Source organism: Citrobacter sp. 50677481, assembly GCF_001463265.1.
Classification (GTDB): Bacteria; Pseudomonadota; Gammaproteobacteria; order Enterobacterales; family Enterobacteriaceae; genus Citrobacter_A; species Citrobacter_A sedlakii.
Map to the genome: position 1 here is coordinate 229,695 of NZ_LNHZ01000075.1, position 57,671 is coordinate 287,365.

Below are 57,671 nucleotides of genomic sequence, written 5' to 3' on the forward strand. Positions count from 1 at the left end.
GGCCACGGCTGGGTATTCGTCTGCCCGGTCACCTTCCGGCCCTGCTGCTGGGCTGCGCGGTGATGGGGATAGTTAACCTGTTCGGCGGTCATGTCGCGACCATCGGTTCGCAGTTTCATTACATCCTCGCCGACGGTTCGCAGGGCAACGGGATCCCACAGTTGTTACCTCAACTGGTGCTGCCATGGAACCTGCCGGATTCCGATTTTACGTTAAGCTGGGACTCGCTGCGCGCCCTGCTGCCTGCAGCATTTTCAATGGCGATGCTCGGGGCTATCGAGTCGCTGCTGTGCGCCGTGGTGCTTGACGGAATGACCGGCACCAAGCACAAAGCCAATAGCGAACTGATAGGACAAGGGCTCGGCAACATTGTCGCGCCGTTCTTTGGCGGGATCACCGCCACCGCCGCGATTGCCCGTTCCGCCGCAAACGTACGCGCTGGCGCGACGTCGCCGATCTCCGCCGTCATTCACGCGATTCTGGTGATCCTCGCGCTGCTGGCGCTGGCGCCGCTGCTCTCCTGGTTGCCGCTGTCGGCGATGGCCGCGCTGCTACTGATGGTGGCGTGGAATATGAGCGAAGCGCATAAAGTGGTGGACCTGCTGCGCCACGCGCCGAAAGACGACATTATCGTGATGCTGATGTGTATGTCGCTGACGGTACTGTTTGATATGGTGATCGCCATCAGCGTGGGCATTGTGCTGGCATCCCTGCTGTTTATGCGGCGTATCGCGCGTATGACGCGCCTGGCGGCGGTTAACGTGGACGTGCCGGAGGATGTATTGGTGCTGCGCGTAATTGGCCCGCTGTTTTTTGCCGCCGCTGAAGGGCTGTTTACCGATCTGGAATCACGAATTGAAGGCAAGCGCGTTGTCGTACTGAAGTGGGATGCAGTGCCTGTGCTGGATGCGGGCGGACTGGATGCGTTCCAGCGCTTTGTCAAAAGGCTGCCGGAGGGATGCGAACTGCGGGTGAGCAATCTTGAATTTCAGCCGCTGCGCACCATGGCGCGCGCCGGCATCCAGCCGATTCCGGGACGCCTGGCGTTTTTCCCGAATCGCGACGCCGCCCTGGCGGATTTGACATAAATAAGCAAAAGCCCGGTGGCGTTCACGCTTACCGGGCCTCCCTTTCTTGCCAACTGTCAGACCGGAGACGACATTTGGTTCGCTATCCGGCAATCAGCGTTAACTATGACGGCGATTGTCGTTACGGCGGCAACGTTTATCGTAGTGGCGTACCCACCAGTAGCGGTCACAAACTTGTTCATGCCCGCCAACACGTGCCCCTGCAAGCCAGAGAATGGCGCCGACGAAAATACTCAGCACTGCACCATGTGCGAAAAATTGTGGCAGGTTAAATTGCGGCAGTTGGTTTAAAATTGAATAACCAACGCCAACAACCATCACCACTAACCCCAACCCCATTAGCACATTACCGAGTAACGAAGCGTTTTTGCGTTTCATATGTCACCTCCGGAACTTTTGGGTTGTTTCAGGGAATACCCCTAATCCTTATGTGTAAAGTATAGACAACACGTACCATTCTGAGTGCGGGTGCGATCACAAATACAACGTCGCATTCAACAAAACTTTACAAATAAGCCCCTGAAGCCCTTGACTTTCTAATAGTCGACAGCGGCAACTATTCATTTCCCTCTCCTCTGACGCTGTTTTTTGTCAAGCGGGGCTGCAGACAGTACACTACGCGCCAGTGATTGACCTATGCAGGATAGAAAACGTGACGATTAAACTGATTGTCGGCCTGGCAAACCCCGGCGCGGAGTATGCAGCAACACGACACAATGCGGGCGCATGGTACGTCGATTTACTGGCTGAGCGGCTGCGAGCGCCGTTACGCGAAGAGCCGAAGTTCTTTGGCTATACGTCCCGGGTGACCGTTGAGGGTGAAGATGTTCGCCTGCTGGTGCCTACCACGTTTATGAACCTGAGCGGGAAAGCGGTCAGCGCGATGGCCGGTTTCTATCGCATTAATCCTGATGAGATTTTAGTGGCGCATGATGAGTTGGATCTGCCGCCAGGGGTTGCCAAATTTAAGCTGGGCGGTGGGCATGGCGGTCATAACGGCCTGAAGGACATTATCAGCAAACTTGGCAATAACCCTAACTTTCATCGCTTACGCATCGGAATTGGCCATCCGGGCGATAAAAATAAAGTTGTAGGCTTTGTGTTAGGAAAGCCACCGGTCTCTGAACAGAAGCTGATTGACGACGCGATTGACGAAGCGGCTCGCTGTACGGAGATTTGGTTTAAAGACGGTCTGACCAAAGCGACAAGCCGCTTGCATACCTTTAAGGCACAATAAACCGGGATGTGCGGCATTTTTGCCGTACGCTGTGTATAATAGGCAAAGTTGTTTTCATTTCTACAATCTGTTTTCTGTAACAGGTTGATTATCAAGTTATTAAGGTGATTTAAATCATGGGATTCAAATGCGGTATCGTTGGTTTACCCAACGTCGGGAAATCCACCCTGTTCAACGCGCTGACCAAAGCCGGTATTGAAGCGGCCAACTTCCCGTTCTGTACGATCGAACCGAATACCGGCGTCGTACCGATGCCTGACCCGCGTCTGGATCAACTGGCTGAGATCGTTAAACCGCAACGTATTCTGCCGACGACCATGGAGTTCGTGGATATCGCGGGTCTGGTGAAAGGCGCGTCCAAAGGTGAAGGTCTGGGTAACCAGTTCCTGACCAACATTCGTGAGACCGAAGCGATCGGCCACGTCGTGCGCTGCTTCGAGAACGACAACATCATTCACGTTGCAGGCAAAGTTAACCCGGCGGAAGATATCGACGTTATCAATACCGAGCTGGCGCTGGCGGACCTCGATACCTGTGAACGTGCGATTCACCGTGTGCAGAAAAAAGCGAAAGGCGGTGATAAAGACGCTAAAGCCGAACTGGCGGCGCTGGAAAAATGTCTGCCGCACCTGGCCGAAGCGGGGATGCTGCGCTCTCTGGATCTGACCGACGAAGATAAAGCGGCAATCCGCTACCTGAGCTTCCTGACTCTGAAACCTACCATGTACATCGCCAACGTCAACGAGGACGGTTTCGAGAACAACCCATATCTGGATCAGGTTCGTGAAATCGCGGCGAAAGAAGGCTCCGTGGTTGTTCCAGTTTGTGCCGCTGTTGAAGCCGATATCGCTGAGCTGGACGATGAAGAACGCGACGAGTTCATGCAGGAACTGGGGCTGGAAGAACCGGGTCTGAACCGCGTGATTCGCGCGGGCTATCGCCTGCTTAACCTGCAGACCTATTTCACCGCTGGCGTGAAAGAAGTCCGTGCCTGGACTATCCCTGTCGGCGCAACGGCCCCGCAGGCGGCAGGAAAAATCCATACTGACTTCGAAAAAGGGTTTATTCGCGCGCAGACTATTGCGTTTGACGATTTCATTACCTATAAGGGCGAACAGGGCGCGAAAGAAGCCGGTAAGATGCGCGCCGAAGGTAAAGATTACATCGTTAAAGACGGTGATGTGATGAACTTCTTGTTTAACGTCTAAATCACTTCTGTTGTCTCATGAGGTTTCGCTGAATCTCATAGAAACGGTAAAACTCTATAAAATCCACGCGATTGCGTGGATTTTTCATTTCACAGAGTCTCAATTCATCTCGTAACAACGCTGTCAAAAATGAGTACATGGATGAGTACAACATTCTTCCATCTTCATTTTAAGTGAGTACAATAACGGTATAATAAATAAACAAGGCTCCGTTATGCTCACAGATACGCAATGCCGCACTGCCAAGCCGAAAGAAAAACTCTATCGACTCAATGATTTCAACGGTCTCTACCTCGAAGTGAAACCCAATGGCAAAAAGGCATGGCGCTATCGGTTTAAACTCAACGGTAAATCCAGCATGTTTGCGCTAGGTGAGTACCCCGCGGTCAAACTTGCCGAAGCTCGCGAAAAATGCGAGCAAGCGCGAAAGCAGGTCGCGGATGGAGTTAGCCCAACACAAGCTCGCCAGTTAGATAAGATTCGCAAGGTCAATGATGCCTCCAACACCTTTGAGCTAATCGCCAAAGAGTGGTTGCAGATGAAAGACTGGGCAGAAATCACCAAAACACGCCGCCTTGATATGCTTGAGCGTGTAGTTTTCCCCGCCATCGGTAAGCTCCCTGTCAGAGAGATCACTCCACACCATATCCTTAAAATTCTTCAGGAAACAGCCAAACGAGGAGCACCGACAGTTGCCGCTGAAGCACGTCGCACCGTTTCTTCAGTTTTTGAGTTGGCAGTTGCGACGCTTAGAGCTGATAGCGATCCTGTATGGACTGTGCGTAAGGCCCTCCCCGCCAATAAGACACAGCACAAACAGGCACTGAATCCCCAGCAAATCGGAAAGTTATTAATCTGTTTTGACAATAGTCGTGGCTCGTACCAGGTTAACTATTGCATGTGGCTTATGTGGTGGACATTGGCGCGTCCTGCAGAAGCCACCGAAGCAGAATGGACAGAATTCGATCTTGATAACGCCCTGTGGACCATTCCAGCTACGCGAATGAAAGCTCGAAGAGAACACGTTATTCCCCTACCCTTACAAGCTGTCAAAATGCTCAGAACACTACAGGGATTAACCGGGCATCGACAGCACCTTTTCCCGGGCAGGGATAATCCGAAAGGTCCAATGACATCGCACTCCCTGCGCCAGCTACTAAAAAGCCTCGGCTGGAGTGGCATTTATAGCCCCCATGCAACCAGAACTACAGGAAGTACGCGTTTAAACGAAATGGGCTATCGACCAGATGCTATCGAGGCTCAGCTTGCACACGCTGATACCAACAATGTTCGTCGCACATACAACCATGCGACCTATCTTGATGAGCGTAAAGTGATGATGCAGGAATGGGCTGATAAACTTGATGAATTAGTAAGCTGCACTGATAGAAGTATTGATATTTCGTGAATGAAGTTGCATTGTTACAATGCAGTAAATAAACTACTGTTGCGTGATAAAAATATAAATAATTAGGAGTCTAAATTGATACGTACTCTTTCTGTTGATGGAAAAAAATTAGAATTAAGAGATGAGCCTGATGATAACAGTAACATTTTTGACGTTGACTCAATCTCCCTGTTAATAGGCGAGAACGGAACAGGGAAGACATATTTTCTTAATCAAGTTATAAATGAATTTAAATCTTCCCATATAGGAGCATTTACTGGGGGGTGTGAAATTGATTTCTTCAACGTTCCGAGCTACGATGTTAAAAACGAAACTAGATATTGGGGGGTTGTTTATTTCTCCCCAATCCCTTTCAGGGAAAGATATGCATCGTCAAAACGTTTTATTGATGCGTCCCCCTACTATGGAAGAGGCATTAGAATAAATAATTTAAATGAATCAAGAGAAATTCTTGAATATTTTAAGATCAAACCAGTTTCTCAAATAGAATACAGAATCAATACAAAGACTATATTAAAATCAATTCTTGATGAAGTTTTAAAACTTAGTGAACGCCGTATTAAATATATACTAAAAGAATCATCAACCACGAATGAGATAATAAAAATAGACAAGCTCATTCGCGATAAAATTAACGAAAATGAAGAAATGGATGATATCATTAAAATAACAGCCAAAAGAAAGGAGCTTTTGGATATATTGGTTGATGAATTATATAATTATTTAAATTCTGATAGAGATGACATAAAAAAAATATCTACATTCATCACAATTAACGGACTTAAAAAAAGTAACAAAATAAGAAACTCGACGGCCATTAACATCCTCAATTTTCTACTTAATGGGCATGATTCCCTTAAGCGACATGAGATAAAATCACTCGAAACCTTCGAAATTGAGAGAGCAAAAGTTGAGTCATTCTTGAAATACATTAGTCAAGATTTCTCCTTCACTGAATATATGCAATTTCCCGTGGATGCTTATAAAGGGGAGATGTTATTGATTGATTTCGAAGTTGAAAATTACTTTGATTTCAAATTAGTAGAAATGAGTTCTGGCCAATTAGCTATAATACATCAAATGAGTTTGATTTCCAAAGCAATTAAACAATTGGCAGAGAAGGGGACAAAAAAAATATTGTTAATGATTGATGAGGGTGATGCTTACTTGCATTTGGAATGGCAAAGAAATTATATTTTTAAGATTAATGAATTTTTAAATAAAGTGAAGCACATTAATAACCTTTCATTTTTACAACTCATTTTGGCGACTCACTCCCCATTGTTAGCTACTGATATCCCTAAAAAATTCATCTGCCCTATGGATAAAGCAGACGCTACCTCAGGATTTGCCTCGCCAATTCATTTGTTACTCAATGAGTCTTTCGGAACGAAGACTATTGGTGAATTTGCGTCTCAACGAATAAATAAAACCGTAAAAAACATTAAGGAAAACAATATCTCAGAAAAAGATCTCTTAGTTATAAAATCAATAGACAATGATATTTTAGAGAGAGAGATCATGAAACTCATCCCTTCAAGTGGTGATATAAAATGATAATTTCCATTAAACAAAACTGGGCCTCAATAGAAGTAAAACATAATAATTTTGTTCTCAAAAAAATAGATGACTATTTGGCTAGAACGCAGCACCAAGGCCCCAAAAGCCTAACTGCACATTTCGTCGAAAAGACAAAAAATCTCATAATTTCAAATAATTTTAGGGATTTAGCTTTAGCCGCAAGATACTATGATTTCGTCATTAGAAAAAATAGTAATAACACAGATCTAATTAAAGTGTTTAAAAAAAATCTTATTGAAATATTCGATTATCATAATTTTACTACTAAAACGAAAGGATACGACGCCTATGATTTGTGTAATGCGTCAAAAGCAAGAAGCTGTCCTTATTGCAATCAATCATATGCATTCACCGTAAGGTCACAAAAAAGAGGATTCCGGCCAACGTTAGATCATTTTTTCCCTCAAGGGAGTTATCCTCACCTAGCATTAAGCTTATATAACCTCGTGCCAGCTTGCTCTATTTGCAACTCAAGCTTAAAGGGTCAGATTAATTTTTACAAGAAACCTCATCTTCATCCATTATTTGACGATGAAAGCATTGAGTTTTCGTTAGAAACTACTAAATCAAGAAATGAAATTGTCGCATTACTTGATGTTAACATTAAAGAGTTCAAGGTTAAGATAACTCATAAAAATGACATTAGAACCATCAACTCAATTAAAACCTTCATCATTGAAAAACGCTATGAAAGTTTTATTTTCGAAGCGGTCAATTTTGCTCGCTGCAAAATTTACTATGACGAATTAAAAAATAATAATCAAATTGATATTGTTCGTGATATTGATGAAAACGCAGCATTAATGTTTACTCATCACGCCTATCAAAACCAACTTCTTGGAAAACTTTTTAAAGGAATTTACCAGCAATACTCATCCCCCACGAAGCTTTAGATAAGAATATATAACATTAAAAGTCAGCCTCGACAAAAAACATATAGAGGCTGACTTAATAATTTATTCACACCCCTATTTTACTCCTATCAATAATAGTTCATACTATCCCATATTTAAATGTATTTTTAACTTAGATACTTTAAAATCAAGCGTTCAATAAGCACCTCAGCATAGCTATCAGTTCAAAAAAAATGACACTCTGGGTATTTCCTATACTATAATACGTATTTGGTTAGTCAAGTTGTAATAGAAAGCTTCGGATATTCCCGTTTCTCGACAGACATGCTGACGATACGTCCAGCTTCGACAGACTTCAGAACGGTAATGATCGATTGTCCGGTGAATCAGACTTTATGCATGGCGATCTCATCAGGGAACATAATCAGTCTCTAAAAGTGGATGGTTCCTTTTACAGCGATTCTTACAGCTCCGCTGAATGAATCGCCACGGATAACCTAGACACTTCTGAGTCGTTGATAATATAGGTTTTCATATTCAACTGGTGGCATCTGCTCGCTCGAACCATGCCGACGCTTACTGTTATAAAACATTTCGATGTAATCAAAAATATCGCTTCTGGCTTCGTCTCTAGTTCCGTAGATCTTTTTCTTAATCCGTTCGCGCTTCAGTAGCTGGAAAAAGCTTTCCGCAACCGCATTGTCGTGGCAGTTTCCGCGACGGCTCATGCTGCCTTCCAGACCGTGTGATTTCAGGAACGACTGCCACTCATGGCTCGTGTACTGACTGCCCTGATCAGAGTGAACCAGTACCTGCTTTTGAGGATTACGCCTCCACACCGCCATAAGTAATGCGTTCAGGACAATCTCTTTTGTCATTCGGGGTTGCATTGACCAGCCGATAACTTTTCGGGAGAACAGGTCAACCACCACGGCCAGATACAACCAGCCTTCGTGGGTTCGGATGTAGGTTATGTCCGTAACCCAACGTTCATCCGGTGCTTCCGGGTTGAACTGCCGCTGGAGCTTGTTGGGCGTCACAATACTGGCTTCACCTTTACGCGCCCGTGGACTTCGGTATCCGACCTGAGCCTTTATCCCCACACGTTGCATCAACCGCCAGACTTTGTTTACACCGCATTGTTGCCCGGAATCCCGCAGATCGAGATAGATCTTGCGATAGCCATAAACACAGCCCGACTCCAGCCAGAACTGCTTAATATGTCCCGTCAGCTTCAGGTCAGCATGATACCGTCGTGAATGTGGCTGCTTAAGCCAGGCGTAAAACCCACTCGGATGCACATCCAGCACCTGGCAGAGCAGGCGGACAGGCCAGCAACGATTGTTGCCACGGATAAAGGCGTACCTCAGTCGGACAGCTTTGCGAAGTACGCCGCGGCTTTTTTTAATATATCCCGTTCGTCAGTAACCCGCTTTAACTCCTTCTGGAGTCGGCGGATCTCGGCCTGAGCATCTGACTGTTCATTATTAGTGGAAGAATCCGGACCGTACTTCTTTATCCAGGCGTAAAGGCTGTGGGTGGTGATATCGAGACGAGTTGCAACGCTGGAAACAGAATGACCACGATCAACAACCTGTTTGACTGCTTCAATTTTAAACTCTTCAGGATAACGCTTACCGCTCATGGGCACCTCTCTTTAAGTCATCTTAAATGACTCTGGGGTGTCTGTTAAACCCGTGGCGATTCAATGCCCGTTTCTCCAGGGTACTCTGTTCTTTCAACTTCGTTCCAATTCGTTGTGCCAAAAGCAAACGCATCCATCTTCATTGTGTTGGTCCCCGTGGGAATACAAATTATCTGTCAACGGAATAAAGCGACATACACACATTACACGTCATGCTGACGCTTCGCTTCATTTTTCACATGTATGTCCATTTCGCTGGCCCCGTGTTCCATCCAGTCAACAACCTTGCCTCCCGCCCCGGCAATGGCGATATGCGACATGGCCATCTCAGGAGCAGCGCCATGCCAGTGTTTCACGCACCAGCCCCCACACCTGGCAGGCAGAATGTTATCGTTATGTATGCAAAGGCAAAGCAACTGAAACAATACCTACCTTAAATTGCAGGCCGCGCTTCGGTCTCGGGAAAGAGAATCAAACTGCGCACTGCCGTGTCATGATAAGGTGTGAGTTTTCCGGATATGCCGTGAGGTTGACGCTATGCAACAAATTGATTTCTACATGATAGATGCCTTTGCCAACACCACCTTTGGTGGTAATGCCGCGGCGGTCTGCCCGCTTACCGAATGGCTGCCCGATGAGACACTTTTAAAAATGGCGAAGCAGCATAATCAATCGGAAACCGCTTTCTTTGTGGTCAACGACAAGGGTTTTACGCTGCGCTGGTTTACCACTCAGGGGGAAATTAATCTGTGTGGACATGCCACCCTTGCGGCGGCGCACGTCATCTTCGAACATCTGAATTATCCTTATTCGACCATTCACTTCGATACCCGATTTGTCGGGCCGCTGACCGTCACCCGCAGCGGCGAGTGGTTGACGCTGGATTTTCCGGCCTGGCAGACGGACCCCGTCACGCCACCGCCTTTATTGCTCGAGGCATTAGGCATTACGCAGTACACAGAAGTGCGCGCCGCACGAGATTATCTGGTGGTCCTGGAACATCTACGCGAGGTGGAAGCGCTGTGCCCGGATATCAGCGCCATGCTGCCTCTTGAGAAAATGGTGTGCGTCACCGCGCCCGGTGCCGGGGAATACGACTTTGTGAGCCGTTTCTTCTGCCCCGGTGAAGCGGTTGCAGAAGATCCGGTCACCGATTCAGCGCACACCATGCTCATCCCTTACTGGGCTGAAAAATTGCATAAAACGCAGATGCTCGCGTATCAGGGGAGCGAACGCGGCGGCGAACTACGCTGCCAGCTAAAGGGGGATCGGGTTTACATCGGCGGGCAGGCAACAACCTATCTGACGGGCAAGGTGCTGTTGCGCTAAAACGGAGAAATGCTGCCCGGCATTCTTTCCGGGCAGTAACGCGTCACAGTCCTTTCAGTAACTTCTCGACGAACTCAGGCACCACCTGGCTTGCGGGGCCGTAATACTTCTCATCGAATTCGCTGCCGACCTGACTGGGCTCAAGGTTCAGCTCAACCGTGTGCGCGCCGTGCAGTTTCGCTTCGTGGACAAAACCGGCCGCCGGATAAACGTGCCCGGAAGTGCCAATGGCGATAAAGACATCCGCCATGGCCAGCGCCATATAGATCTCATCCATGCCAATCGGCATTTCACCAAACCAGACGACATGCGGGCGCAGCGGCGCCGGGAACTGGCAGCAATGGCATTTATCGTCCGGCGTAACGTCACCGGTCCACGCCAGAATCTGCCCGCTCTGCGAACAATGCACCTTCAACAGCTCGCCGTGCATATGAATAATATTATGATTACCCGCCCGTTCATGCAGGTTATCGATATTTTGCGTTACCAGCATAAAACGATCGCCCAGCGCCTCTTCCAGCTTCGCCAGTGCGAGATGCGCCGGATTCGGCTGAATTTCAGGCTGTTGCAGCTGTCGACGACGCGCATTATAGAATGACTGCACCAGCTCCGGGTTACGGGCGAAGCCTTCCGGCGTCGCTACGTCTTCGACGCGATGTTCTTCCCATAAACCGTCCGCCGCGCGGAAGGTGCGAATTCCGGACTCCGCAGAAATGCCAGCCCCTGTAAGCACTAATACTCTCGGTTTTTCCATCACTTCCGGCACCACTCTGTCTCTGAAAAAGATCCGCTGACGCAGACGTTCGCGTAGATGGCGTTTGTTTTTACGAAATCGACTTAACCGATGACCCCGACGCGACAGCATAGCAACCTCTATTGATTAATCGGTAAGATGTAAGAAGGCAGCACCGCGCATTCCGCCCGCGTCGCCGTGACGCGCACGTTCGATACGCGGTACGCGTGCGACAGGCAATAAGTGGCGCGGCAGTCTGTCTGCCAGCTGCGTGGTGACGGCGGTAAAATTCGACAGGCCGCCGCCAATAACCACCAGATCCGGATCGACAATCGTCAGGATATTTCCCAGACAAACGGCCAGTAAGTCCAGATAACGTTCAACATGCGTCCGCGCCTGTTCGTCGCCCTGCTCCCACAGCGCAATGATTTCAGGCGCCTCCAGCGGTTGATGATAATAATGCTGATACAGCCAGGCAAATCCCCGCCCGGAAAGATAATTTTCAATGCAGCCCAGTTGACCGCAGCCGCAGCGACGCAACGGAAAGTCGAACCCCATCAGCGTGAGGGCATCAACCGGCAGACGCATATGCCCAAATTCGCCGGTAATATAACTGCGGCCAGTGATCGGTTTTCCGTTAAGGATCAAACCACCGCCTACGCCGGTGCCGAGGATCAATCCCATCACCAACGGATATTGGGTGAATTCATCGTCCCAGGCTTCAGATAGCGCAAAGCAGTTCGCATCGTTATCGAGGCGAACATCACGGTCAAGACGCGCGCTAAGGTCGGCACGCAAGGGTTTGCCACTGGCGGCGGGAACGTTCGCGGCATACAGAGTGCCATCTTCAGTTTCCGGCATGCCCGGAATACCAATACCGACCGATCCTTTGACGCCAAAGCGCTGGTCAGCTTCCGCCACCAGCTGACATACGGCGTCTAAAAAGGCCGCGTAACCGTCGCGTGGCGTAGGTATACGTTTTTCCCACTGGAGTTTGCGCTGGTTGTCAAACACGCCTAACGCAATTTTTGTACCGCCAATATCAAACCCGTAATACATTGCCGCTCCTTGTCTTTTTTCTTTTGACGTTACTGGCCGCTGAGCACTCTTGCCGGGTCAATATTGCTGGCGCGTCGCGCCGGATACCAGCTTGCTAACAGGCTCAGCAACAATGCCGTGACCAGCACGTAAATCACATCCAGCCAGTGCAACTCCGATGGCAGGAAGTCAATAAAATAGATATCGCCGGAGAGGAACTGATGGCCGATCAGTTTCTCAATGCCGTTGATAATTGGGGTCAGCTGAAGCGAAACCACCACGCCAATCACCACGCCAATCAGGCTACCAAACAGTCCCGCCAGCAGGCCGTACCAGACAAAAATGGCGCGAATAAGGCCATCTTTCGCCCCCAGCGTTCTTAATACCGCAATATCGCCGCTCTTGTCTTTAACCGCCATCACTAATGTTGAAACAATGTTAAAACAAGCCACGCCGATCACCAGCACCATCGCCAGATACATAATCGCGCGGATCATCTGGATATCGCGGTACATATAGCCGTAAGTGCCAATCCAGCTCTTGATGTAAACGTAGCTGTTGGTGACTTCGCCCGCGGCGCGAACCAATTTGTTCGCGTTAAAGACGTCGTTAACTTTCAGCGCAATACCGGAAACCGTGTCAGGCATGTCGAGATACTGCTGGGCATCCGCCATCGGGATCATTGCAAAGCTGTGATCCAACTGACCGCTCAGTTGCAGGATGCCGGCAACATGCAGGCGGACGCGTTTTGGCTGCATCAGTTTATGATCGGCACTGGCGTTGGGGATCATGATCGACACCCAATCCCCCTGCTTCACTTTCAGCGCATCGGCGACGCCTTTGCCAATGATGATCTGTTGTTCTCCGGCCTTAAAGCCGGACCAGGCGTTATTCAGCACAAAGGACGGTAGCGCGCTCAGTCGCTGCTCCTGCTGCGGATCGACGCCTTTGACCTGGATGGCGCGCAGATTGGCTCCGCTTTCCACCAGACCGGTAAAGTTGATATAAGGGGCCGCCGCCGTGATGCCCGGCACCTTCTGAACTTTTTCCAGCGCGTCGCGCCAGTTGTTCCATGGCTGATTGACGGCCTCGATTTCACCGTGCGGCACCACCGCCAGAATGCGGTTATTCAGCTCACGCTCGAAGCCGTTCATCGCGCTTAAGCCAACGATAAGCACTGCCACGCCCAGCGCAATGCCGATGGTGGAGATCACCGAAATCAATGACACCATACCGCCACGCCGACGTCCCCGGCTAAAGCGCAAACCAATCAATAACGATAAAGGCGACGCCATTACTCCGCCCCCATCAGGCTCAGTTCCGCGGTCAGGCGTCCGTCACGCATTTCCAGCTGGCGACTCATGCGCTTTGCCAGGTGCAGATCGTGCGTCACCACCAGAAACGCGGTGCCCTGCGAACGATTCAGTTCCCCGAGCAACTGGAAAATGCTGTCCGCATTGCGCGCATCGAGGTTACCGGTCGGTTCATCCGCCAGCACCAGACGCGGGTTATTCACCAACGCGCGCGCGATAGCCACGCGCTGACGCTCACCGCCGGAAAGTTCAGACGGACGATGGTTCGCACGATGATCCAGCCCTACCGCTTTCAGCATCTCACGCGCCCGCTGGTCGATCTCCGACGGCTTTTTCTTGCCGATCAGCAGCGGCATCGCTACGTTTTCCAGCGCGGTGAAGTCCGGCAGCAGGTGGTGAAACTGATAAATGAAGCCAAGTTTTTGGTTTCGCAGTTCCGCTTTCGCCGCCGGGGAAAGTGTGCTCATCGGCTGACCGCTGAAAATCACATCGCCAGAGGTCGGCGTATCCAGTCCGCCCAGCAGATGCAGCAGCGTACTTTTGCCGGAGCCGGAGCTACCGACAATCGCCATCATCTCTCCTTCGCCCACGCTGAAGCTGACATCGTGCAGCACGTCGGTCTGCACGGCGCCTTCCTGATAGCGTTTGCACAATTTGTCGCATTGCAACAGGATCTTATTCATAACGTAAAGCCTCAGCGGGTTGAGTGGCGGCAGCGCGCCAGGAAGGATAAAGCGTAGAAAGCAGCGCGATGGCCATGGCCACCAGCGCAATCACAATCACCTGTAGCGGCTCGATCGCCACCGGCAGCGAAGCGCCATCCAGCAGCACACCGATAACCGGCATCAGGTTGTTTAACTGACTGGCAAGCAACGCGCCAAGCGCCGCCCCCAACACTGCGCCGATAATCCCGGCGCTGGCTCCCTGCACCATAAAGACCATCATGATCTGGCGCGGCGTCAGCCCTTGCGTTTGCAGAATCGCTACTTCGCCCTGCTTCTCCATCACCATCAAACCCAGCGAGGTAATAATATTGAACGCCGCCACCGCCACGATCAGGCTAAGCAGCAGTCCCATCATGTTCTTTTCCATCCTTACGGCCTGGAACAGTTCGCCCTTGCGCTCGCGCCAGTCCTGCCATTTCGTGCCTTCCGGCAGCGTCTGCTGACTGAGAGAGTCCACCTTCAGCGGCTCGTTAAGCCATAAACGCCAGCCGGTAATGTTTCCCGCCGGATAGCGCATCAGACGCGACGCATCCTGAATATTGGTCAGCATCTGATAGCCGTCGACTTCACTGTTCGCCGCAAACGTGCCAATGACGGTAAACAGACGCTGGCTCGGTAAACGCCCCATCGGCGTGAACTGGCTGGCTGAGGGCACCATCACGCGGATTTGGTCGCCGCGATTAACGCCAAGCTGCCCCGCAAGCTGTTCGCCGAGGATGACATTATACTTACCCGGCTGGAGATCGGTTTGTCTGACATTGACCAGATACGGCGTCAGCGGATCGTTTTGCGCCGGATCGATACCCAGCATTACGCCCACCGCCACGCTGCGCGCGCTTTGCAGAACCACATCGCCGGTGGTCAGCGGCGCGACACGGCTCACGCCGTTGAGCTTGACGGCGTTTTCCGGTAACTGGCCGGGATTCAGCGAGCCTTGCTCAGCGGAAAGAATGGCCTGCGGCATCAGGCCCAGAATGTTATTTTGCAGTTCACGTTCAAAGCCGTTCATCACTGACAAAACCGTGACCAACGCCATCACCCCAAGGGTAATGCCGATGGTGGAAAGCCAGGAGACGAAGCGACCGAAGCGGTCTGCTGCACGCCCACGCATGTAGCGCAGGCCGATGAATAGAGCGACAGGTTGGTACATGAAATCCGTCTGGTTGCGATTAGCAAAGTCACGAGTATATAAGCGAAAGCGGAATGGGTAAACGTCTGAACCGTAAGTGTTCGTCAGCGTACCCGCGAGAGGGGATGAGAAATCGATATGCTAAATATATTCTTTCCCCGGCGCGCTTACCGTTCTGATCTTTCTCCTGAATCATCCAAATGAAGAATATTACGCATGACGATACCGAGGGCGATTCAATTTGCTAAAGAGAAACGATCGCGGATAATAAAGAGCATTGCTTATCAGACGTATACCTAAAAGAGATTCTGACAACCGAATGCCTGAACAACAACGTTACACGCTGCCCGTCAAAGCGGGCGATCAGCGCCTGCTGGGCGAACTGACCGGGGCTGCCTGCGCCACGCTGGTGGCAGACATTGCTGAACGCCATCCCGGCCCCGTCGTACTCATCGCCCCGGATATGCAAAACGCCCTGCGCCTGCATGATGAAATCCGCCAGTTTACCGACCAGATGGTGATGAACCTCGCGGACTGGGAAACGCTTCCTTACGACAGCTTCTCGCCGCATCAGGAAATCATCTCATCACGCCTTTCCACCCTGTATCAGTTGCCTTCTATGCAACGCGGCGTGTTGATTGTACCGGTGAATACGCTGATGCAGCGCGTCTGCCCGCACAGTTATTTGCACGGCCATGCGCTGGTAATGAAAAAAGGTCAGCGATTATCGCGCGACGCCCTGCGCGCGCAGCTCGACAGCGCAGGCTATCGGCACGTTGATCAGGTCATGGAACACGGCGAATACGCGACGCGCGGCGCGCTGCTGGATCTCTTCCCGATGGGTAGCGATCAACCCTACCGTCTGGATTTCTTTGACGACGAAATTGACAGCCTTCGCCTGTTTGATGCGGATACCCAGCGCACGCTGGAAGAAGTGGATGCCATCAACCTGCTGCCAGCGCATGAGTTTCCGACTGATAAAACCGCCATCGAGCTGTTCCGCAGCCAGTGGCGCGATACATTTGAAGTGAAACGCGACGCTGAACATATTTATCAGCAGGTCAGTAAAGGCACGCTGCCTGCGGGGATTGAATACTGGCAACCGCTGTTTTTCAGCGAACCGCTGCCCCCACTGTTCAGTTACTTCCCGGCCAACACCTTACTTGTCAATACCGGCGATCTGGAAGCCAGCGCCGAACGCTTCCAGGCCGACACGCTGGCGCGTTTCGAGAACCGGGGCGTTGACCCGATGCGCCCGCTCCTGCCGCCAGAATCACTCTGGCTGCGCGTTGACGCGCTGTTCTCGGAACTGAAGCGCTGGCCGCGCATTCAGCTCAAAACGGAGCACCTGCCGGACAAAGCGGCCAATACCAATCTGGGCTTCCAGCAATTGCCCGATCTGGCGGTACAGGCGCAGCAAAAAGCGCCGCTTGACGCTTTGCGCAAATTCCTCGAGTCGTTCACGGGTCCGGTTGTCTTTTCCGTGGAGAGCGAAGGCCGCCGCGAGGCGCTCGGCGAACTGCTCGCGCGAATTAAGCTCGCGCCGAAGCGCATTCTGCGTCTTGATGAAGCAAGTGGTAACGGGCGCTATCTGATGATCGGCGCCGCGGAACGCGGGTTTGTCGATACCCAGCGCAACCTGGCGCTGATTTGCGAAAGCGACCTGCTCGGCGAGCGCGTGGCGCGTCGCCGCCAGGATTCACGCCGCACCATTAATCCGGACACGTTGATCCGTAACCTGGCCGAACTGCATCCGGGTCAGCCGGTGGTTCATCTGGAACACGGCGTTGGTCGTTATGCCGGAATGACGACCCTGGAAGCGGGCGGCATCAAGGGTGAATATCTGATGCTCACCTACGCCAACGACGCCAAACTGTATGTGCCGGTCTCCTCGTTGCATCTCATCAGCCGCTATGCAGGCGGAGCCGAGGAAAACGCGCCGCTGCATAAGCTTGGCGGCGACGCCTGGTCCCGCGCGCGGCAAAAAGCAGCGGAAAAAGTCCGCGACGTGGCGGCGGAACTGTTGGATATTTATGCCCAACGTGCGGCGAAAGAAGGCTTTGCCTTTAAGCACGACCGCGAGCAGTACCAGCTATTTTGCGACAGCTTCCCGTTCGAGACCACGCCCGACCAGGCCCAGGCCATTAACGCTGTACTCAGCGACATGTGTCAGCCGCTGGCGATGGACCGTCTGGTCTGCGGCGACGTGGGCTTCGGCAAAACCGAAGTGGCAATGCGCGCGGCGTTTCTCGCCGTTGAAAACCATAAGCAGGTGGCCGTTCTGGTGCCGACCACCCTGCTCGCCCAGCAGCACTTCGACAACTTCCGCGACCGCTTTGCCAACTGGCCGGTGCGTATCGAAATGCTGTCCCGCTTCCGTAGCGCCAAAGAACAGGCGCAGATCCTCGAACAGGCGGCTGAAGGGAAAATCGATATCCTGATCGGCACGCACAAGCTGTTACAAAGCGATGTCAGACTGAAAGATCTGGGCTTATTGATTGTCGACGAAGAGCACCGTTTCGGCGTGCGTCATAAAGAGCGTATCAAAGCGATGCGCGCCGACGTCGATATTCTGACCCTGACCGCCACGCCCATCCCGCGCACGCTCAATATGGCGATGAGCGGGATGCGCGATCTGTCGATCATTGCCACCCCACCGGCGCGACGACTGGCGGTGAAAACCTTCGTCCGTGAATACGATAACCTGGTCGTGCGCGAGGCGATCCTGCGTGAAATCCTGCGCGGCGGCCAGGTCTATTACCTGTATAACGACGTCGAAAACATCCAGAAAGCCGCCGACCGTCTGGCGGAACTGGTGCCGGAAGCGCGCATCGCGATTGGTCATGGGCAGATGCGCGAGCGCGAACTGGAACGGGTAATGAACGACTTCCACCATCAGCGCTTTAACGTGCTGGTGTGTACCACGATTATCGAGACCGGGATCGACATCCCGACCGCCAACACCATTATCATCGAACGCGCGGATCACTTTGGACTGGCGCAGTTGCATCAGTTGCGCGGACGCGTGGGCCGATCGCATCATCAGGCGTACGCCTGGCTGTTGACGCCGCATCCGAAAGCGATGACCACCGACGCGCAAAAGCGTCTGGAGGCGATTGCGTCACTGGAAGATTTGGGCGCGGGCTTTGCGCTGGCGACACACGATCTGGAAATTCGCGGCGCGGGCGAACTGCTTGGCGAAGACCAGAGCGGGCAGATGGAAACCATTGGCTTCTCGCTGTATATGGAACTGCTGGAAAACGCCGTCGATGCGCTAAAAGCCGGACGGGAACCGTCGCTGGAAGATCTCACCAGCCAGCAGACAGAAGTCGAACTGCGAATGCCGTCGCTGCTACCGGATGATTATATCCCCGACGTCAATACGCGCCTGTCGTTCTACAAGCGAATCGCCAGCGCCAAAAGCGAAAACGAGCTGGAAGAGATCAAAGTGGAGCTTATCGATCGCTTTGGTCTTCTGCCGGATCCCGCGCGTAATCTGCTGGATATCGCCCGTTTGCGTCAGCAGGCGCAAAAGCTGGGGATCCGCAAACTCGAAGGTAACGAGAAAGGCGGCACCATTGAATTCGCCGAGAAAAATCACGTGAACCCGGGCTGGCTTATCGGTCTGCTGCAAAAGCAGCCTCAGCACTTCCGCCTCGACGGTCCGACCCGCCTGAAGTTTATGCAGGATCTGACGGAGCGGAAAACGCGTATGGACTGGGTGCGTCAGTTTATGGCGCAACTGGAAGAAAACGCGGTCGCGTAATAACCCGATGCCGGATAAGGCGAAACCGCCGTCCGGCATGCTCTCCCCCGCCTCGCAGATCTTTACAACTCTTTGCACTTCCCTTGCATTTCAGGACATGCCAACCCGCCATAATGATCGTTGGCGTCTTTTATTCCAATAACCCTTTGATTTATGATGATAATGAAAACTCTGCGACTTTCCCGCTGGCTGGCGTTTGTCACCTTTGCCGCCGGCATGGCGCTTGCGCTACCTGCGCAGGCGAATACCTGGCCACTTCCGCCGCCCGGCAGCAAACTGGTGGGCGAAAATAAATATCACGTTGTCGAAAACAACGGCGGTTCCCTGGAGGCCATTGCGAAGAAATACAACGTTGGATTCCTGGCGCTGTTACAGGCAAATCCCGGCGTTGATCCCTACGTGCCGCGCGCTGGCAGCGTGTTGACCATTCCGCTGCAAACCCTCCTGCCGGATGCGCCGCGCGAAGGTATCGTCATTAACCTTGCTGAACTGCGCCTTTATTATTATCCACCGGGTAAAAACGTGGTCACGGTTTACCCTATCGGCATTGGTCAACTGGGGGGCGATACGCTTACACCCACCATGGTAACCACCGTTTCCGACAAGCGTGCGAATCCGACCTGGACGCCGACGGCCAATATTCGCGCCCGCTATAAAGCACAGGGGATCGATTTGCCTGCGGTTGTCCCTGCCGGGCCGGATAACCCGATGGGTCACCACGCGATTCGTTTAGCCGCCTACGGCGGCGTGTATCTGCTGCACGGCACCAACGCCGATTTCGGCATCGGAATGCGGGTCAGTTCCGGCTGCATTCGCCTGCGTGATGGCGATATTGAAACGCTGTTTAAGCAGGTTACCCCGGGAACCAAAGTCAACATTATTAATACGCCGATCAAAGCCTCAGTCGAGCCAGGCGGCGTACGTCTGGTTGAGGTACATCAGCCGCTGTCAAAAAATATTGATGATGACCCGCAGGTTTTGCCTATCGTCCTGAACAGCACATTGCAGGCATTTAAAGATGCCGCGCAAACCGATGCGCCACTGATGCAGCACGTAATGGACGTCCGCTCCGGCATGCCGGTCGACGTCACTCGACATCACGACGTTAAACAGCAATCCCTGTAAGCCTGAACGAAAAAGCCCCGCTGAACCGTGGTTCAGCGGGGCTTTTTTGTGCAGTGGAAAATCTTAATCAGGCATTAATGAGGGGTTAATGCTTATTTATAAATTACCGCGGTACCGTGCAGCGTGTTCGGGCCAGTAACCGAGGTAATGCGGAAAGATTTCGCCCCCATTTCATCTGCTTTTTGCGCCAGTTGTTCTTCCAGAGAACCCAGGTTAGTACCTGCGCTGGCAGAGATGGTCCCAACTTTTTGCTGGCCGTCAGGCGTAGATTGCACTTCAACGGCAGCGAAGCTGGCGAATGAAAGAGAGCTGAGTACAGCAGCAGCGATGAGGGCTTTGACGTTTTTCATAATAGTAACCTTTTGCAGATGAACGGGGTCGTAAGTATTTACTTAACGATCGATAGGTAAATGATAGATGTGATCCAGGTCACACGTCAACTCTTTTTTATAACGGTCGTTATATAAATTAAAAAGCACTTATCTTTCATGACAATGCAACGTAATTATTTTTCACAGGAATGCGCTGGAGACTGGACGGTTTTATTTTTATAATGGTTATTCATTAAACCCAGACAGGTACACCGGCATCATGACAACTGACTCGACAGGTTGTGTAAAAAAAAGCCGTGGCCGACCAAAAGTGTTCGACAGGGAAGCCGCGCTTGATAAGGCCATGACACTCTTCTGGCAGCACGGTTATGAGGCGACGTCGCTCTCTGATCTTGTTGAAGCGACAGGGGCGAAAGCCCCCACGCTTTACGCAGAATTCACCAATAAAGAAGGTCTATTTCGCGCGGTGCTCGACAGGTACATCGCCCGTTTCGCCGCAAAGCATGAAGCGCAGCTATTTTGCGAAGAAAAAAGCGTGGAGGCCGCGCTGGAAGATTACTTCACCGCCGTGGCGACCTGTTTTACCAGTAAAGACACCCCGGCGGGTTGTTTTATGATCAACACTTCCGCGACGCTCGCTGCCGCGTCACGGGATATTGCGCATACGGTGAAATCACGCCACGCCATGCAGGAGCAAACGTTGACCCGTTTCCTGCAACAGCGCCAGATGCGCGCAGAGATCCCGGCGCAGTGCAACGTACAGCACCTTGCCGAATACCTGAACTGCATCTTACAGGGGATGTCGATCAGCGCCCGCGAAGGCGCGTCGTTTGACACACTGATGCAGATCACCCGTACCACTCTTCGCCTGTGGCCCGAGCTGTTAAAAGCCTGATTGATCCTGCTGACCGGGGAATCCGTTTCCCGGTCCTTCTCTCACCTTTCCCCTACAAACAGTAATGTTTTCACCGGGTTAGACTCAAATTTCTTAAAATATTATTTGATAATAGAAACCATTATCAGCAATATTCGCATTTGATTTTCTATCTGTTTCACAATGTAACAGCCGGAGCCTGCCCGGCAAGAAGAACACCACTTTTACAGATATTTTCAGAAGGGAATGCGAATGAATAAGCGTCTTTGGGTGCTCAACCCAGTCCTGCTTGCGTTAACCCTGCCTGCAACGGCAGCGACGCAAACAGAAGAAGAAAACCTCATCGTCAGCGCTAACCGGAGTCAAAAAACGGTGGCGGAAATGGCGCAGACCACCTGGGTGATCGAGGGTCAGGAAATTGAACAACAGGTTCAGGGCGGCAAAGAGTTTAAAGATGTGCTGGCGCAGTTGATCCCCGGTATTGATGTCAGCAGCCAGGGACGAACCAACTATGGTATGAATATGCGCGGGCGCGCGCTGGTCGTGCTGATTGATGGCGTACGCCTTAACTCTTCGCGTACCGACAGCCGACAGCTGGACGCCATCGATCCGTTCAACATTGCCCACATTGAAGTGATTTCCGGCGCGACGTCGCTCTATGGCGGCGGCAGTACTGGCGGCCTGATCAACATCGTGACCAAAAAAGGCCAGCCGGAACGCGAAGTGGAACTAGAACTGGGTGCTAAATCGGGCTTCAATAACAGTAACGATCGTGACGAGCGCGTTGCCGCCGCGGTCAGCGGGGGGACGGATCGCGCCTCCGGCCGTCTCTCTGTCGCCTGGCAGCGCTTCGGCGGCTGGTACGATGGCAACGGCGATGCGCTAATGCTCGACAATACGCAAACCGGCTTGCAGCACTCCGATCGTCTGGATGTGATGGGTACGGGCACTATTGAGATTGACGACAACCGTCAGCTACAGCTGGTGACCCAATATTATAAAAGCCAGGGCGATGACGACTACGGCCTGTATCTGGGCGAAAATATGTCTGCCGTCACTGGTGACGGTAAAGCCAGCACCCGTAGCGGACTCAGCGCCGATCGCATCCCCGGAACAGAGCGTCATCTGATTAGCCTGCAATATTCAGACGCCGACTTCTTCGGTCAAAATCTGGTCAGCCAAATTTATTACCGTGATGAATCGCTGAAATTTTATCCCTTCCCGTCGCTGACCAGGGGCCAGGTCACCAGCTTTTCTGCCTCGCAGCAGGACACCGATCAGTACGGCGCCAAAATTACCCTCAACAGTCAGTTGATGGATAACTGGGAACTGACCTGGGGTATCGATGCGGATCACGAGACCTTCGACGCTAATCAGAAATTTTTCGACCTCGCATGGTCGCTTCCCTCCGGCGGCATGGACAACCGTACGGCCTATACCACCGGACGTTACCCCGGCTACAGCATCACTAATTTCGCGCCGTTCCTGCAAAGCAGTTATGACATCAACGATATTTTCACCCTGAGCGGCGGCATCCGCTATCAATGGACTGAAAACCGGGTTGATGATTTCATCGGCTACGCGCAGCAGCAGGGGATCGCCAATGGGCTGGCGAGTTCTGCCGATGCGATACCGGGCGGCAAAACCGATTACGATAACGTCCTGTTCAATGCCGGGCTGCTTGCGCATCTGACCGAACGTCAGCAGGCGTGGTTCAACTTTTCCCAGGGCGTCGAATTGCCGGATCCGGGGAAATACTACGGTAACGGCACCTATCAGTTGGTAGGCGATCATTACCAGCTTCAGCGCAGCGTAAACGTCGCTGACTCGCGTCTGGAAGGGATCAAAGTCAACTCCTATGAACTGGGATGGCGCTATACCGGCGACAGTCTGCGCACGCAACTGGCGGCCTATTACTCTACCTCCGACAAATCCATTGTGATTAACCGCAGCGATATGACCATTCGCGTAGAACCTGACGACCGCCGGATTTACGGCGTGGAAGGCGCTGTGGACTATTTCATTCCTGACAGCGACTGGAGCCTCGGCGCAAACTTCAACGTACTGAAGTCTGAAGTGAAGCAAAACGGGAAATGGGAAAAATGGGATGTGACGCTGGCCTCGCCGTCAAAAGCCACCGCCTGGGTGGGTTGGGCGCCAGAGCCGTGGTCATTGCGGGTGCAAACCCAACAGTCTTTCGATCTGACGGATGCCAGCGGTAATAAGCTGGATGGATACAATACCGTTGACGTTATCAGCAGTTATCAGCTCCCGCTGGGTAAACTGACCTTCAGCATCGAAAACCTGCTGGACGAAGACTACACCACCCTCTGGGGACAGCGCGCGCCGCTGCTGTACAGCCCAACCTACGGCAGCCCATCGCAGTATGAATACAAGGGCCGCGGGCGGACCTTTGGCCTGAACTACGCGTTAACTTTCTGATAAAAAAAGCCCCTCAGCCTGAGCGAATGAGGGGCTAATAAGCAGAGTACAGCTTTTTTATGCTTTGTTATTCAGAATCAACTGGCCGTTGTTATCCAGCGGAATTTGTGTACCCGGATCTTTATCCATCCGGATTTTGCCCTGCTGATCGCCGATCTTGTAGGTCACGTCGTAGCCGAGCATTTTTTCCGATTTGTCATAGACGGTTTTGCAACGCTGCTGCGTAGAGGTGTAGGTGTCGTTTTCCTGCATTGATCCCTGGATCTGGTTACCCGCGTAACCACCGCCCAGCGCCCCGACAACAGTGGCGACATCCTTGCCACGGCCCCCGCCAAACTGATGACCAATCACTCCGCCAGCCACTGCGCCAAGAACAGAACCGGCGATGCGGTTTTCATCCTGGACAGGTCTGCGGTGGGTCACCGTGACGTTACGGCACTCCTGACGTGGGGTCTTAATGGTTTCTTTGATAGGTGTTGCAGAAACCACTTGCGCATACTGCGGGCCGCGATCAAAGACGTTCAGACTGGCCACCGCCGCCACGCCCAGCGCAGCAGCTACGCCAATCCCTATACCCGCCAACATTGATTTATTCACGGGAAATCCTCCTTCTTTGCTATTGGTAACAATATTGCAACTAAAGCAAGCAGAAGCCCATCAGATTGCGGATGAAAATATCGTGGGTTGACCTTAAAACAGCATGATTCAGAGAACTCTGAGGAGAGCGACAGGATTATTCAGTGTGCAGAACGGCGCAGACGCTCAGCGCCGCCATTGGCGACGCTGGGCGGAAGGTAATTAATGCAGCTTCAGACGCGGACGGATAACGCGGTTAATACTGCCCACCAGCATCATCAACCCGGTTTTGAAGTAACCGTGCAGTGCAATCTGGTGCATCCGGTACAAAGAGATGTACACGAAGCGGGCAATGCGCCCCTCGATCATCATCGAACCTTTGGTCAGGTTCCCCATCAAACTGCCAACGGTAGAAAAGTTAGACAACGAAACCAGCGAGCCATGGTCTTTATACTGGTATGCCTTCAGCGGTTTACCGTTCATCTGCGCCAGAATGTTATTCATCGCGCAGGTCGCCATCTGATGCGCAGCCTGGGCGCGCGGTGGAACAAATCCGCCTTCCGGACGCGCGCAGGAAGCACAGTCGCCAATCGCATACACGTCAGGATCGCGGGTGGTTTGCAGCGTGGGCTCCACCACCAGTTGATTAATACGGTTGGTTTCGAGACCGCCGATCTCCTTCATAAAGTCCGGCGCTTTAATCCCTGCCGCCCAGACCATCAGGTCGGCTTCAATGTATTCGCCGTCTTTCGTGTGTAAACCGCCCGCGTCGGCGCTGGTCACCATTGTCTGGGTCAGTACGCGGACGCCCAGTTTGCTCAGTTCATTATGCGCCGCGCCAGAAATGCGTGGCGGCAGCGCAGGCAGGATGCGCTCGCCCGCTTCCACCAGCGTGACGTTCAGCGCTTCGTTGGTCAGCCCTTTGTAGCCATAGCTGTGCAATTGTTTCACTGCGTTATGCAGTTCAGCCGAAAGCTCAACGCCGGTTGCCCCACCGCCGACAATGGCGATATTCACCTTGCCGTTCGCGCCCAGGTTCGCGGAGTATTTCAGGAACAGGTTGAGCATTTCCTGATGGAAACGGCGCGCCTGATGCGGGTTATCGAGGAAGATGCAGTGCTCTTTCACGCCCGGCGTGTTGAAATCGTTAGAAGTACTACCCAGCGCCATCACCAGCGTGTCGTAAGCGATTTTGCGCTCCGGCACCAACAGCTCGCCTTTCTCGTCGCGCAGTTCAGCAATAGTAATTGTTTTGGCCTCGCGATCGATATCCATTACCGACCCCAACTGGAACTGGAAGCCGTGATTCCGCGCGTGCGCCAGGTAGCTCAGCGCATCCACGCCTTCATCAAGAGACCCCGTCGCCACTTCGTGCAGCAGGGGTTTCCACAGATGGCTATGGTTTCTGTCAACCAGCGTAATCTTCGCTTTTTTCTTGCGGCCCAGTTTGTGCCCCAGTTGCGTAGCCATTTCCAGCCCGCCAGCACCCCCACCGACAATCACGATCTTTTTCAATGGTGTAGTCAACGCGACCCCCTTAAATGATTAACCAATTGTTAATTAAAAGTTATTAACATAGCCTTTAATTAACAACAGGTTACGACAATGAAAATGTTCTTCGAGAGTGAGAATAACACATGCGGTGCATTGGTCATACCAAAATTGATGTGCATCAAGTTTTGATGCTGAAAAGATAGACACCTTCTGCCATTTCGCCAAAAAAAAACCAGCCCGAAGGCTGGCGGTCAGGACGCGCATACGCAGTGGTTGACGGTCAACCCAGCGTTTTGAACGCTTTGATTCGCTGCAGATGGGGTGAAATATTCTTGAACTTATGCGTCTGTTCTTCATCCCATACAATTTCGTAAAAATGGTGCAGTTCTTCAGAAGAGCGCTGACTGTCAAGCGCTTCGTCATGACGGGAAAGAATCACCAGGCAGCGGTCGCGGTTCTTTTCACGGAAGTTCGTCACGCATTTGGTGGCGATATCGGCGTATTCTTCCGGGCGGTCGATTTTGCCTTCCATGTTCTCATACGGGAACAGGTTCGGATTAAACACCACCTGGCGGATGTCGCACAGAAAGCCGATGCGCTCGGCCCAGTAGCCTCCCAGACCCACACCGCAAATCAGCGGACGATCGTCAACGTTAAGCTGCAACATTTTGTCCACTTCCTTCAGCAGATGTTGCATGTCATGTTTCGGATGCCGCGTGCTGTAGCTGATCAGCCTGACGTCCGGGTCGATAAACTGCAACTGCAACACTTTTTCGTGGTTACCCGGGCTGTTAGAGTCAAAACCGTGTAAATAGATAATCATCGCACCCTCACCAAACTTGCGTTAATGACCTGCTTTTTCTTCCTGCCAGCGTTCGTGTAACTGGTTGAGCTGCGCGCTGACCTGTTTCCAGCGTGCCGAGTCCATCAGTTCCTGACGAGAAAATGAACCTTTATGATACAAACGTGTAACACGTTCTGCTTTGATCGGCGACAGATTATCCAGCACGCTGACCGCACCTTTACGATTATTGCAGACCAGGATCATATCGCAACCTGCATCCAGCGACGCCTGGCCGCGCTCGGCATAGCTGCCCATGATCGCCGCCCCTTCCATCGAGAGATCGTCGGAGAAAATCACCCCGTCAAAACCCAGCTCCTGACGCAGGACCGTTTTCAGCCAGTGCGACGAGCCGCTTGCCGGACGCGGATCAACCTCGCTGTAAATCACATGCGCAGGCATAATCGCATCAAGTTTGTTGTCGGTAATCAGCGAACGGAACACGGACATATCTTTAGCGCGAATTTCCGCTTCCGGGCGCGGATCGGTCGGCGTCTCTTTATGCGAATCGGCGGTCACCGCGCCGTGACCCGGAAAATGTTTACCGGTGGTTTTCATGCCCGCGGCATGCATCCCGTCGATAAAGCGCGTCGCCATCGCCAGCGCTTTTGCCGGATCGGCATGATAGGATCGCTCGCCAATCGCGGCGCTGATATGCCCGACATCAAGTACCGGCGCAAAACTGATGTCGATATCCATTGCTATCATTTCGCTGGCCATCAGCCAGCCTGCCTCTTCCGCCAGTTTGCCGCCCTCTTCCATCCCGTGTAGCGCGGCAAAAGACTGAGCGGCAGGCAGTCGGGTAAAGCCTTCGCGAAAGCGCTGTACGCGGCCGCCTTCCTGATCCACCGCCACCACCAGATGATTGCGCGACGCCGCGCGGATCTGGCGCACCAGTTCGCGCAGCTGCGCCGGATCGTGATAATTACGCGTGAAGAGGATCAAACCACCGACCAGCGGATGGGCCAAAATTTCCCGTTCTTCCGCATCCAGTTCAAACCCTTCGACATCCAACATAACTGGACCCACACTGCTCTCCTTAATCCTTCGTTAAAAGCTGCCGCCAGGTTGCGTCGGCCAGCCCGATAAAGTGTTGTTCGCCGGTCTGTCGCCAGCGGTATTCATACCATCCTGCCTTCAGCATCTGTACCCACGGATCCCAGCGTCGGACCTGCTGCCACAGGCTTTCCGGCGACATCTTGCCGCGCACCGCATAGTCGTTCACCAGTTGCCGGCGCCGGGCCACATCGTCCACCCACACCGCCGCCAGCTCAAGCGCGATATCGCCGTCCCCGGCGTACTCCCAGTCGATTAACTTTAGCCCCGACTCAGTGTGTACGATGTTCCCGGCGTGGACATCCATGTGCAGTGGCGCCAGACGCAGCGGTTGTGGCTCCCCTTGCTGACGCAAACGTTTTAACCGCCTCAGCCAGCGCGGCGTTCTGCGTGACGGATCGCTACCTCGCCAGTACTGTTCAAGCAGCGGCAGAAGGTGAATACGCCAACCGAAGCGTGGCTGCTGATGCAGATGATACAGCAAGCCCGCGAGTTCGTCGGTATCCGGCAATTGCGATCTTACCTCGCCGCGCAGATAGTCCACCGCCATCCAGCCGGGAATATACAGACGCGGCTTCGGCGCAAGACGTTCAGGTAGGCGATTAAGCGCACGGTACTGGCGCAAAAATGGGTATCCGCGCGCATCGGGATCGTGATGGCGGCGAAGCACCAGACGCGTTTCGGCGCGGGCCAGGATAACGCTCCCGCCGCTGAGACCGGTCTGACCGTCAGCAACGGGGCGGTAATGCGGAAAGAAGCGCGACAAGACCTCGTCGCGCGACAGCGCGTTATTGTTGCTGAACGGCACCTTTACCTGACCAGATTATCTCGCCAGTTTGTACCAGCATTAATTGCATTTGCAGCGATGGCGCATTGACGTTGCCGGCGGCGCTGGAATACAGCACATAGTGCGCGCCAACGTTGCGGGCAATGCCAATGGCTTTACTACGCGTTCCCAGGCTGTCCTGCGGAGAAAGGCCTAACTGCTGTTTCGCCATCGACAACTGCTGGGCGGAGACCAGCGTAAACTTGCCGTTGTTAGCCAGCGCGTTGCGCAGGGTTTCCGTGGCGTCGCTCGCGTTCAACGACCCGTTTGTCCGGTTGTTGACGCTGTCCACCAGCAGCACGCTGCCCGAGGTTACGCCATCGGCCTGCAGCATTTTAGCCACCATCGGCTGCATGGCGCCATTCCAGTCGTAGTGACGAACGCGGGGCGCAGGCGCCGCCGTCTGATCTTCATGCTCAATTGGACCAGGCTGACCCGGGATTTCCGGCACAGAAGGTACGACAGGCGCAGGCTGCTGAGGCTGCGCGGGCTGCTCCGGCACCGGTTTGACTTCTTCCACTGGCGCAGGCTCACGCTGCGCCACACAGCCGGAAAGCACTATCGCCAGCCCGGCTAACAGCGCATAGCGACTCAATTTACTCTTCAAGATTCACCCCTTACAAAAAAAGATAAAGTCTGACTTTGTGCGCCCCCAGATAATTGGCGCTGCCATAGAGCGTGACCGACGAACGCGCCGGAACTGTCACGCTGCGTGGCGCTTCCAGAGGATGCATTTCTAATCCTCTGGCGTCATACCAGTAAAAACGATAATGAACGGTAACGGGCTCTTGCCTTTCGTTGTACAGCACTGAGGACGCGGAAGGCTGAAGATCAGAGGTCCTCAACGATGGCGGCTGCGCCGTGATCCCCGCAGCCAGCAGCGTTGATTCCATCACCAGAGACTGCTCGTCGCTGACCGGTATTTCAGGATGCGAACGACACCCCGCCAGCAGCAGCAGTCCCAGCGAAAGCGCAAGGCATCCTTTTTTCATCATTACAGCCCTTTATGCGCAAGCATAGGCCCCAGCGCGCGGCCCCCCAGCAGGTGCATGTGGATGTGATACACCTCCTGGCCGCCGTGACGGTTAGTATTCATAATCAGGCGATAGCCATCTTCTGCGATGCCTTCCTGCGCAGCAATTTTCGCCGCTACGGTGATCATCCGTCCCAGCGCCTGTTCATGCTCGGCAGTGACATCATTGACCGTCGGGATCAGAATATTGGGGATAATCAGGATGTGGGTGGGCGCCTGCGGTGAGATATCCCGGAATGCGGTAACCAGTTCATCCTGGTAAACAATGTCTGACGGGATTTCACGACGAATAATTTTGCTGAATATAGTTTCTTCTGCCACGACGTTTTCCTTTTCTTAAAATTGCCATGCGTGATGCCATGCTACGCTGAGCCACACTGCCAGTATAGAGTATGATCGACTTAAAGCCGCTCTTTCAACCTTAAGCCACGATTTCTTAAGCAAAAAACGCGCATTGCCGTACAGGTTCTCTGCTTTCCCCTCCCCGCGACGTCTAAAAGTTCTGAAACAAGATTTCAGAAAGCCTGTAACCTCTGTTTACACAGTGAATATGAATGCGTATATTTCGCATTTGCATTTTCATGCACAATGATAAGCCAGACAATAAAAAAGGGTTCATCGCCGCCCCGCGCAGCCTGAATCACTATCTTCACTATTAAGGGTTTTCTCATGTCTTTCATCACACACCGCAGGGACGAACAGCGCCAACCTGCCGCAACCCCATCGTTGCTGGCAGCCTGTATCGCAGTGGCAATGATGCCCTCCGCAAGTTTCGCAGCTTCCGTTACCGAAGATACCGTCATTGTGGACGGTTCCGTCCCGGACATTTCTGATGCCAGCGATGAACACGATTACAGCGTAAAAACCACCAACGCCGCCACGAAAATGGCAATGACGCAGCGCGATATTCCGCAATCGGTAAGCATCGTCAGCCAGCAGCGTATGGAAGACCAACAACTGCACACCCTCGGTGACGTGATGGATAACACGCTGGGAATTAGCCGAAGCCAGGCGGATTCAGACCGCAGCAGCTATTATTCGCGCGGGTTTGAGATCGACAATTATATGGTCGACGGTATTCCTACGTACTTTGAATCGCGCTGGAATCTCGGTGACGCGTTGTCCGACACCGCGCTTTTTGAACGCGTGGAAGTGGTGCGCGGCGCCAACGGTCTGATGACAGGAACCGGCAACCCGTCGGCCTCCATCAATATGATCCGCAAGCATGCCACCCGTCGGGAGTTTACGGGAGATGTTTCTGCGGAATACGGCAGCTGGAATAAACAGCGTTACGTGTTGGATCTGCAAAGTCCGCTTACGGATGACGGAAATGTTCGCGCGCGCGTCGTGGCCGGTTATCAAAATAATGACTCATGGCTGGATCGCTACAATAGCGAAAAAACCTTCTTCTCCGGTATTCTCGACGCGGATTTGGGCGAGAGCACCAGCCTGGCGGCAGGTTATGAATATCAAAAAATCGATGTGAACAGCCCGACATGGGGCGGCCTGCCGCGCTGGAACACCGACGGCAGCAAAAACAGCTATGATCGCGCCCGTAGCACAGCGCCGGACTGGGCTTACAACGATAAAGAGATCAACAAGGTTTTCGTCACACTCAAGCAGCGCTTTGCCGATACCTGGCAGGCAACAATGAATGCCACTCACTCTGAAGTGAAATTCGACAGTAAGACAATGTATATCGATGCGTTAGTCAATAAAGCCGACGGTACGCTGGTTGGCCCTTACGCCAGCTATGGCCCCGGTTTTGACTACGTAGGCGGTACCGGCTGGAACAGCGGTAAGCGTAAGGTCGACGCGGTGGATCTGTTTGCCGACGGCGGCTACGACCTGTTTGGTCGTCAGCATAACCTGATGTTTGGTGGTAGCTACAGTAAGCAAAATAACCGCTATTTCAGCTCGTGGGCGAATGTTTTCCCGGACGAAATTGGCAATTTCGCTGACTTCGACGGTCATTTCCCACAAACACAATGGACGCCGCAGTCACTGGCCCAGGATGACACCACGCATATGAAGTCGTTGTATGCCGCGACCCGTGTTTCTCTGGCTGACCCGCTGCATCTGATCCTCGGCGCGCGCTACACTAACTGGCGTATCGACACCCTGACCTACAGCATGGAGAAAAACCATACCACGCCGTATGCCGGTCTGGTTTATGACATCAACGATAACTGGTCCACCTATGCCAGCTATACATCGATCTTCCAGCCGCAGAACAAGCGCGACAGCTCGGGTAAATACCTTTCGCCCATCACCGGAAATAACTATGAGGTGGGCCTGAAATCTGACTGGATGAATAGCCGTCTGACCACCACCCTGTCTCTGTTCCGCATCGAGCAGGACAACCTTGCTCAGTCCACCGGTTCACCTATCGCCGGGAGCAACGGAGAGACCGCGTATAAAGCCGCGAACGGCACCGTCAGCAAAGGGGTCGAATTTGAGATCAACGGCGCGATCACCGATAACTGGCAGATGACCTTTGGCGCAACGCGCTACCTCGCTGACGATAACGAAGGTAATGCGGTGAATCCGTATCTGCCGCGCACGTCGGTCAAACTGTTCACCCATTATCGCCTGCCAGCGATGCCAGAACTGACCGTTGGCGGCGGCGTTAACTGGCAGAACCGCGTCTACAGCGATACCGTCACGCCATACGGCACTTTCCGCGCGGAACAGGGCAGCTATGCGCTGGTGGATCTTTTCACCCGCTACCAGGTGACCAAAAACTTTTCGTTGCAGGGTAACGTGAACAATCTGTTTGATAAAACCTACGACACCAACATCGAAGGGTCTATCGTGTACGGCGAACCGCGTAACGTGAGCATCACCGCCACGTATCAGTTCTGATGTAGCTGCCGGACCCTGTTCGGCTTTTCATACGCACCGATCAGGATGTAAAAAAGGCAGCCTTGCGGCTGCCTTAGTTCTCCCCAACGTCTTACTGCTTAGCTGTTACGGATATATTCATCCATTTCCGTTTTCAGGTTATCGGATTTTGTACCGAAAATCGCCTGAACGCCAGAACCCGCAACAACCACGCCTGCCGCACCCAGTTTTTTCAGGCCAGCCTGATCCACTTTCGCGACGTCAGCCACGCTGACACGCAGACGGGTAATACACGCGTCCAGGTTGGTGATGTTTTCTTTACCACCAAATGCCGCCACCAGTGCCGGAGCCATTTCGCTGGTCGCGCCCGCTTTCGCGTCGTCAGTGCTGTCTTCACGACCCGGCGTTTTCAGGTCCAGCGCCTTGATCAGAACGCGGAAGACGGTGTAGTAAACGATCGCATAACCTGCGCCGACAATCGGGAACAGCCACAGTTTGCTGCTGTTACCGGACAGGACGATAAAATCGATCAGACCGTGCGAGAAGGAAGTACCGTCACGCATACCCAGCAGGATACAAATTGGGAACGCCAGACCAGCCAGGATCGCGTGGATAATGTACAGGATCGGCGCAACGAACATGAAGGAGAACTCGATCGGCTCGGTGATACCGGTCAGGAACGAGGTCAGCGCTGCGGAGATCATGATACCGCCCACTTTCGCGCGGTTTTCCGGTTTAGCCGAGTGCCAGATGGCGATAGCCGCCGCCGGCAGACCATACATTTTGAACAGGAAGCCGCCGGACAGTTTGCCCGCCGTCGGGTCGCCCGCCATATAGCGAGGAATGTCGCCGTGGAAGACCTGACCTGCCGCATTGGTGTATTCGCCGATCTGCATCTGGAAAGGAACGTTCCAGATATGATGCAGACCAAACGGCACCAGGCAACGCTCAATGAAGCCGTAGATACCGAACGCCACAACCGGGTTCTGGTAAGCCGCCCACTGCGAGAACGTCTGGATAGCCGTACCGATAGGCGGCCAGATAAAGGAGAGGATCACGCCGGTAAAGATTGCCGCCAGGCCGGAGATGATTGGCACAAAGCGCTTACCAGCAAAGAAGCCAAGATACTCAGGCAGCTTGATGCGGTAAAAACGGTTGAACATGTACGCCGCAATCGCACCGGAGATAATCCCCCCGAGAACACCGGTATCCGCAAGGTGTTTTGCTGCGATCTCTTCAGCCGGTAAATGCAGAACCAGCGGCGCAACCACGGCCATGGTTTTCACCATGATGCCATAGGCAACCACCGCCGCCAGAGCGGACACGCCGTCGTTGTTGGTAAAACCAAGCGCGACACCGATAGCGAAAATAAGCGGCATGTTTGCAAAAACAGAACCGCCTGCTTCTGCCATGACATGCGAGACAACGGCTGGCAGCCAGCTGAAGTTTGCGGAACCGACGCCCAGCAGGATACCTGCGATAGGCAATACGGATACCGGCAGCATCAGCGATTTACCGACCTTTTGCAGGTTAGCAAATGCATTCTTAAACATAATTAGGAGTGCTCCTGAGTATTGGTGTTTTTCTACGTTTTCACGCATTAGCAAGGGGGGAGAGCCTCGCCGTGGACAGGGCATCTAAGCGCCCTTTATTTATTACACAGAGTAAAATAAATCAGCTTATTTTTGTTTGACGACCATCACGTTTCAACTCCGCCCGGTGCCATAAGTTGCACATTTTGACAAAAATCGTTTCATAATGTGTCAAGCTGTTCATTCACCGCCCAGTTTGTGGCGGTGAACTTTACTCGCTTTGCTGATTAATTACGAGCTTTAAAAAAACTCGCTTAAGAGGCGGATTGCAGGCGGGACGCGTCGATATGGAACAGGCGGGCAAAGTTATCGGTGGTGATTTGCGCCAGTTCTTCAACGGCAACACCCTTCAATACGGCCATGTATTCCGCAACATCACGTACCATTGCCGGCTGGTTCTCTTTGCCACGGTGCGGAACCGGAGCGAGATAAGGAGAATCCGTCTCCACCAACAGGCGATCCAACGGCACATAGCGTGCGGCATCGCGTAACTGCTCGGCGTTACGGAAGGTCACAATACCGGAAAAGGAGATATAAAAGCCTAAATCCAGTAATTTACCCGCCGTTTCTCTGTCTTCAGTAAAACAGTGTAGTACGCCACCGCAATCCGTCACCTTTTCATTACGCAGAATCGCCAGCGTGTCGGCGCGGGCGTCACGAGTGTGCACAATCACCGGTTTGTTCAGCTCACGGCCAATCTGAATATGATGGATAAATGACGCCTGCTGACGAACCTTCGTTTCGGGGGTGTAATAATAGTCCAGCCCGGTTTCCCCCATCGCCACAACGCCCTCTTCTGCCGCCAGTCGCCGCAGTTCTTCCACTTCGAACGGCTCATCCTGGTTAAGCGGATGTACGCCGCAGGAGAACACCACGTTATCGCGCTCACCCACCAGCTCGCGCATCGCGCGGTAGCCAGGCAGCGTGGTCGCTACCGCCAGACAGAACTTCACATCGCGTGCGGCGGCTTTCGTCAGCACATCGTCCACGTCCTTATGCAGAGATTGATAATCCAGGCCATCAAGATGGCAGTGCGAGTCGACTAAAAACATAATGTCTCTCTTAAAGATGGGAAACTGGCAACACGGCGCCAGGTTGCAGGTAATGCTCAATTTGTAAAAGGAGATCGGTTAAGACCAGTTCACGGTTTATTGCCGTCACACTGAGCAACTGTTCACGGCAATGGCAGACGGCGCTCAGGATCGCCTGGATCCGGTTTGTAGACAACTGCCCGGCAAGCATTGCCACCAGCTCTCCGGCATCCGCATTGGTTAACCATGTCGCCCCATGCTGGCGCTTCAGCGCATCCATCAGCAGGGTCGCCAGCCAGTGTAGTCTCGCGGGCGCATGCTCATGATTCAACACCGGCAGCAGGCTGTACCAGTCACCGCCGGACACGCTACCTGAAAGCGACTGGCACAGCGCTTCGCGTTGCGCCCAACCGTCGGATTGCAGTAACGCCAGCGCCGCGCCCGGCGAGCCTGCGCTCAGGCGCAGCGCGGTCAACAGCGACATTTGTGACACCGTCACTTCTCGCGCGAGCCACGTGATCGCATAGTTTTCCGCAGGTGGCGCAAGGTGATGCAAACGACAGCGGCTGCGCAACGTCGCCAGAAGACGCGCAGGTTCCCGCGCAGCAAGAAAGAACCACGTTTGCTCAGGCGGTTCCTCCAGGGTTTTAAGCAAGGCGTTCGCCGCGGCATCGGTCAACAGCGCCGCGTCGGGGATCCACACCACTTTCGCCCCGCCAAGACGCGCCCGCTCGTAGAGTTTCTCCCCCACTTCGCGAACCGCGTCGATGCCCAGCACGTTTTTCCCTTTTTCCGGCAACAGGGAATAATAGTCCGGATGCGTGCCCGCCTGCATCAGCTGGCAGCCGCGGCAGTGGCCGCAGCTTTTATGACCGTCCGGCTGCTGACAGAGCAGAAATCGGCTGAGCGCGTAGATCAGGGCATCATCGCCCATTCCCGGCAGTGCCTGGATCAGTAGCGCATGGTGACCCCGTCCTTCCTGATAGCTTGCTACCAGTTTTTCAAAGTCCGGTCGTAACCATGGATACCATTTCATGCGCCCTGCTCCTTCACCCACCCGGTCACAGTGGTACGAATAGCATTCATTACAACGTCCAGCGGCTGCGTCGCATCAATCGTGCGAATGCTTGCATCCTGGGCCGCCAACTCCAGATAGCGGGCGCGGGTGCGATTAAAGAAGTCAAAAGACTCCTGCTCAATACGGTCCAGCTCGCCGCGCGCGCGCGCGCGTTTCAGCCCAACCTCAGGCGTAACATCCAGATAAAGCGTCAAATCCGGGCGGAAATCGCCGAGTACCGCGTCACGCAGTGTGGCAAGCATCTGCTGATCGATACCGCGTCCGCCGCCCTGGTACGCCTGGGTGGAAAGATCGTGACGGTCGCCAATCACCCACGTCCCTTTTGCCAGCGCGGGTTTAATGACCGTTTCTACAAGCTGGACGCGCGCTGCATAAAACATCAGCACTTCGGCTTTGTCGGTGATGATCTCATCGCCGACAGATTTGATGTCCAGCACCAGACTGCGCAGTTTTTCCGCCAGTTGCGTGCCCCCCGGCTCGCGGGTAAAAACCATGTCGCGGATGCCGAGCTGTTCGAGCGTCTCAACCACGATATTTCTCGCGGTCGTTTTACCGGCGCCTTCCAGCCCCTCGATGACGATATACTTACTGCGCATTTTTTTCCTTAAGCACTTTCAGGTAGTCCTGCACAGACCGGTTATGGCTGGCAAGATTGGTATTAAACGTATGGCCCCCTTTGCCGTCGGCGACAAAATAGAGATACGGCGTTTTGGCCGGATGCGCCGCCGCCTTCAGCGAAGCTTCGCCCGGCATGGCGATCGGTCCCGGCGGCAGCCCGGTAATGGTATAGGTGTTATAGGCCGTCGGGGTTTCCAGATCTGCACGTGAGATCTTGCCATTATAGCGCTCACCCATCCCGTAAATCACCGTAGGATCGGTCTGCAGTCGCATTCCGACGCGCAGTCGGTTGATAAATACTGACGCAACCTGATCGCGTTCGCTGGCAACCGCCGTCTCTTTTTCGATGATCGAGGCCATGGTGACCAGTTGATTCTGATCTTTATACGGTAACCCCTCCGCGCGACCTTCCCAAACCTCATTAACCACTTTCACCATTTTTTGACGCGCGCGCTTAAGCAAGGCCACATCGGTTGTGTTGGCGGTGTACATCCAGGTATCAGGCCAGAACCAGCCTTCGAGACCGTCGGTTTCTTTCAGTTTAAGCGCCTTCGCCACGCTCGCGTAGCTATCGTCGGTCAGGGTATGCTTGACGTAAGGCGCATCGCGCAGCTGTTTGAGATAGTCGCTTAGCCGCATCCCTTCCACAAAGCGCAGCGGAAATTGTGCCTCTTTTCCGCTTTCCAGCAGTTGCAGCATCTCCCGCACGGTCATTCCTGGCGTTAAGCGATACGTGCCCGCTTTGAAGTGCGAAAGCGCCGGTTCAACGCGCAGCAGCCACTGAAATACCCAGGGACGGTTCACAACCCGGTCGGCATACAGTTGCTCACCGAGCGCCAGACGACCCGTTCCCGGTTTGAGGGTAAAAATGGTTTCTTCTTTAATCAGGATCTTGCTGTCCGCCAGTTGGCGAACCTTCCACAAGCCCACTCCCCCAGCAATGCCTAATACCACACCCAATAAGAGGACAGCGTATAACAATTTTTTCATGACTAATTCGGATACTCACACAGTGGGGCCAGGAATTCATAGAGCGCGCGTGAAGAGAACGGCACAGCGTCAAAAGCGCCCACAGGAATAACCGGCATCAGCGCGTTACAAACCACGATTTCGTCAGCGCGGCGGACATCTTCTTCACGGGCACTGGTTTCGACAACCCGAAAAGACGATTGTGCCAGCTGCTGCAAACAGAATTGTCGCATTATGCCGTTGACACCTGCCAGATCGAGACGCGGTGTATAGACCACATTGTCTTTTCGCCAGAACACATTAGCCGCACAGCATTCCGTAACCCAACCTTCGCTGTCAAGAACCAGCGCCTCATCCGCCTCCGTCTGCTCAAGATGAGAACGAATCAGGACCTGTTCAAGACGGTTAAGATGTTTGATCCCGGCAAGCAGCGGGTTGCGACCAAGACGAACCGGGCTGAGGGTTAGCGTGATTCCTCGATTTCGCCAGTCATCGAAATGCGTCGGATACGGCGAAACGGACAGAATTCGGGTAGGCTGCGAGCAGTTTGCCGCGCTGTAGCCTCGACCGCCGCTGCCGCGGCTGATGATCACCTTCAGCGCGCCACGTGAATGCCCCATGGCAAGCGTGTTCATTTCACGCTCAAGCTCATCCCAGAACTCAAAGGCGATCAGCAGTTTATTACAGGCATCCTGCAAACGCCGGAGATGCGCAGCCAGATGGCAAAGCTGACCGTCTAAAATACGTACGGTAGTAAAGCAGCCATCGCCAAACTGTATTGCGCGATCGCTTGCAGCAAGCGATTCCTGTTCACGACCATTTATCAAGAACATAGTGGCTCCTCATCGGTGGCCCGTTAGTGTGGCAGGATGACGAGTGCAGGACAAGGGAAGAAAACGCAATAAAAAAGGCCCGACGAGCGGACCTTTAAGCAACAACGGACAGGCGGTTAGATCTTTTTGAAGATCAAAGAACCGTTCGTGCCGCCAAAACCGAAGGAGTTACACAGCGCATACTCCATTCCACTGACCTGACGCGCTTCGTGCGGAACGAAGTCCAGATCGCAACCCTCATCCGGATTATCCAGGTTAATGGTTGGCGGAACAGCCTGATCGCGCAGCGCCAGGATGGAGTAGATGGATTCTACCGCGCCTGCCGCACCCAACAAGTGACCGGTCATGGATTTGGTAGAGCTGACCATCACGCGGCTTGCCGCTTCGCCAAAGACAGACTTAACCGCCTGCGCTTCAGCTTTATCGCCTGCCGGGGTAGAGGTCCCGTGCGCGTTGACATAGCCAATCTGGCCCGGTTCAATCGCCGCATCACGCAGTGCGTTGACCATCGCCAACGCCGCGCCTGCGCCATTTTCCGGCGGCGACGTCATATGGTATGCATCGCTGCTCATCCCGAAGCCAACGACTTCAGCATAAATTTTCGCGCCGCGTTTTTTCGCATGTTCATACTCTTCGAGTACAACCATCCCGGCACCGTCGCCGAGCACAAAACCGTCACGCTCTTTATCCCACGGGCGGCTTGCCGCTTGCGGGTTGTCGTTACGTGTGGACAACGCACGCGCTGCGCCAAAGCCCCCCACGCCCAGCGGCGTACTGGCTTTTTCAGCACCGCCCGCAACCATCGCGTCCGCGTCGCCGTAAGCAATGATACGTGCGGCATGACCGATGTTGTGTACGCCTGAGGTACAGGCGGTTGCGATAGAAATGCTTGGCCCACGCAGGCCATACATGATGGTCAGGTGGCCTGCCACCATGTTAACAATCGTCGACGGAACGAAGAATGGGCTGATCTTACGCGGTCCACCGTTCACAAGAGAACTGTGGTTTTCCTCAATCAGACCGAGACCACCGATACCGGAACCAATAGCGGCGCCAATACGGGTTGCGTTCTCTTCCGTTACTTCAAGGCCAGAATCCTGCATGGCCTGGACGCCAGCGACAATTCCATATTGAATGAAGGCATCCATCTTGCGCTGTTCTTTACGCGAGATGATGTCATCACAGTTAAAATCCTTTACTAAGCCAGCAAATTTCGTTGCATAGGCGCTAGTATCGAAATGGTCGATCAGGCTGATGCCACTCTGACCGGCAAGGAGAGCTTTCCAGGTAGACTCTACGGTATTGCCGACAGGAGACAACATGCCCAGTCCGGTCACAACTACACGACGCTTAGACACGGTTGTCCTCCAGGGAGGGAAAAAAATTCTAGTGGGACAAAAAGATAAAACTCAGGCGGTCGAATGACCGCCTGGAGATGTTCACTTACGCCTGGTGGCCGTTGATGTAATCAATGGCAGCCTGAACGGTGGTGATTTTCTCAGCTTCTTCGTCCGGAATCTCAGTATCAAACTCTTCTTCCAGAGCCATTACCAGCTCAACGGTGTCAAGAGAATCTGCGCCCAGGTCTTCAACGAAAGAAGCATTGTTGGTAACTTCTTCCTGCTTAACGCCCAGCTGTTCGCCGATAATTTTCTTAACGCGTTCTTCGATAGTGCTCATACTCTTAAATTTCCTATCAAAACTCGCTTTCGCGATGGTTTTCGTAGTGTATAAAATGTTGAAAAATTTGCAACTAAATCCCGGCAGGTCTTACCACGATTTTACGCTATTTTGCGGCTTTTCACCCAAATAACGCAAATATTTTTCTACGCATTTTCCTTCAGACTGCTCCAGCCTGGCCGAATTTGCGTAGCTCGTGGTTAAACCATATACATTCCGCCATTGACGTGCAGGGTTTCACCAGTGATGTAACCCGCCTCGTCAGAAGCTAAAAATGCAACCGCGCTGGCAATTTCTTTTGGATCGCCTAAACGACCCGCAGGTACTGCCGCCAGCGTACCCGCACGCTGCTCATCGGTCAGCGCACGCGTCATGTCCGTTTCAATAAAGCCCGGAGCAACAACGTTTACAGTAATGCCGCGTGACGCAACTTCGCGCGCCAGCGATTTACTGAAGCCAATCAGACCTGCTTTCGCCGCAGCGTAATTGGTCTGACCCGCATTTCCCATGGTACCAACCACAGAACCGACAGTGATAATACGTCCATGACGCTTTTTCATCATAGCGCGCATTACCGCTTTTGACAGGCGGAAAACAGATGAAAGATTGGTTTCGAGAATATCGTTCCACTCATCATCTTTCATTCGCATCAGCAGATTGTCGCGAGTGATACCGGCATTATTGACCAGGATATCGACTTCACCAAATTCTGCGCGAATTTTTTCCAGAACGGATTCGATAGATGCAGGATCGGTCACGTTCAACATCAGACCTTTGCCTTTCGCACCTAAGTAATCGCTAATGGCCTGAGCGCCATTTTCGCTGGTCGCTGTACCGATAACGGTCGCGCCACGGGCAACGAGCGTCTCTGCAATAGCGCGGCCAATACCGCGACTTGCACCGGTAACCAGCGCGATTTTTCCTTCAAAACTCATGGTTTTCCTCTTTTATTGCTCAAGCGCCGCAGATACCGCCGCCGGTTCATTCAGCGCCGAGGCGGTCAGGGTATCGACAATGCGTTTCGTCAGACCGGTGAGGACTTTACCCGGACCGACTTCGTAAAGGTGTTCCACGCCCTGCGCGGCCATAAACTCAACGCTACGGGTCCACTGAACCGGGCTGTACAGCTGGCGAACCAGCGCATCACGAATCGCGTCAGCCTCGGTTTCACATTTCACATCCACGTTGTTCACTACAGGCACTGTCGGCGCGCTGAAGGTGATTTTCGCTAATTCAACGGCCAGTTTTTCCGCAGCGGGTTTCATCAACGCGCAGTGCGACGGTACGCTTACCGGTAGCGGCAACGCACGTTTCGCGCCGGCAGCTTTACACGCGGCGCCCGCGCGCTCTACCGCCTCTTTGTGCCCGGCGATAACCACCTGTCCCGGCGAGTTAAAATTCACTGGCGAAACCACCTGGCCTTCCGCCGCGTCTTCGCAGGCTTTAGCGATAGAAGCATCATCCAGACCGATAATAGCAGACATGCCGCCTGTGCCTTCCGGTACCGCTTCCTGCATGAATTTACCACGCAGTTCCACGAGACGCACCGCATCAGCAAAATTAATGACGCCCGCGCACACCAGCGCAGAGTATTCACCCAGGCTATGACCCGCCATCAGCGCAGGCGCTTTACCGCCCTGCTGCTGCCAGACGCGGTATAGTGCGACAGACGCCGCTAACAGCGCAGGCTGAGTCTGCCAGGTTTTGTTCAATTCTTCCGCTGGCCCCTGTTGAGTCAGCGCCCACAGGTCGTAGCCCAGCGCCGCTGAAGCTTCAGCAAACGTTTCTTCTATAACCGGATAGCTTGCCGCCATATCGGCCAGCATCCCAACGGTCTGCGAACCCTGTCCAGGGAACACAAATGCGAATTGCGTCATGTTTAAATCCTTATACTAGAAACGAACCAGCGCGGAGCCCCAGGTGAAACCACCGCCGAAGGCTTCAAGCAGAACCAGTTGCCCGGCTTTGATACGTCCGTCGCGCACGGCTTCATCCAGCGCGCACGGTACGGAAGCCGCAGACGTGTTGCCGTGACGGTCCAGCGTGACCACAACGTTGTCCATCGACATACCCAGTTTCTTCGCCGTCGCGCTGATAATACGCAGGTTAGCCTGGTGAGGAACCAGCCAGTCGAGCTGCGAACGGTCCAGATTATTGGCCGCCAGCGTCTCGTCAACGATATGCGCCAGCTCGGTTACCGCCACTTTGAACACTTCGTTACCCGCCATCGTCAGGTGAGTCGGGTTGTCCGGATTCACACGATCGGCATTGGGCAGCGTCAGTAATTCACCGTAGCTGCCATCCGCATGTAGATGGGTGGAGATAATGCCCGGCTCTTCGGATGCGCCGAGCACAACCGCGCCTGCGCCATCGCCAAAAATAATAATAGTGCCGCGATCGGTCGGATCGCAGGTACGAGCCAGCACGTCGGACCCGACGACGAGCGCATAGTCAACGGCGCCGGATTTCACGTACATATCGGCCACGCTGAGCGCATAGGTGAAGCCCGCACAGGCCGCCGCGACGTCAAACGCCGGGCATCCTTTAATGCCCAGCATGCTCTGGATCTGGCATGCCGCGCTGGGGAAAGCATGAGTTGCTGAGGTGGTCGCCACCACTATCAAGCCAATCTGATCTTTATCAATGCCCGCCATTTCCAGCGCCCGCTGCGCTGCGGTGTATCCCATCGTTGAGACGGTTTCATCCGGGGCGGCAATATGGCGCTCACGGATACCTGTGCGAGTGACAATCCACTCGTCAGAGGTATCGACCATTTTTTCCAGATCGGCGTTAGTCCGCACGTGTTCAGGCAGATAGCTGCCAGTACCAATAATCTTCGTATACATGTACGCTCAGTCACTTTTTGGTTATATACCGCGGTTCAACAACGACGAAGAGGCCGGGCGCGTTAGCCACATCGCTGTCAGTGTGGCTGCGATGTGTCGCCATGACCCACGTCCCGCCGTTCGAATCCAGTCGGGTATACAGATTCCAGGCGAGCGGCAATTCGCTGAGGAACTTGTCGCTGCACCGCCTGCACTGCCTGTTCAATCGCGACTGTGAAGGCTCGCTGATTGGCCGCACCATGACTCTTAATCACCGTGCCGCGCAATCCTAACAGACAGGCGCCATTATACTGGTCGGGGTTGAGGTGACTGAATCGCCTCGTCAGGCTTTTTTGTAACCAACGTTTTACTATCAGCAGCCACCACGACCGTTTTTTACCCTCACCCTGAGATTTCAGCAGTGAAAGGAACATTCTGACAACCCCTTCCATCGTCTTTAATGTGACATTGCCTGTAAAACCGTCACATACCAGCACATCCGTTTTTCCCGTCAATAATTCATTGGCCTCGAGATAGCCGATGTAATTGATGGAGGAGATCGTTTTTAGCACAGCCGAAGCGTCCCGAATACTGTCGAGACCCTTAGTTTCTTCTTCGCCGATGTTGAGCAAGGCCACGCGAGGGTTATCAATGCCAACCACTTCTTCCGCGAGCACCGAGCCCATAATCGCAAACTGCACCAGCATCGTGCTGTCGCAATCGACGTTAGCCCCTAAATCCAGGACCACCGTCTTCCCTTTTTGCTGATGCGGCAACACCGTGACCAGCGCGGGACGCTCAATGCCGTCCAGCGGCTTGAGCAATAATTTTGCCAGACCCATCAGCGCCCCAGTATTACCGGCGCTCACACAGGCCTGCGCTCGCCCTTCTTTCACGAGTTCCAGCGCCACCCGCATGGAACTACCGCGACTGGCGCGGATAGCCTGCGAAGGCCGGGCATCACTGGCGATAACTGACTGCGCAGGGATAATCTGCAGACGCGAACGTTGTTCAAAGTCAGCTTTAGCAAGTAATGGCGTGATTGTATCGGGATCCCCGACTAAAAGAAGTGTGAGTTGTGAATTAGAATTCAGTGCCTGCAATGCTGCAGGCACTGTCACGGAAGGGCCGAAATCTCCCCCCATGACATCTAACGCCAGGGTTAGACGTGTCAAGGTATCTTCGCCGCCTGGTTTGGTCATTCCCCGCCTGAACGGGGAAATTCCTCACTAAGCTTCATCACGCGAATAACGCGTGATTACTTAGCGATGACCTTGCGACCGCGGTAGTAACCGTCGGCGGTGATGTGGTGACGCAGGTGTTTTTCACCAGAGGTTTTGTCTACAGACAGGCTGGTGACTGCGGTCAGCGCGTCATGGGAACGACGCATGCCACGTTTGGAACGGGTTGGTTTATTCTGTTGTACGGCCATGGACCTTACTCCTCAATTACTTACGCTTTAAGCTGGCTAATACGGCAAATGGGTTTGGTTTTTGCGCTTCATCAGGCAGTTCCCCAAAGACCATGTCCGCCTCGGACACTTCACAGTGTTCAGAATCATGCACCGGAACTACCGGCAAGGAGAGGATGATTTCATCTTCAACCATTGCAAGCAGATCGATTTCACCGAATTCGTTAACCTCAATCGGCTCATACGCTTCCGGGAGTGCTTCAGCCTGTTCGTCAGAACGAACCGGACTAAAACAATACGTTGTGTGAACCTGATGGGTAAACGGCTTACCGCAACGCTGACATTCGAGCGTGACCGAAACCGCAGCGTCGCCGGTAATTACGGCGAGACGTTGGTTGTCGATAGCGAACGACATCGAGCATTCCACATCACTGTCCACACTGACCACAGAATCGGCGACGCGCTCTACCAGATCGGAAGTATAGATACCTTCATAATCGAGGCGTTTTTGAGCCGTACGAACCGGATCCAGAGTCAGGGGTAATTTTACCTTTTGCATAGGGCGCGCATATTAACTTTGTAACGTCATATAGTCAAAGAAAAAGGCAGCCTGCGGTTGCCTTTTGCCAATAATTCGCACACATTGCGGTTAACAGACTTATTTTCGCTCAGCAGACGCCCTGCTTGCGCGTCTGAATGACGAAAGACATAGTTTAAAATGGGTCTCATCAATACGCTATATCTGGTAGAAAAAATATGCCTAATCTTATTCTCGCTTCCACATCGCCCTGGCGTCGCGCCCTGCTGGAAAAACTGGCGATCCCCTTTGAATGCGCCGCGCCGGACGTTGACGAAACGCCGATGCCTGGCGAGAGTCCCCGTCACCTGGTCAGTCGTCTGGCGAAAGAAAAGGCGCAGTCGCTGGCCCACCGCTTCCCTGCTCACCTGATTATTGGCTCCGATCAGGTATGTGTGCTGGATGGCGAAATCGCCGGCAAGCCGTTAACAGAAGAAAAAGCCTGCCAGCAGTTGGCGAAAGCCAGCGGCAACATCATCACCTTCTATACGGGGCTGGCGCTGTATAATTCCGCGACCGGCCATTTACAGACGGAAGTGGAACCGTTTGACGTCCATTTTCGTCATCTGAGCGAAGCAGAGATAGAAGACTACGTGCGCAAAGAGCGTCCGCTGCATTGTGCCGGGAGTTTTAAAAGCGAAGGACTGGGCATTGCGCTGTTTGAGCGCTTAGAGGGTCGGGACCCCAATACGCTGATTGGCTTACCGCTGATCGCCCTGTGCCAGATGTTGCGTCGGGAAGAGATGAACCCGCTGAAAGCCTAACGCAGTGAAGCGCCTGATGGCGCTTCACTTTCAGACCCGCGGAAAGGCGCGGGAGGCAAACGTCGTCTGATAAAACACGTCAGCGACGCGATCAGAATCATTTACGCAATGTCTGGAGACATCTTTTTAACTGCTCATCCATCGGCGCCTCAATGCGCAGTATCTCCCCCGTTCCCGGATGGGTAAACTTCAGCGCGGCAGCATGCAGGAAGAGGCGCGAAAGTCCGGTTCCCGCCAGTTGCTTGTCAAATTCGCGGTCGCCGTAGCGATCGTCAAACGCAATCGGATGCCCGGCATACTGGGTATGCACGCGGATCTGGTGCGTACGGCCGGTAACCGGGCTACAGCGCACCAGCGTGGCAAAGGCATAACGCTCTTCAACTTTAAAGCGGGTTTCTGAAGGCTTACCTTCCTGACTCACACGGACGATACGCTCGCCGCTTTGCAGGATGTTCTTTAATAGCGGCGCCTGCACGTTTTTCACGTGCGATTGCCACTGGCCGCGAACCAGCGCCAGATAGTCTTTCTGCATCCCTTTCTCACGCAGTTGCTCATGCAGCGAACGTAGCGCCGAGCGCTTTTTCGCCACCAGCAGCACACCAGAGGTGTCGCGGTCGAGGCGGTGCACCAGTTCGAGGAACCGCGCCTCCGGACGCAGAGCGCGCAATCCTTCAATCACGCCGAAGCTCAGGCCGCTACCGCCATGCACCGCCGTGCCCGAGGGCTTATTGAGCACCAGGATATGGTCATCTTCGTACAGGATGACATCGGCCAGCGCCGCCACCTTTTGCAGGTGTGGCGACACGGCGTCGTCTTCCCGCTCGGCCACGCGAACAGGCGGGATACGCACTTCATCGCCCGCTTCGAGTTTATATTCGGGTTTGATGCGTTTTTTATTCACCCGCACTTCGCCTTTGCGCAAAATGCGATAAATCATACTTTTCGGCACGCCTTTTAACTGCGTACGCAAAAAGTTATCGATGCGTTGCCCTGCTTCGTCAGCGGAAATAGCAACAATTTTTACGGATGGAGTCTCTGTTTTCATGGGGGCCGATTCTAAATAGCGGCAAGGATTCGCGCCACTCATTTTTCTATGCTTATATTTATCTTTATCTGCCGCCGCACAGCGTATTCATCACAGATTTGGTGGTTATTAAACCAATCACCGCGGATAAGTGAAAAAACTGTGAGTAAGTGGGAGATAAATGGTAAAAGTCATCTTGCTATAACAAGGTTAGCAGTGGAATAATGTCACCGTTTCCGTGTCAAAACTTGTTAGAACAAGCAATTTTACGGAATGACCCATTTTGCCCGAACGATCATCCACGCAGCAATGGCGTAAGACGTATTGATCTTTCAGGCAGTTAGCGGGCTGCGGGTTGCAGTCCTTACCGGTAGATCGGATCTTCTCTGGAGAGTAACACCCAGGCAGTTCCCCTGATAATTGCGCTGTGTTTCCGTATGAAATACAGGCAACCGACACTCTGCGCCTCTTTGAGCTGACGATAACCGTGAGGTTGGCGACGCGAATAGACACGAGGCCATCGGTTCACACCCGGAAAGGCGATACTCTGCCCGCAGCTTAGTCGTCAATGTAAGAATAATGAGTAAGTTACGATGAAAAGAATGTTAATCAACGCAACTCAGCAGGAAGAGTTGCGTGTTGCCCTTGTAGATGGGCAGCGTCTGTACGATCTGGATATTGAAAGTCCTGGACACGAGCAGAAAAAAGCGAACATCTATAAAGGCAAAATTACCCGTATTGAACCGAGTCTGGAAGCGGCTTTTGTTGATTACGGCGCTGAACGTCACGGTTTCCTCCCGTTAAAAGAAATTGCCCGCGAATATTTCCCCGCCAGTTACAACGCGCATGGTCGTCCCAACATTAAAGATGTGTTGCGCGAAGGTCAGGAAGTCATTGTTCAGATTGATAAAGAAGAACGCGGCAACAAAGGCGCTGCGCTGACCACCTTTATCAGCCTGGCGGGTAGTTATCTGGTGCTGATGCCAAACAACCCGCGCGCGGGCGGCATCTCTCGTCGTATTGAAGGCGACGATCGCACCGAACTGAAAGAAGCGCTGGCAAGCCTTGAGCTGCCCGACGGCATGGGGCTTATTGTGCGCACCGCAGGCGTCGGCAAGTCTGCCGATGCGTTGCAGTGGGACTTAAGCTTCCGTCTGAAGCACTGGGAAGCCATCCAGAAAGCAGCGGAAAGCCGCCCGGCGCCATTCCTGATCCATCAGGAAAGCAACGTGATTGTTCGCGCGTTTCGCGACTACCTGCGTCAGGATATCGGTGAAATTCTCATCGATAACCCGAAAGTGCTTGAACTGGCGCGCCAGCATATCGCCGCGTTGGGTCGTCCGGACTTCAGCAGCAAAATTAAACTGTACACCGGTGAAATTCCCCTGTTCAGCCATTACCAGATCGAGTCGCAAATTGAGTCCGCGTTCCAGCGTGAAGTGCGCTTGCCGTCCGGCGGTTCCATTGTAATCGACAGCACCGAAGCGTTAACCGCTATCGACATCAACTCCGCTCGCGCCACCCGCGGCGGCGATATCGAAGAAACCGCGTTTAACACCAACCTTGAAGCGGCCGATGAAATCGCTCGCCAGTTGCGTCTGCGCGATCTTGGCGGCTTGATTGTTATCGACTTCATCGACATGACGCCGGTTCGCCACCAGCGCGCGGTGGAAAACCGTCTGCGTGAAGCGGTGCGTCAGGACCGGGCCCGCATTCAGATCAGCCATATTTCGCGCTTTGGCCTGCTGGAAATGTCCCGTCAGCGCCTGAGTCCGTCACTGGGCGAATCCAGCCATCACGTTTGTCCGCGCTGTAGCGGTACCGGCACCGTTCGTGACAACGAGTCGCTGTCGCTGTCCATTCTGCGCCTGATCGAAGAAGAAGCGCTGAAAGAGAACACTCAGGAAGTTCATGCGATTGTTCCAGTGCCGATTGCGTCCTACCTGCTTAACGAAAAACGTACTGCCGTTAACGCAATTGAAACGCGTCAGAACGGTGTGCGCTGTGTGATCGTCCCTAACGATCAGATGGAAACGCCGCATTACTCCGTACTGCGCGTACGTAAAGGCGAAGAGACACCAACCCTGAGCTACATGCTGCCAAAACTGCATGAAGAAGCGATGGCGTTGCCGTCTGAAGAAGAATACGCCGAGCGTAAACGTCCGGAACAACCTGCCCTTGCGACTTTTGCAATGCCGGATGTTCCGCCTGCGCCAGCGCCGGCGGCTGCCGAACCGGTGGTCAAAACTGCCGCGCCGAAAGCCGCAGCCGCACCGGCTACGCCTGCAGAACCGGGTCTGCTCAGCCGCTTCTTTGGCGCGCTGAAGTCGCTGTTCAGCGGCAGTGAAGAAGCGAAGCCTGCAGAGCAACCCGCGCCAAAAGCGGCAGAAAAACCGGAACGCCAGCAGGATCGTCGTAAACGTCAGAACAACCGCCGCGACCGTAACGATCGCAGCGAGCGCCGTGACAACCGCGATAATCGCAGCGAACGCGGCGACCGTTCAGAAAACGGTGAAAGCCGTGACGAGAACCGCCGTAATCGTCGTCAGGCCCAGCAGAATACCGAACGCGATAGCCGTCAGCAGTCCAGTGACGTGGCGGAAAAAGCGAAGGCAGGCGATGAGCCGCAACAGCCGCAGCGTCGCGAACGTAATCGTCGCCGTAGCGAAGAAAAACGCCAGGCCCAGCAGGAAGTGAAAGCGCTGAATCTGGACGAGCAGCAGACTCAGGATACCGAGCAGGAAGAACGTGTTCGTCAGGCGCAGCCGCGCCGTAAACAACGCCAGCTGAGTCAAAAAGTGCGTTACACCGACAATGCGACGGAAGCGGATGCGGTAAGTACGGCAGCAAACGAAGATACCGTTGCCGCGCCGGTCGTGGCAGAGACCGCGCCTGCGCAGAGCACCGAGCTGGCAAAAGTCCCGCTGCCAGTCGTTGCCGAGGTTGCTCAGGAGCAGGAAGATAATGGCGACGCGCGTGATAACGCCGGTATGCCGCGTCGCTCCCGTCGTTCTCCACGTCATCTGCGTGTAAGCGGTCAACGCCGTCGTCGCTACCGTGACGAACGCTATCCGCTCCAGTCACCCATGCCGTTGACCGTTGCCTGCGCATCGCCGGAGATGGCGTCCGGTAAAGTGTGGATCCGCTACCCGGTGGCCCGTCCTCAGGATATTGAGCAGCAAGAGCAGGAACTCGAGCAGGTTCAGGCGCAGCCAGCGGTAACTGAAGCGCAGGCCGTAGCCGCTGCCGTTGAGCCGGTTCAGGCCATGGCGGAGACGATTGCCGACGCGCCTGTTCAGCCGCAGGATACCGTGGAAACGACGCATCCGGAGGTGATTGCCGCCCCGGTTGACGAACAGCCGCAAATCATTGCCGACGCCGATGCGCCCGTTGCTGAAAACGTCGCCGCCGAAGCAGAGCCGGTCGCCGAAACGCAGGAGACTGCGCCGGTCGCAGAACAACCCGCCGATGTCGTGGTCGTTGAGCCTGAAGCCGTGGCGGAACCGGTTGCCGTTGAGCCAGAAGTCATTGCCGAACCGGTTAACGAACAGGACGTTGAAGCACAGGACGAAGTGGAAGTGGTCGTTTCCCCTGCGCCTGTTGCCGTCCAGGTTGAAGCGGCAAAAGAGGAAAAACCTGCCGTTGTCGCCGCGCCGGTTGAGCACAGCCACGCTACCGCACCGATGACCCGCGCGCCTGCGCCGGAGTACGTGCCGGAAGCACCGCGCCACAGCGACTGGCAGCGTCCTGCCTTCGCCTTTGAAGGTAAAGGCGCCGCTGGCGGCCACAGCGCGACGCATCACGCGTCTGCGGGTCCGACCCGCCCTCAGCCTGTCGAATAACAGGCGGACTGTCTGAGAAAGCCGACCTCCGGGTCGGCTTTTTTATTCCCCCTGCGGTTGGCGCATTCCCGCCAGTTCTGGCATCACCTCTTTCATTAATTCCAGGAAACGGCGCAGTCGGGAAGGATAATAACGCGCCCACGGATAGACCAGATGTACCGGTAACGGCGCAGCCTGCCAGTCGGCAACCAGTTCAACCAGACGCCCGCTGGCGATATCTTCTTCCACCGTCCAGCTGGAGACAATCGCAACGCCCAGCCCCGCCAGCGCCGCATTGCGTGCGACGTAAATACTGTCAGTACTCAGCCGTGGCGTAATCGGGAAGCTCACCGGTTGGCGACTAATCTGATGGCTCAGCGAGACGTTATGTTGATAGAAAGTGTTGAGGGCGATCCAGGGCAGCGCAGACAACTGATGCGGTTCGCTGACAGGATCAAATTCCGCCAGTAACTCTGGCGTCGCCACCACGCTACGCGGCACTTCCGCCAGCAGCACCGACACCGTGGCCGGATCAACCTCTGCCCCCACCCGAATAGCGCAATCAATGTTGTCGCTCAGGAAGTCGACCGTTTTGTCGTTGAGCATCCACTCCACTGACAGATTCGGGTAACGGGCCAAAAAATGGAGTAACGGCGTCAGGAGCTGCTGCTGGCCGAAAGCATGCGGCGCGCGTACCCGCAGCGTACCTACGGGTTCGTCTTCCGCCGCGTTAAGCCCGTCCTCAAGCGCCAGCCAGGCGTCAATGATGTGTTTCGCGTGCTGATAACCGCGCTCGCCGTCGTCTGTCAGCTTCATTGCATGAGTGGTGCGTAACAACAGTTTAACGCCCAGCATGGCTTCAAGCGACTGTAAACGACGGCTGATAGTGGCCTGGGTGGTATTTAACTGTCTTGCCGCTGCCGAGAGCGATCCGGCTTCGACAATACGCACAAACGTCCGCATCAGCTCCACCCTGTCTATACGTTCATTTTTAAGCATGTGCTTTTTACCCATACGTTAAACGTATAACTGTTTTACCATTTCGCCTGCTACCCGGCCACGGCGTATGAGAGAAAAATAGCCTCACACCCGTCATTGAGGACAGCAGTATGAACACACCTTCCCGTTGGCTTATTTTAGTACTGGCGCTGGGCGCCGGATTTAGCGTTGCCGCCATTTATTATTCCCAGCCGCTGTTGCCGTTAATGGGGGAAGATCCTGGCATGAGCATCACCGGCATGGGGTTGGTTCCCACCCTGACGCAAGCCGGTTACGCGTCAGGCATTCTGTTTTTATTGCCGCTGGGCGACCGTTTTGACCGCCGGATGTTGATTCTGATAAAGAGCGTCGTCCTTGCCCTGCTGCTACTGATCTGTAGCGTGAGCGAATCCGCCTCTTCCCTGCTGCTGGTCAGCCTCCTCATTGGCATGGCGGCCACCATGGCGCAGGATATTGTTCCGGCTGCGGCGATCCTGGCGCCGGAAGGGAAACAGGGAAAGACCGTAGGCACAGTGATGACCGGCCTGTTGTTGGGGATCCTGCTGTCACGTACCGTCAGCGGCCTGGTGGGCGAAGCGTTTGGCTGGCGTGAGATGTATCAGCTTGCCGCGGTCAGCATCGCGCTGGCAGGTCTGCTGCTATGGAAAGCGCTGCCGCCGTTTGCCGCCCACTCCACCCTGAACTATCCGGCGCTGTTAGGCACCATGGCGCAGCTATGGCGGCGTTACCCAACCCTGCGCCGGGCGGCGCTGGCGCAGGGTGCGCTTTCTGTCGCCTTTAGCGCCTTCTGGTCAACGCTTGCCGTGATGCTGGCGGAACACTACCGGATGGGTAGCGCTGCGGCGGGCGCGTTCGGCATCGCCGGCGCGGCAGGCGCGCTGGCGGCCCCGCTGGCAGGTCATCTGGCGGATAAAATGGGCGTGGAGAAAGTTGCGCAACTCGGCGCGCTGTTGGTGACACTCTCTTTCGCCGTAATGTATGCCTTACCGTTCCTGTCCGCGCCGGGTCAATGGGTTCTGATCGCGCTTTGCGCCGTCGGGTTCGATCTGGGGCTGCAGTCAAGCCTGGTGGCGCATCAGAATCTGGTGTACAGCCTTGAGCCTCAGGCCCGGGGTCGCCTCAACGCCCTGCTGTTCACGGTCGTGTTTATCGGTATGGCGCTGGGGTCGGTGGTCGGCAGTCAGGTTTACGCGCGGGCAAACTGGCCAGGTGTCGTGACGCTGGCAACGCTATGCGGTGCCGTTGCGCTGGCTATCCGCATGACGGCAAAACGCCAGCCTGCACAGCCGCAGACAGAACGCTAAAAAAATGCCCGCCCCGGGGTGTACTGGAGCGGGCAGACAAAACATACCCAGTTTCTTGATATGTTTCAAAACGAGCGGTTAACGGTTGAGCTGAAACAGCGACATTCCCTGCATGTCTGTAAAGGCTTTATACGAGGCCTGCAGCGCCGCCTGTTGCATGACGTACGAGGAGATCGCCTCGTTCCAGTCAACGTCAACCAGATTACTCATCTGCTGCTTTTGTCCCAGCGCGCGGTCGCTGCCTAACGTGTCGAGAGAACTGAGTTCGCTCAGTTGCGTACCCAGCTCCGCCCGTACGCTCAGCACATTGTTCAGTGAATTTTTCAGCCCGCGGTTGGTTTTATCAATCACCGCCTGAGCTTGCTCTTTCAACGCTTCATCGTCGCCTACCGCGGTATTGAGCGAGTCGATGGCTGAGTCCAGCATTCTGAACAGGTTCGTTTCGGATGGTTTACCGTCAGGCTCCGGTACCGCGTTGCTGGTAATGGAATTGAAGATGTCGCTGCCAATATGACCAATGACCATCGAGCGCGCCGAGTCCACCTGCTGCTTAATGCTTTCGGTGCCGCCGTTATAGGTCCCGTCCGCCTGAGCGAACGGGGGCGTTTCGGTTTTATAGCCAGCAAAAATATAGCGACCATTGCCGTCGGTGCTGTTCGCCAGGTTCATCAGCTGATCGCGGATCCCCTGCAGATCGGTCGCCAGCGAGGCACGGTCGTCGTCGCTTAAGGTGCCGTTTCCCGCACTGACAATTTTCTCCTGTGCCGTCTGAATCGCCGTTGTCACCTGATTCAGCACGTTTTCTTCCAGCGAGACCTTCTGCGTGGCAAAAGTACGGGCCAGCGCGAACTGGCTGTTTTGCGCCTGCGCCTGTGAAAGCACCACGGCCTGGGATGCCGCAATAGGATCATCTGAAGGATTAATAACCCGCTTCCCCGACGACATCTGCTCACCGTATTTCATCCATTCGGCCTGAGCATTGGTGATACCACGCATGTTCTGCTGGTACATCATTTGGGTACTGATACGCATGAGTTCCTTCTCCCTTAGCGGATGTTCAACAGAGCATCAAACAATGAGTTCGCCGTTTGCAGCACCTGGGCATTGGCAAGATAGTACTGCTGAAAGCGCTGCAGGTTGCCATACTCTTCGTCAAGGTTGACCCCGGAGATCGATTGCTGTTGTCGGGTCAACTGCGTAACCACATCGTTCTGAGTGGTGCTGCTGGTTTTCAGCGTCGCAGTTTTACTGCCAACATCGCTCACCAGGGTGGCATAAGCGTCGTTAAACGATTTTGACCCGCCCACGGTGGTGCCGTCGTTTTGCAGATCTAACAGCGCCTGGCCGTTACGGTTATCGCTCGCCCCTGACGTGGCGTCTTGCGCCATGGCGATTTGCGATTCATTGGTCACCTTAACGCTCATATTCATTATGGCGTCGCCGACTGGCTTCAGCGTGAAACTGTCGTTAGCATTCGCCCCGGTTCCCACCGTCACTTCCAGACCGTCAAAGGTCAGTTTTCCATTGGTGGCGGTCGCTTCAAAGCGGGTATTATCGGCCAGGCGAGTGATTTGCCATTTTGCCCCGTCGTAGACCATTTTATAGTCGGTTGCCTGTACCGCTGAGGCATCGGTCACCGCAGCGCTCACGGCTGCGCTACCGGTATTCTTGTCGTTTTTCAGTACTGCCGGGCTACCGATGGTAAAGAAATCCGTATTGGTATTGCCATTGGCGTCATAACCCTTGCGGTGCTGCTGGTTAAATGCGTCCGCAAACGCCAGCGCCAGCTGTCCCAGCGTGTTACGCGTCTTGTCGAGTTCTTCGGTACGGAAGCTGAGCAGTCCCCCCAGCGAACCTGTTGAAATCAGTTTTTCCGGAATTTCAATATTCCCGGCCTGCTCGTCAACATACGCCACGGTAATACGCGACGGATCGGCATGGGACGGAACCGCCGCCAGTTGACGCGCATTACTGCCCTGTACCAGCGAATAGCCGTTCGCCATTGTGATGTTATAGGTGCCGCCGTCCTGCACGCTGACTTCCACGCCAACCAGTTTATTCAGTTCGCTGACCAACTGGTCGCGCTGGTCCAGCAGATCGTTCGGCGATGCCCCGGCGCCCACGCCGGTCAGACGCGAAATCTGGTCGTTCAGACTGGCGATTTGCTTGCTGTAGTTATTGATCTGATCGACGCTGGAGGTAATCGAAATATTGATCTGTTTGTCCTGGTCGCGCAGGTACTGGTCGGTGGTCTTAAACTGATTCACCAGACCGTTCGCCTTGCCAATCAGCGTCTGGCGCGCCGCCGGATCTTCGGCGTTGCTCACCAGCGTTTGCAGACTGGTGAAAAAGTCCTGCATTGAGGTCGAAATGGAGCTGGTTTTGCTCGCCAGCAGGTTATCGATTTTCGACATCTGCTCGTAACGGGTCGTCAGGCCACTGCTCTGGTTCTGCGCGGCGCGCAACTGATTAGTAATAAACGCATCGTATTCGCGCTGTACGCCGGACACATACACGCCGTTACCTACCCAGCCGCCAGCGCCCAGCGTGCTGTTGGCCTGCGCCATAATCGTGGTTTGTCGGGTATATCCCGCCACGTTATAACTGGAAATATTATTACTGGCAGTATTCAGCGCCGCCTGGGCTGCATTCAACCCGCTCATGGCGTTATTAATCAAGCTGGACATGGAGGTTCCTTTTAATCCTTCAGTTACAAACCATTATCGGCAGCAGGTCGCGGGACTTGAGCCATTTAGAAGAGATTGTCGAGATTTGCGCTGTAGGCGTTGCTTACCTTCTCGCTCATCGACTTCAGCTGTTGGATCATGGTGGTCAGTTTACGCGCGTAGTGGGGGTCGGTCGCATAACCGGCTTTCTGTAGCGCCTGAGCGCCCTGCTCGGCCGTGGCGGCCGTCGTAACGGCGGCATAGCGCGGATTGCGGGTGAGCAGACCGACATAATCCGACAGCGCCTCCAGATACGAACTGTAAACGCGAAACTTCGCCTTCACCTTTTTCGCTTCGCCATTCTCGTATTCGGTGGTGGTGATTTCTGTCACCGGCCCTTTCCAGCTGGCGGACGCCTTCACGCCAAACAGGTTGAAGCTCGGTTCGCCGTTCTCGCGGCGAATTTGCCGCTGCCCCCAGCCAGACTCCAGCGCCGCCTGCGCCAGAATCAGATGATGCGGCACGCCGCTTTGCTCGCTGGCCAGTCGCGCCGGCAGCGAAAGTTGCGCCAGAAAATCTTTGCTGTCGCCGGAAAGCGGTTCGTCGCTGCTGACTGGCGCTTTCGGCATCGCCTTGCTCACCAGTTGGGTCAAGGCCTGATGTTGATAGCGGGTCACCGTTTCCAGCGGGAATTTCATCGGTACCTGCGGCACCTCTTCCACCGGTTGCGCCTGCCCCTGGGTTATCTGTTTAACCATCATTTCCGCCAGACCCAGTCCTTTACCGGCGGTCATCTGCTGGGCGATCTGCTGGTCGTACATGCTGGTATACAAACGCGTCTGATCGCTGCTGAACAGGCCATCCTTCGGCAGCGTTTCACGCATGCTTTTCAGCATCATTTGTACAAACATCCCCTCCACCTGACGCGCCACCGGACGCATGTTCGCCGCCGGGTCCTGGCCCGCTTTGGCCTTCAGATCGTTCAGGGACTGCGCGTCCCAGGCGGCGCTGGCCAGCAGTTTGCTGTCGCTAATCATCAGATAATTTCCAGTTTGGCGCGCAGGCAGCCCGCGCTCTGCATCGACTGGAGGATCGACATCAGATCCATTGGCGTCGCGCCCAGCGCGTTGAGCGCCCGCACCACGTTGTTCAGGTTGGCGCTGGACCGCACGCTTTGCAGGGAGCCGCCGCTCTGGCGCAGGTCGATCTGCGTTTGTGGCGTCACCACCGTTTGCCCGCCGCCGAACGGTGTATCCGGCTGGCTGACGTTCGCCTGACGGTTAACCGTTACAGAAAGATTCCCCTGAGCCACGGCGCAGCTGTCGAGGGTCACTTCACGATTCATCACCACCGAGCCGGTACGTGAATTGATCACCACCTTCGCATCCTGCGGGGTGACGTTGACCTCCATGTTCTGAATATCGGCGAGGAAGCGGACCTGAGAACTGCCGCCGCTCGGCACCCGCACCTGAATGGTTCGTGCATCCAGCGCGGTGGCGCTGCCAAAGCCACGGGCGCGGTTGATGGTGTCCGCGATCTGCTGGGCCATGGTGAAATCTTCATTATTAAGCTGCAGATTCAGGGTATTACCCGCCCCAAACTGGCTGGGCAGCTCGCGCTCGATAATCGCCCCGTTGGTGATGCGCCCACCGTTAAGCTGGTTCACCTGCACGCTGCTGCCGCCCGCGGAGGCGCCCGCGCCGCCGACCAGAATGTTCCCTTGCGCCAGCGCATACACCTGACTGTCGACCCCTTTTAAGGGGGTCATCAGCAGCGTGCCGCCCCGCAGACTTTTGGCGTTACCCAGCGAAGACACCACCACGTCGATGGTTTGCCCCTGACGACCAAACGCCGGGAAGGTGGCGGTCACCATGACTGCCGCCACGTTTTTCAGTTGCATATTGGTGCCGGTTGGCACCGTGATGCCGAGCTGGGAAAGCATGTTGTTCAGCGTTTGGGTGGTGAATGGCGTCTGGGTGGTC

At 54.1% G+C, this 57,671-nt stretch carries 51 protein-coding genes and 1 pseudogene (2 of these 52 cut by a window edge); 15 read left to right on the top strand and 37 right to left on the bottom strand.

Annotated elements, in window-relative coordinates; all coding sequences use genetic code 11:
* A protein-coding gene (gene dauA / locus APU02_RS22815) for a C4-dicarboxylic acid transporter DauA (protein WP_060571326.1) crosses the window boundary here: on the top strand, positions 1-1,088 show its 3' portion. It extends 595 nt beyond the left edge of the window; 1,088 of the gene's 1,683 nt are visible here — the last part of the coding sequence; the start codon falls outside the window, past its left edge; its stop codon occupies positions 1,086-1,088.
* A gap of 99 nt (positions 1,089-1,187) precedes the next feature.
* Here dauA and ychH read toward each other — a convergent pair whose 3' ends face one another.
* Positions 1,188-1,466, bottom strand: a complete 279-nt coding sequence (gene ychH / locus APU02_RS22820) for a stress-induced protein YchH (protein WP_012906045.1) — start codon at positions 1,464-1,466, stop codon at positions 1,188-1,190.
* Positions 1,467-1,740: 274 nt separating this feature from the next.
* Between ychH and pth the strand changes: the two genes are divergently transcribed.
* From pth to APU02_RS22845, 5 genes are all read left to right on the top strand, one after another.
* A complete protein-coding gene (gene pth, locus APU02_RS22825; protein ID WP_060571327.1) occupies positions 1,741-2,325 on the top strand; it encodes an aminoacyl-tRNA hydrolase in 585 nt (194 codons plus the stop codon).
* 116 nt (positions 2,326-2,441) lie between these two features.
* A complete protein-coding gene (gene ychF, locus APU02_RS22830) occupies positions 2,442-3,533 on the top strand; it encodes a redox-regulated ATPase YchF (RefSeq protein WP_042283652.1) in 1,092 nt (363 codons plus the stop codon).
* A 214-nt stretch (positions 3,534-3,747) separates the two neighbouring features.
* Positions 3,748-4,941 (top strand): integrase arm-type DNA-binding domain-containing protein, encoded by a 1,194-nt coding sequence (locus APU02_RS22835; protein ID WP_060571328.1) that lies wholly within the window; start codon positions 3,748-3,750, stop codon positions 4,939-4,941.
* A gap of 75 nt (positions 4,942-5,016) precedes the next feature.
* Entirely contained in the window at positions 5,017-6,498 is a 1,482-nt protein-coding gene (locus tag APU02_RS22840; protein WP_060571329.1) for an AAA family ATPase, read from the top strand.
* A complete protein-coding gene (locus tag APU02_RS22845) occupies positions 6,495-7,415 on the top strand; it encodes a hypothetical protein (RefSeq protein WP_060571330.1) in 921 nt (306 codons plus the stop codon). The genes APU02_RS22840 and APU02_RS22845 overlap by 4 nt, the downstream gene beginning before the upstream one ends.
* Before the next feature lie 458 nt (positions 7,416-7,873).
* On the opposite strand, the gene APU02_RS22850 is transcribed toward APU02_RS22845, so the two are convergent.
* Positions 7,874-9,021, bottom strand: a protein-coding gene (locus APU02_RS22850; RefSeq protein ID WP_120714937.1) for an IS3 family transposase whose coding sequence is annotated in 2 segments (ribosomal slippage) — positions 7,874-8,784 and positions 8,784-9,021 — 1,149 coding nt in all. Because the reading frame shifts where the segments join, the coding sequence is not laid out codon by codon here.
* A gap of 203 nt (positions 9,022-9,224) precedes the next feature.
* Positions 9,225-9,377, bottom strand: a pseudogene (locus APU02_RS26635) (hypothetical protein); the annotation flags it as partial.
* Positions 9,378-9,558: 181 nt separating this feature from the next.
* Here APU02_RS26635 and APU02_RS22860 point away from each other — a divergent pair.
* Positions 9,559-10,350 carry a PhzF family phenazine biosynthesis protein gene (locus APU02_RS22860; protein WP_060571332.1) on the top strand — a complete coding sequence of 264 codons (792 nt, stop codon included), beginning with the start codon at positions 9,559-9,561 and terminating at the stop codon, positions 10,348-10,350.
* Positions 10,351-10,393: 43 nt separating this feature from the next.
* Here the strand turns inward: APU02_RS22860 and cobB are convergent, their stop codons facing one another.
* From cobB to lolC, 5 genes are read right to left on the bottom strand one after another with little or no spacing between them, the layout of a single operon-like run.
* Positions 10,394-11,215 carry a Sir2 family NAD+-dependent deacetylase gene (gene cobB, locus APU02_RS22865; protein WP_042283663.1) on the bottom strand — a complete coding sequence of 274 codons (822 nt, stop codon included), beginning with the start codon at positions 11,213-11,215 and terminating at the stop codon, positions 10,394-10,396.
* 15 nt (positions 11,216-11,230) lie between these two features.
* Positions 11,231-12,142, bottom strand: a complete 912-nt coding sequence (gene nagK / locus APU02_RS22870) for an N-acetylglucosamine kinase (RefSeq protein ID WP_060571333.1) — start codon at positions 12,140-12,142, stop codon at positions 11,231-11,233.
* A 29-nt stretch (positions 12,143-12,171) separates the two neighbouring features.
* Positions 12,172-13,416: a lipoprotein-releasing ABC transporter permease subunit LolE gene (gene lolE / locus APU02_RS22875; RefSeq protein ID WP_042283667.1), complete on the bottom strand. Its 1,245-nt coding sequence runs from the start codon at positions 13,414-13,416 to the stop codon at positions 12,172-12,174.
* On the bottom strand, positions 13,416-14,117 hold the full coding sequence (gene lolD, locus APU02_RS22880) for a lipoprotein-releasing ABC transporter ATP-binding protein LolD (RefSeq protein WP_060571334.1): 702 nt from the start codon (positions 14,115-14,117) through the stop codon (positions 13,416-13,418). Before lolD ends, lolE begins: the two co-directional genes overlap by 1 nt.
* Positions 14,110-15,309 carry a lipoprotein-releasing ABC transporter permease subunit LolC gene (gene lolC / locus APU02_RS22885; protein WP_042283671.1) on the bottom strand — a complete coding sequence of 400 codons (1,200 nt, stop codon included), beginning with the start codon at positions 15,307-15,309 and terminating at the stop codon, positions 14,110-14,112. The genes lolD and lolC overlap by 8 nt, the downstream gene beginning before the upstream one ends.
* A gap of 298 nt (positions 15,310-15,607) precedes the next feature.
* Between lolC and mfd the strand changes: the two genes are divergently transcribed.
* Both mfd and APU02_RS22895 read left to right on the top strand, forming a co-directional pair.
* Positions 15,608-19,054: a transcription-repair coupling factor gene (gene mfd, locus APU02_RS22890; RefSeq protein WP_060571335.1), complete on the top strand. Its 3,447-nt coding sequence runs from the start codon at positions 15,608-15,610 to the stop codon at positions 19,052-19,054.
* 162 nt (positions 19,055-19,216) lie between these two features.
* Entirely contained in the window at positions 19,217-20,179 is a 963-nt protein-coding gene (locus APU02_RS22895; RefSeq protein ID WP_082636897.1) for a L,D-transpeptidase family protein, read from the top strand.
* Between the two features lie 92 nt (positions 20,180-20,271).
* On the opposite strand, the gene bhsA is transcribed toward APU02_RS22895, so the two are convergent.
* A complete protein-coding gene (gene bhsA / locus APU02_RS22900) occupies positions 20,272-20,529 on the bottom strand; it encodes a multiple stress resistance protein BhsA (protein ID WP_042283675.1) in 258 nt (85 codons plus the stop codon).
* A gap of 241 nt (positions 20,530-20,770) precedes the next feature.
* Here bhsA and comR point away from each other — a divergent pair, with 241 nt between their 5' ends.
* Entirely contained in the window at positions 20,771-21,406 is a 636-nt protein-coding gene (gene comR / locus APU02_RS22905; RefSeq protein ID WP_060571336.1) for a TetR family copper-responsive transcriptional repressor ComR, read from the top strand.
* 231 nt (positions 21,407-21,637) lie between these two features.
* Entirely contained in the window at positions 21,638-23,827 is a 2,190-nt protein-coding gene (locus tag APU02_RS22910) for a TonB-dependent siderophore receptor (protein ID WP_060571337.1), read from the top strand.
* A gap of 57 nt (positions 23,828-23,884) precedes the next feature.
* On the opposite strand, the gene APU02_RS22915 is transcribed toward APU02_RS22910, so the two are convergent.
* The 8 genes from APU02_RS22915 to hinT form a co-directional block, all read right to left on the bottom strand.
* Positions 23,885-24,424, bottom strand: a complete 540-nt coding sequence (locus APU02_RS22915) for a glycine zipper 2TM domain-containing protein (protein WP_060571338.1) — start codon at positions 24,422-24,424, stop codon at positions 23,885-23,887.
* 201 nt (positions 24,425-24,625) lie between these two features.
* Complete coding sequence (gene ndh, locus APU02_RS22920; RefSeq protein ID WP_042283686.1) at positions 24,626-25,930, bottom strand: NADH-quinone dehydrogenase; 1,305 nt, start codon at positions 25,928-25,930, stop codon at positions 24,626-24,628.
* A gap of 247 nt (positions 25,931-26,177) precedes the next feature.
* On the bottom strand, positions 26,178-26,720 hold the full coding sequence (ycfP, locus tag APU02_RS22925; protein WP_042283688.1) for an alpha/beta hydrolase YcfP: 543 nt from the start codon (positions 26,718-26,720) through the stop codon (positions 26,178-26,180).
* Between the two features lie 21 nt (positions 26,721-26,741).
* Positions 26,742-27,767 carry a beta-N-acetylhexosaminidase gene (gene nagZ, locus APU02_RS22930; protein WP_060571339.1) on the bottom strand — a complete coding sequence of 342 codons (1,026 nt, stop codon included), beginning with the start codon at positions 27,765-27,767 and terminating at the stop codon, positions 26,742-26,744.
* Positions 27,768-27,777: 10 nt separating this feature from the next.
* Positions 27,778-28,602 (bottom strand): thiamine kinase, encoded by an 825-nt coding sequence (thiK, locus tag APU02_RS22935; RefSeq protein ID WP_060571340.1) that lies wholly within the window; start codon positions 28,600-28,602, stop codon positions 27,778-27,780.
* Entirely contained in the window at positions 28,583-29,227 is a 645-nt protein-coding gene (lpoB, locus tag APU02_RS22940) for a penicillin-binding protein activator LpoB (RefSeq protein WP_042283696.1), read from the bottom strand. Before lpoB ends, thiK begins: the two co-directional genes overlap by 20 nt.
* A 10-nt stretch (positions 29,228-29,237) precedes the next feature.
* The gene (locus APU02_RS22945) at positions 29,238-29,612 is read right to left on the bottom strand and encodes a YcfL family protein (protein ID WP_042283698.1); all 375 of its coding nucleotides are present in this window, start codon (positions 29,610-29,612) and stop codon (positions 29,238-29,240) included.
* A 2-nt stretch (positions 29,613-29,614) separates the two neighbouring features.
* Entirely contained in the window at positions 29,615-29,974 is a 360-nt protein-coding gene (gene hinT / locus APU02_RS22950) for a purine nucleoside phosphoramidase (protein WP_042283701.1), read from the bottom strand.
* Between the two features lie 348 nt (positions 29,975-30,322).
* Between hinT and fhuE the strand changes: the two genes are divergently transcribed.
* The gene (fhuE, locus tag APU02_RS22955; protein WP_060571341.1) at positions 30,323-32,518 is read left to right on the top strand and encodes a ferric-rhodotorulic acid/ferric-coprogen receptor FhuE; all 2,196 of its coding nucleotides are present in this window, start codon (positions 30,323-30,325) and stop codon (positions 32,516-32,518) included.
* A gap of 98 nt (positions 32,519-32,616) precedes the next feature.
* On the opposite strand, the gene ptsG is transcribed toward fhuE, so the two are convergent.
* The 14 genes from ptsG to yceD form a co-directional block, all read right to left on the bottom strand.
* Positions 32,617-34,050, bottom strand: coding sequence for a PTS glucose transporter subunit IIBC (gene ptsG / locus APU02_RS22960; RefSeq protein ID WP_042283707.1), 1,434 nt, complete (start codon positions 34,048-34,050; stop codon positions 32,617-32,619).
* Between the two features lie 293 nt (positions 34,051-34,343).
* On the bottom strand, positions 34,344-35,141 hold the full coding sequence (locus tag APU02_RS22965) for a metal-dependent hydrolase (protein ID WP_060571342.1): 798 nt from the start codon (positions 35,139-35,141) through the stop codon (positions 34,344-34,346).
* Between the two features lie 10 nt (positions 35,142-35,151).
* Positions 35,152-36,156, bottom strand: a complete 1,005-nt coding sequence (gene holB / locus APU02_RS22970; RefSeq protein ID WP_060571343.1) for a DNA polymerase III subunit delta' — start codon at positions 36,154-36,156, stop codon at positions 35,152-35,154.
* Positions 36,153-36,794 carry a dTMP kinase gene (gene tmk, locus APU02_RS22975; RefSeq protein ID WP_042283713.1) on the bottom strand — a complete coding sequence of 214 codons (642 nt, stop codon included), beginning with the start codon at positions 36,792-36,794 and terminating at the stop codon, positions 36,153-36,155. Before tmk ends, holB begins: the two co-directional genes overlap by 4 nt.
* Positions 36,784-37,806, bottom strand: coding sequence for a cell division protein YceG (gene yceG, locus APU02_RS22980; RefSeq protein WP_060571344.1), 1,023 nt, complete (start codon positions 37,804-37,806; stop codon positions 36,784-36,786). Before yceG ends, tmk begins: the two co-directional genes overlap by 11 nt.
* Before the next feature lie 2 nt (positions 37,807-37,808).
* Positions 37,809-38,618: an aminodeoxychorismate lyase gene (gene pabC, locus APU02_RS22985; protein ID WP_060571345.1), complete on the bottom strand. Its 810-nt coding sequence runs from the start codon at positions 38,616-38,618 to the stop codon at positions 37,809-37,811.
* A gap of 116 nt (positions 38,619-38,734) precedes the next feature.
* On the bottom strand, positions 38,735-39,976 hold the full coding sequence (gene fabF, locus APU02_RS22990) for a beta-ketoacyl-ACP synthase II (protein WP_042283721.1): 1,242 nt from the start codon (positions 39,974-39,976) through the stop codon (positions 38,735-38,737).
* Between the two features lie 85 nt (positions 39,977-40,061).
* Positions 40,062-40,298: an acyl carrier protein gene (acpP, locus tag APU02_RS22995; RefSeq protein ID WP_000103754.1), complete on the bottom strand. Its 237-nt coding sequence runs from the start codon at positions 40,296-40,298 to the stop codon at positions 40,062-40,064.
* A gap of 200 nt (positions 40,299-40,498) precedes the next feature.
* Positions 40,499-41,233 carry a 3-oxoacyl-ACP reductase FabG gene (gene fabG / locus APU02_RS23000; RefSeq protein WP_042283724.1) on the bottom strand — a complete coding sequence of 245 codons (735 nt, stop codon included), beginning with the start codon at positions 41,231-41,233 and terminating at the stop codon, positions 40,499-40,501.
* Between the two features lie 12 nt (positions 41,234-41,245).
* The gene (fabD, locus tag APU02_RS23005) at positions 41,246-42,175 is read right to left on the bottom strand and encodes an ACP S-malonyltransferase (RefSeq protein WP_042283726.1); all 930 of its coding nucleotides are present in this window, start codon (positions 42,173-42,175) and stop codon (positions 41,246-41,248) included.
* A 15-nt stretch (positions 42,176-42,190) separates the two neighbouring features.
* Complete coding sequence (fabH, locus tag APU02_RS23010) at positions 42,191-43,144, bottom strand: beta-ketoacyl-ACP synthase III (RefSeq protein WP_060571346.1); 954 nt, start codon at positions 43,142-43,144, stop codon at positions 42,191-42,193.
* A 77-nt stretch (positions 43,145-43,221) separates the two neighbouring features.
* Positions 43,222-44,298 (bottom strand): phosphate acyltransferase PlsX, encoded by a 1,077-nt coding sequence (gene plsX / locus APU02_RS23015; RefSeq protein ID WP_072014948.1) that lies wholly within the window; start codon positions 44,296-44,298, stop codon positions 43,222-43,224.
* An 83-nt stretch (positions 44,299-44,381) separates the two neighbouring features.
* Positions 44,382-44,555 (bottom strand): 50S ribosomal protein L32, encoded by a 174-nt coding sequence (gene rpmF, locus APU02_RS23020; protein WP_000290727.1) that lies wholly within the window; start codon positions 44,553-44,555, stop codon positions 44,382-44,384.
* A 16-nt stretch (positions 44,556-44,571) separates the two neighbouring features.
* Entirely contained in the window at positions 44,572-45,093 is a 522-nt protein-coding gene (gene yceD / locus APU02_RS23025) for a 23S rRNA accumulation protein YceD (protein ID WP_042283732.1), read from the bottom strand.
* Between the two features lie 197 nt (positions 45,094-45,290).
* Here yceD and APU02_RS23030 point away from each other — a divergent pair, with 197 nt between their 5' ends.
* On the top strand, positions 45,291-45,875 hold the full coding sequence (locus tag APU02_RS23030) for a nucleoside triphosphate pyrophosphatase (RefSeq protein ID WP_042283735.1): 585 nt from the start codon (positions 45,291-45,293) through the stop codon (positions 45,873-45,875).
* Between the two features lie 97 nt (positions 45,876-45,972).
* Here APU02_RS23030 and rluC read toward each other — a convergent pair whose 3' ends face one another.
* On the bottom strand, positions 45,973-46,920 hold the full coding sequence (gene rluC, locus APU02_RS23035) for a 23S rRNA pseudouridine(955/2504/2580) synthase RluC (RefSeq protein ID WP_042283737.1): 948 nt from the start codon (positions 46,918-46,920) through the stop codon (positions 45,973-45,975).
* Positions 46,921-47,492: 572 nt separating this feature from the next.
* Here rluC and rne point away from each other — a divergent pair.
* Positions 47,493-50,741 (top strand): ribonuclease E, encoded by a 3,249-nt coding sequence (gene rne, locus APU02_RS23045; protein ID WP_060571347.1) that lies wholly within the window; start codon positions 47,493-47,495, stop codon positions 50,739-50,741.
* 42 nt (positions 50,742-50,783) lie between these two features.
* Here rne and APU02_RS23050 read toward each other — a convergent pair whose 3' ends face one another.
* On the bottom strand, positions 50,784-51,734 hold the full coding sequence (locus tag APU02_RS23050) for a LysR family transcriptional regulator (RefSeq protein WP_229264098.1): 951 nt from the start codon (positions 51,732-51,734) through the stop codon (positions 50,784-50,786).
* A 95-nt stretch (positions 51,735-51,829) separates the two neighbouring features.
* On the opposite strand from APU02_RS23050, the gene APU02_RS23055 reads away from it, so the two are divergent.
* Positions 51,830-53,023: an MFS transporter gene (locus APU02_RS23055; RefSeq protein WP_042283745.1), complete on the top strand. Its 1,194-nt coding sequence runs from the start codon at positions 51,830-51,832 to the stop codon at positions 53,021-53,023.
* A 78-nt stretch (positions 53,024-53,101) separates the two neighbouring features.
* On the opposite strand, the gene flgL is transcribed toward APU02_RS23055, so the two are convergent.
* The 4 genes from flgL to APU02_RS23075 form a co-directional block, all read right to left on the bottom strand.
* Complete coding sequence (gene flgL, locus APU02_RS23060; protein WP_042283746.1) at positions 53,102-54,055, bottom strand: flagellar hook-associated protein FlgL; 954 nt, start codon at positions 54,053-54,055, stop codon at positions 53,102-53,104.
* A gap of 14 nt (positions 54,056-54,069) precedes the next feature.
* Positions 54,070-55,710, bottom strand: coding sequence for a flagellar hook-associated protein FlgK (gene flgK / locus APU02_RS23065; RefSeq protein ID WP_060571348.1), 1,641 nt, complete (start codon positions 55,708-55,710; stop codon positions 54,070-54,072).
* Between the two features lie 65 nt (positions 55,711-55,775).
* The gene (gene flgJ / locus APU02_RS23070) at positions 55,776-56,726 is read right to left on the bottom strand and encodes a flagellar assembly peptidoglycan hydrolase FlgJ (protein WP_060571349.1); all 951 of its coding nucleotides are present in this window, start codon (positions 56,724-56,726) and stop codon (positions 55,776-55,778) included.
* Positions 56,726-57,671 carry the 3' portion of a flagellar basal body P-ring protein FlgI gene (locus tag APU02_RS23075; RefSeq protein ID WP_042283752.1) on the bottom strand. The gene runs 152 nt beyond the window's last position, so the window shows 946 of its 1,098 coding nt (coding positions 153-1,098); its start codon lies beyond the right edge, outside the window; it ends in the stop codon at positions 56,726-56,728. The genes flgJ and APU02_RS23075 overlap by 1 nt, the downstream gene beginning before the upstream one ends.

What these genes read in the sequence shown, in the direction of transcription:
- ychH (WP_012906045.1), bottom strand. Translation starts at nt 1,466, where the DNA reads ATGAAACGCAAAAACGCTTCGTTACTCGGTAATGTGCTAATGGGGTTG.
- ychF (WP_042283652.1), top strand. Translation starts at nt 2,442, where the DNA reads ATGGGATTCAAATGCGGTATCGTTGGTTTACCCAACGTCGGGAAATCC.
- APU02_RS22835 (WP_060571328.1), top strand. Translation starts at nt 3,748, where the DNA reads ATGCTCACAGATACGCAATGCCGCACTGCCAAGCCGAAAGAAAAACTC.
- APU02_RS22845 (WP_060571330.1), top strand. Translation starts at nt 6,495, where the DNA reads ATGATAATTTCCATTAAACAAAACTGGGCCTCAATAGAAGTAAAACAT.
- APU02_RS22860 (WP_060571332.1), top strand. Translation starts at nt 9,559, where the DNA reads ATGCAACAAATTGATTTCTACATGATAGATGCCTTTGCCAACACCACC.
- cobB (WP_042283663.1), bottom strand. Translation starts at nt 11,215, where the DNA reads ATGCTGTCGCGTCGGGGTCATCGGTTAAGTCGATTTCGTAAAAACAAA.
- nagK (WP_060571333.1), bottom strand. Translation starts at nt 12,142, where the DNA reads ATGTATTACGGGTTTGATATTGGCGGTACAAAAATTGCGTTAGGCGTG.
- lolE (WP_042283667.1), bottom strand. Translation starts at nt 13,416, where the DNA reads ATGGCGTCGCCTTTATCGTTATTGATTGGTTTGCGCTTTAGCCGGGGA.
- lolD (WP_060571334.1), bottom strand. Translation starts at nt 14,117, where the DNA reads ATGAATAAGATCCTGTTGCAATGCGACAAATTGTGCAAACGCTATCAG.
- lolC (WP_042283671.1), bottom strand. Translation starts at nt 15,309, where the DNA reads ATGTACCAACCTGTCGCTCTATTCATCGGCCTGCGCTACATGCGTGGG.
- mfd (WP_060571335.1), top strand. Translation starts at nt 15,608, where the DNA reads ATGCCTGAACAACAACGTTACACGCTGCCCGTCAAAGCGGGCGATCAG.
- APU02_RS22895 (WP_082636897.1), top strand. Translation starts at nt 19,217, where the DNA reads ATGAAAACTCTGCGACTTTCCCGCTGGCTGGCGTTTGTCACCTTTGCC.
- bhsA (WP_042283675.1), bottom strand. Translation starts at nt 20,529, where the DNA reads ATGAAAAACGTCAAAGCCCTCATCGCTGCTGCTGTACTCAGCTCTCTT.
- comR (WP_060571336.1), top strand. Translation starts at nt 20,771, where the DNA reads ATGACAACTGACTCGACAGGTTGTGTAAAAAAAAGCCGTGGCCGACCA.
- APU02_RS22910 (WP_060571337.1), top strand. Translation starts at nt 21,638, where the DNA reads ATGAATAAGCGTCTTTGGGTGCTCAACCCAGTCCTGCTTGCGTTAACC.
- ycfP (WP_042283688.1), bottom strand. Translation starts at nt 26,720, where the DNA reads ATGATTATCTATTTACACGGTTTTGACTCTAACAGCCCGGGTAACCAC.
- APU02_RS22945 (WP_042283698.1), bottom strand. Translation starts at nt 29,612, where the DNA reads ATGAAAAAAGGATGCCTTGCGCTTTCGCTGGGACTGCTGCTGCTGGCG.
- fhuE (WP_060571341.1), top strand. Translation starts at nt 30,323, where the DNA reads ATGTCTTTCATCACACACCGCAGGGACGAACAGCGCCAACCTGCCGCA.
- ptsG (WP_042283707.1), bottom strand. Translation starts at nt 34,050, where the DNA reads ATGTTTAAGAATGCATTTGCTAACCTGCAAAAGGTCGGTAAATCGCTG.
- APU02_RS22965 (WP_060571342.1), bottom strand. Translation starts at nt 35,141, where the DNA reads ATGTTTTTAGTCGACTCGCACTGCCATCTTGATGGCCTGGATTATCAA.
- holB (WP_060571343.1), bottom strand. Translation starts at nt 36,156, where the DNA reads ATGAAATGGTATCCATGGTTACGACCGGACTTTGAAAAACTGGTAGCA.
- tmk (WP_042283713.1), bottom strand. Translation starts at nt 36,794, where the DNA reads ATGCGCAGTAAGTATATCGTCATCGAGGGGCTGGAAGGCGCCGGTAAA.
- yceG (WP_060571344.1), bottom strand. Translation starts at nt 37,806, where the DNA reads ATGAAAAAATTGTTATACGCTGTCCTCTTATTGGGTGTGGTATTAGGC.
- pabC (WP_060571345.1), bottom strand. Translation starts at nt 38,618, where the DNA reads ATGTTCTTGATAAATGGTCGTGAACAGGAATCGCTTGCTGCAAGCGAT.
- acpP (WP_000103754.1), bottom strand. Translation starts at nt 40,298, where the DNA reads ATGAGCACTATCGAAGAACGCGTTAAGAAAATTATCGGCGAACAGCTG.
- fabG (WP_042283724.1), bottom strand. Translation starts at nt 41,233, where the DNA reads ATGAGTTTTGAAGGAAAAATCGCGCTGGTTACCGGTGCAAGTCGCGGT.
- fabD (WP_042283726.1), bottom strand. Translation starts at nt 42,175, where the DNA reads ATGACGCAATTCGCATTTGTGTTCCCTGGACAGGGTTCGCAGACCGTT.
- fabH (WP_060571346.1), bottom strand. Translation starts at nt 43,144, where the DNA reads ATGTATACGAAGATTATTGGTACTGGCAGCTATCTGCCTGAACACGTG.
- rpmF (WP_000290727.1), bottom strand. Translation starts at nt 44,555, where the DNA reads ATGGCCGTACAACAGAATAAACCAACCCGTTCCAAACGTGGCATGCGT.
- yceD (WP_042283732.1), bottom strand. Translation starts at nt 45,093, where the DNA reads ATGCAAAAGGTAAAATTACCCCTGACTCTGGATCCGGTTCGTACGGCT.
- APU02_RS23030 (WP_042283735.1), top strand. Translation starts at nt 45,291, where the DNA reads ATGCCTAATCTTATTCTCGCTTCCACATCGCCCTGGCGTCGCGCCCTG.
- rluC (WP_042283737.1), bottom strand. Translation starts at nt 46,920, where the DNA reads ATGAAAACAGAGACTCCATCCGTAAAAATTGTTGCTATTTCCGCTGAC.
- rne (WP_060571347.1), top strand. Translation starts at nt 47,493, where the DNA reads ATGAAAAGAATGTTAATCAACGCAACTCAGCAGGAAGAGTTGCGTGTT.
- APU02_RS23050 (WP_229264098.1), bottom strand. Translation starts at nt 51,734, where the DNA reads ATGGGTAAAAAGCACATGCTTAAAAATGAACGTATAGACAGGGTGGAG.
- APU02_RS23055 (WP_042283745.1), top strand. Translation starts at nt 51,830, where the DNA reads ATGAACACACCTTCCCGTTGGCTTATTTTAGTACTGGCGCTGGGCGCC.
- flgL (WP_042283746.1), bottom strand. Translation starts at nt 54,055, where the DNA reads ATGCGTATCAGTACCCAAATGATGTACCAGCAGAACATGCGTGGTATC.
- flgK (WP_060571348.1), bottom strand. Translation starts at nt 55,710, where the DNA reads ATGTCCAGCTTGATTAATAACGCCATGAGCGGGTTGAATGCAGCCCAG.
- flgJ (WP_060571349.1), bottom strand. Translation starts at nt 56,726, where the DNA reads ATGATTAGCGACAGCAAACTGCTGGCCAGCGCCGCCTGGGACGCGCAG.